Genomic DNA, 57,519 nt, shown 5'->3' with positions numbered 1-57,519 from the left:
GCTCTCGGGCGTCTCGCCGGGGGCGAGCGCGGGGTGGGTCGCGAGCAGCTCCCGGGCCCGGACGCGGTGGGCGTCGCCCGCACCCGGCGCGAGCCAGCAGTCGCGAGCCCCGAGCGCGGCGATGCCGACGCGGTTGCCGTCGTCGAGCAGCGTCGTGAACAGCCGGCTCGCGGCGTCGACAGAGCGCTGGACGGCGGTCTGGCCCCGCCGCGAGGGACCGACCGCGGCGGCCTCGTCGCGGTCGATCACCAGCACCACCGTCGCGGCTCGCTCCTCGCGGAACTCCAGGGTCGCGAGGTCGCCGGTCCTGGCGTGGCGGTTCCAGTCGATCCGCGACAGCGGGTCCCCCGAGCGGTACGCGCGCGTGGCGAAGAACTCGACGCCCTCGCCGCCGGTGGCGGTCTCGACGCGCCCGGTGTGGCGAGTGGGCTGGCGGCGCAGCGGGACCGGTTCCTCGATCGGCCGGAGCGGCGGGACGCAGGTGAGTTCGGTCGCCGTCTCGGGCTCGACGGCCAGCTCTCGCTCGACGCTACCCGACAGCGTTCGGACGAGGACCTGTGCGTGGCCGAATTCGTGGCGGCCCCGCCGTGTGGCAACCTCGTAGGTGATCGTCGCACTGGCACCCGGCCACAGCGCCGTCCCGAGCCGCGGGGACCCCTCGACCACGGAGAGGGCGGGCGGAACGCCGTCGACGAGTCGGAGATCCCACACCGGCCCCTCGCCCTCGTTGGTGACGGTCAGCGTGACGGTGACGGTCTCGTCGGGCTCCGGGTCCGCGGGCTCGACAGTGCGCTCGATCGAGAGCGGCGGCGCGGAGAGCGGCCGCTTGCGAGCGGCGGCCGCGTAGGCGATCCCGACCACGGCGACGAGGACGACGCCCGCTCGTTCGGCCAGTACGCCGACGCCGAGGGCCGAAAGCGCGGCGGCGCTGATCCCGCGCCAGTGTCCCGTCGAGCGTGTCGTCGGCGTCGGATCCGCGACGGCACTGGCCCGGTCGAGGCCCGCGTCCCGGCCGTCCAGCGAGCCGACGATCGGGTCCAGTCCCGGGCGGGTGGAGCCGTCGCGGTCGTCGGTGTCGACGCCGGCCGTCTCGGCGATCGCACGGACGGTGCGCTCGATCCCCTGCCAGTACGGTGACGCACCGCCCAGGCGCGTGCGGAGTCGGTCGGTGAGCGGAGGGCGCGAGCGTTCGTCTGCGAGGAACCCCGCGGCGACGGGATCGTCGGTCCAGGTGCCCCGCTCGATCGCCTCGCGGGCCGTCGCTTCGCTGTCGCCCCGGTAGCGCGTCAGTACCTCGGTGGCCACGCGCCGGAGTTGCTTCCGGCGGCGGTCGGCCGTCCCGTAGCGCGTGGGGTCGAACGCCGCCAGCACGGCGTCTAGCTCCTCGCCCGGCGAGGGAACTGCGGGCACTGCCTCCGGCATCGCGGTCTCGGCGCGCCGTCTGGGGGCGTGGCGTCGCCCCTGCACGACGCGAAGCGCCGCGGCGACCGCCAGCAGACCGATCACGACGACGGCGTAGCGCTGGATGCCGAGCCCGAACACCCCCGGCGCGACGAGCGCCCCGACGCCGACCGCGAAGGCCACGAGCCCGACGGCCGCGAGGAGACGCCCGCGGCTCACGGCTCGCCCTCCGCGTACCGGGACTCGATCCGGCGCAACAGTTCGATCGCCCGCCGTTCGTCGTCTCCGTCGATCTCGTAGTCGTCGTACCGCGCCCGCTCGAAGAGGTCGGTCAGCGCCGCCACGTCGTCGGCGCTCAGCCCCGACTCGACGGCGGCGCGTTCGAACTCGCGGGCCGTCGTCGTCTCCGGGTCGGCCACGTCGAGGCGGTCCGTCATCTCGCGGAAAGCGCGGTAGACCTCGTTGTCCACCGCCGCCGTCTCCTCGATGCGGTCCGCCGCTCGACCGGCGGCCCGCCCGACCGCGACGGCCGTGCTCGTCTCGTCGTCGTCCGGGTCGGTCCGGTCGTCGGTCGAACCGTCGGCCGGTCGTCGGTTCGCGGCGACGGCGATCCCGACCACCGCGACGGCGATCACCACCACGAGTGCGACCGACAGCACCGACGGCTCCGTCGCCGTGCCGCCACCGCCGCCCGCACCCACGCTGACGTTGTCGGTGCCGGGGACGCCGCCGCTGGACGGCTTCGGGATGGGGTCGAAGGGGACGCCCTGTAGCAGGGCAGCCAGTACCAGCGAGAGAACGAGGACCGGGACGGCGACCCGGAAGAGCGCGGGCCAGTGCCGATACAGCCCCCAGAGAGCGACCAGCACGAACAGGACGGTGAGGAGCGCGACCAGTTCCGCGAGCAGTGGCACGTCGAGCAACTGTGGAAGCGGCTCGGTCGAGCGTGCGGGAATACCGCCACCCTCGCCGATCCCCGCTCCACCCGTCCCGTCACCGCGGGGCTCTCGCTGGCGGGCCGTGGGGAGGGTCCGAGCGGTCAGTGCGACTGCGACGACCGCAAGCAGCCCCAAGGCGGCGTCTCGGAGTCGATCGCGTGACACAGTGGGTGAAAGTACGCAGAGTGGTATAAAACATCACGGCGACCAGCCCACGGGCGGCCACGGCGTCGCCGTCGGGGATGTCGTACTGCCGGCTGTCACTTCGTGAAGAGCTTCGCCACCACGGGGTGGCGAAATCGGTCACAGATGTACAGCCGGCAGTATCAGGACCGAGCATCTGTTCGCTCGCTCTGGACATCCCAGGTACGTCGGCGACGGCCTCTCGGCCGGGCACGCGCCGAACCAACACCGCTTTACTTCCCCGATAGACAGATCTGTACACGAATGGCTACACGTGACTCGTGGGTATCGAACGTCGGATTCGTGCTCGCCTCCGTCGGCAGTGCGGCCGGGCTGGGGAACCTCTGGCGGTTCCCGTGGCTGACGGCCGGCAACGGCGGGAGCGCCTTTCTCCTCGTCTACCTGCTGATCGTCGTCGGCGTCGGCGTCCCGGGACTGCTCGCCGAGTTCGTCCTCGGTCGACTGGGCCGACAGACGCCCGTCGGGGCGCTGCGTTCGCTGACCGACTCGCGCTGGGGGTCCGTGCTCGGGGGCTTCAACGTCCTCACGACGCTCGTGATCCTCTCCTTTTACTCGGTCGTCGGCGGGTGGATCCTCCGCTATCTGCTGGTGTCGCCGACGGGAGCGTACTTCGACCAGCCCCAGCAGTACTTCGGCGCGGTCAACTACGGCCTCGAAGCGGTCGCGTTTCACCTGCTGTTCCTGGGGATCGTCGCCGGAATCGTCTTCTTCGGCGTGAGCCGAGGCATCGAACGCGTCTCGAAGGTGATGCTCCCCGGCGTCGTCCTGTTGCTCGTCGGCCTCGCCGCGTGGACGGCGACACAGCCCGGCACCGCCGACGGCTACGCCTTCTACCTCGGGTTCGACGCCGACTATCTGGCGGCGAACTTCCTGCGCGTGCTCGGGCCGGCGGCGGGACAGGCGCTGTTTACCCTCTCGCTCGGTGCCGGAGTGATGCTGACCTACGCCTCGTATCTCGACGAGGACGCGTCGCTGCCGCGGGACACGCTCGTCATCGCGGTCTCGAACACGCTCATCGGCGTCCTCGCGGGACTGGTCGTCATCCCGCTACTGTTCTCACAGGGGATCGACCCCGGACAGGGAGGGCCGGGTGCGCTGTTCGTCGCGCTCGCGCGAGCGTTCGCGTCGCTGCCCGGCGGCGCGCTCGTCGCGACTGCCTTCTTCGCGGCCGTGCTGATGGCCGCCGTGACGAGCGCGATCAGCCTCCTGGAGACGCCGGTGGCGACGCTCGTCGACACCGTCGGCGTCCCGCGACGCCGGGCGACGGCGCTGATCTCGGCGCTGCTCGCGGCCACCGGCAGCGGGCTGGCGCTTGCCAGTTCGATCTTCGAGTTCGTCTCGGGAACGGTCGCGGACCTGCTGTTGACGGTCGGTCTGTTCGCCTTTCTGGCGATCGTCGCCTGGCTCCTGGGCGACGAGGCGCTGGCGGAGTTTCGCGCCGGAGCCGGTCGGTTCGACTCGCTGGCGGTGCCGTGGCTGCTGACGGTCAGCTGGGTGTTGCCGGTCGTCGTCCTCTTCTCGCTGACGAACACGCTCGCGACGCTCGCGGGCGTGTCGATCGGGTTCGGCGGCCGAGCGGTCGTCGCCGTCATCGGTACCGTCGGCTGTCGACTGGCGCTCGGACTGCGAAACGCCGATAGAACGAGTGCCGTGGAGGGGTAGGCCCCGCGCGCTACCTCGCGTCGATCGATCGGGCGGCGTCGAGAACCGCGTCGTGGAGCGGGCCGTTGGACGCGACGAGCCCGCGTGCGTCGTGCGTCCAGCGGTCGCCGTCGAGATCGGTGACGCGACCGCCGGCCTCGCGGACGAGGTGGACGCCGGCGATCGTGTCCCAGGGGTTGGTCTCGACGTTCGTGATCACGCCGTCGAGTTCGCCGGCCGCGAGTCGGCCGAGGGCGGCCTGTGCCGAGCCCGGCCGCTTCAGGTCGCCGAATCGCTCGACGATGGCCCGCGTCGCGCGGGCGTACTCGTCGCGGCGGTCCATCGGCCACCAGATCGTCGGACAGACGATCGCTCGCTCGGGGTCGGTCCGGTCGCTCGTCGTGACCCGTGTCCCGTTCAGTGCGACGCCGTCGTCGACGGTCCGGTAGGTGTCGTCCATCGCCGGGAGGACGTTGGCCGCGGCGACTGGTTCGCCGTCCGCGACGAGACAGACGCTCGTCGTGAAACAGCGCCCGCCGCGGACGTAGTTGTGGGTCCCGTCGATCGGATCGACGACCCACGCGCGGCCGGTCTCGGGGACGGACTTCGCTGCCGCCGCCTCTTCGCCGACGAGCGTCGCGTCGGGGTCCGCGTCGTCGACGACCGCCGCGACGGCCGTCTGTGCCTCGCGGTCGGCGCGGGTCACCACGTCGGTCTTGCCCGACTTCGTCTCGACGGCGAGGTCGCGGCGAAAGAGGTCGTGTGCGCGCTCGGCACCCGCCCGTGCGGCCCGGAGCGCGAGAGCGTCCGGATCGCTCACGGCTCTTCCTCCTGGCGGGCACGGATCGTCTCGGCGACGCCGTCGTACTCCGCCTCCTGGCGCAGACACTGGCTCGTCCGATCCTCGCCGCCGTCGTAGGGTTCGGGGTGTTCGCGGTCACACCGCGACCCGAAGGCCTCTCGGAGCCGTTCGGCCGCCGCGTCGTCGTCGCCGCCGGCAGCCAGCTCCACCGCCGCGTCGACGGTCGACTGGGCCGCCGGCGGGAGATCGTGGTCCGCCAGCAGGTCGGAGACGGTCTCCCGGAGGTCCTGACCGGCCACGTCGAGTCCGATCAGTCGTTTGATCGTCTCGGCCGCGGAAGCCTCGGCACGGGCCCGCGTCCGGAAGACGACGCGGAGTTCGTCCAGCGCGCGCCAGGTCCGCTCGGGCAGGTCGTAGTCGTCGGGCCGGATCTTCGCCGGACACCGCGTCGCGAACGGACAGCCGGCGGGCGGGTCCCGCGGGTTCGGTGGCGAACCGCGCAGCGTGATTCGCTCGCCCGACCAGGGGGAGCCACTCCCCGGAATGGCAGACAGCAGCGAGACGGTGTAGGGATGGTGGGGGTCGGAGTAGACCGACTCCGTGGGCCCCAGTTCGACGACGTTGCCGAGGTACATCACCGCGACGCGGTCGGCGATGTGGCGCACGACCGAGAGGTCGTGGGCGATAAAGAGGTAGGTCAGCCCCATCTCGTCTTGCAGGTCTTCGAGGAGGTTGATGATCCGGGCCTGGACGGACACGTCCAGTGCCGACACCGGTTCGTCGAGGACGACGAACTCGGGTTCGAGCGCGAGCGCGCGAGCGATGCCGATGCGCTGGCGCTGGCCCCCGGAGAACTGGTGGGGGTACCGGTAGAAGTGCTGCTCCGAGAGCCCGACCCGGTCGAGGAGGTCGAAGGCCCGATCCCGCCTGATCTCCGCGCGGGACTTCTCGACGGTGACGTCGACCGTCGGTGCGTCGCCGCTCCGGTCGACAGCGGCGCTGACCGCGTCGGCCGACAGCGGCAGTTCGTCCCGGACCGTCACGTCGCCGTCGAGGCCGATCGTGAGATCGACCGTCTCGTCCGGCTCGGCCGGTCTGACGCCGCTGCCCCGAACCGTCGCGTCGCCGTCGACGGCGGCGGTCAGGACCGGCCAGTCGTGTGCCTTCAGGGGTTCCTGGACGATCTCGCCGATCGTCATTCGGTCGTTGAGGCTCTCCTCGGGGTCCTGGAACACCATGCCGACGCGGCGCTGCCAGTCGCGGGCCTGCGCTGCGTCGAACTCGGTCACGTCCAGTCCGTCGGCTTCGACGACGCCCTCGGTCGCGTCCGCGAGCCCGATGATCGTCCGTCCGAGCGTCGTCTTGCCGCTGCCGGACTCGCCGACGAGCCCGACTGTCTCGCCTTCGCGAATGTCGAGGTCGACGCCGTCGACGGCTCTGACTGGCGGTTTCGCGCCGACGATGCTGTCGTCGTGGTAGTAGGTCTTCAGCGACTGGACCGAGACGACGGGGTCTTCGCGGGCCGTCACTGTGGCTCACCCCCGTCGCTGCGGGCCGACTCGTGGAGGAGACACGCTGCCGACCGTTCCCCGTCGAGCGAGACGTGCTCGGGGGCGACGGACCGACAGTCCTCGAAGGCCTTGGGACACCGCGGCGCGAACCGGCAGTCGGTCGCCGGTCCCGTCGGCGTCGGGACCTCTCCCTCGATGGTGGGGAGGCGCTCGTCCGGGTCCGTCCGCCCCGGAATGCTCTCCAGGAGCGCCCGCGTGTAGGGGTGGGCGGGCCGGTCGAACAGCGCCTCGGTGGGCGCACGCTCGACGACCTCGCCCGCGTAGATGACGTTGACCCAGTCGGTCGCGTCCTCGATGACGCCCATGTCGTGGGTGATAAAGAGGATCGCGAGGTCCTGCTCTGCCTGCAGCTCCGCGAGCAGGTCCAGAATCTGGGCCTGGATCGTCACGTCCAGTGCCGTCGTCGGCTCGTCGCAGACGAGCAGGTCCGGGTCACAGGCCAGCGCCATCGCGATGACGGCCCGCTGGGCCATCCCGCCAGAGAGCTGGTGGGGGTACTCGTCGACGCGGCGCGGTGCGTCCGGAATCCCCACGTCCTCCAGCAACTCGATCGCGCGGTCGGTCGCTGCCCGGCCGCGCAGGTCTTGGTGGATGCGCAGGGCCTCCTCGATCTGGTTGCCGATCGTGTAGACGGGGTTCAGCGAGTTGGTCGGGTCCTGGAACACGATCGCGATGTCGCCGCGGTGGTCCGCCCAGTTGTCCTCCGTGAGATCCTCGCCGCGGTACAGGATCTCGCCGCCTTCGATCCGTCCGGGTTCGTCGACGAGCCCGAGGATCGACCGGGCGGTGACGGACTTGCCCGACCCCGACTCGCCGACGAGGCCGACCGTCTGACCCTCGTGGATGTCGAAGTTCACGCCGTCGACGGCGTGGATCTGCTCGCGCTCGGTGTGGAACACGACTTCGAGGTCCCGCACCGACAGCAGTGGTTCGTCGCTCACGCGCCACCACCTCTGCCGGCGGCGGCCCCGTCGTCGGCGTCCGATCCGGCAGCGTCCGAACGGGGGTCGATAGCGTCACGGATCCCGTCGCCCAGCGCGTTGAAGCCGGTGACCACCAGCGTGATGAGCAGGCCCGGAATCAGCGAGATGTGCCACGAGCCGGTATCGACGTACTCCTGGCCGAGGTTGACCGCGCGACCCCACTCTGGAGTCGGCGGAGAGACGCCCAGTCCGAGGAAGGAGAGCCCGGCGATGGCGATGATCGCCCCGCCCAGCGTCATCGACCCGTAGATCAGCAGGTAGCCCGTGATGTAGGGCAACATGTGCTGGCGCATGATCGTGCGGGGGCGCTGCCCGAAGCTCTTTGCCGCGTCGATCCACTGTCGTTCCGAGACCTGTAGTGCGGGTCCGCGCAGCGAGCGCCACATGTACGTCCAGCCCGTGAAAGCGAAGATCAGGGCCAGTAAGAAGGCACCGCTGTACAGCCCCGCGACCCAGGTGTCTTTGAGCACCGTCGTGAGCATGATCAACAACAGCAACTGTGGCATCGCCATCACCCCGTCGGAGACGAGCACCATCCCGAGGTCGACACGGCCCTTGTAGTACGCGCCGATCAGTGCCAGCGACGTGGCGACGCCGACGCTGAGTCCGACCGACAGCAGGCCGATCACCAGCGAGATGCGCGACCCGACGGCGATGAAGGTAAAGAGGTCCCGCCCGGTCGGGAGCGTCCCGAACGGGTGGAACCGTCCGAAGTCGTCGTACTCCATCGGTCCGACGCGTTCCTCGCCGTCGCCCCGAGACTGAGACGCGAGGTTGGCCTCGCCGACGAGGATCGTCTCGACGGAGTCGGTCTCGGCGTCCCAGTAGGTGAGTTCGTTGTCGTAGGAGTTGCGCATGTTCTTGTCGACGGTCGTCGGTCCGAGAGCGGGGGCGAACACCGCCATGACGACGAACATGAACACGACCGCCAGGCCGAACAGCCCCCAGCCGTGGTTGCGGAACCGATCGATCACGTCGTCTCGCGGCGTCCAGTCGGCCGCCCGGTACTCCCGGCGGTAGAGCCGGTAGCCAAGCACCGCCCAGCCCGCGACCGCGAGCGCGTAGAGGTAGACCAGGGCGACGCGGATCCCCCAGGCGACCTCGGGCCGGAGTCCGAGGAACGTCCCGACCCACCGCTGGCCGTTCCAGTACCCCTCGTTGGGGACGGTCTCGCGGGACAGCAGCGTCGGCAGCTGGCGGGCCGCGGCCTCGATCCCCTCGACGAAGCCGACGCCGGGGAGGGACGCGGCCGCCAGCGCGTCACTCAGGATCGCCACGAGGAACGTCGCGAGCGCACCGACTTCGAGCGCGAGCAGTCCAGCGCCAAGACCGACCCAGACGAGCGTCGGCGACTCGGTCGGCAGGATCGTCGACGCCGTCTCCGGCGTGGCCTCTGCCGTGTCGTCGGCGTCCGAAGACGGCCCGTGTGCGCCGGCCATCTCAGGCCCCCTCCAGTCCGACCCGCGGATCGATCACCGTGTACAGTACGTCCTGCAGGAGATTGACGCCGACGATCAACAGGATGAACACGTACATCAGCGTCCCGACCAGCGGGAGGTCACCCTGTGTCGCCGCGTTGAAGAAGAGGAGCCCGATCCCGTTGATGCTGAAGACGGTCTCGACGAGGACGCTGCCGCCGATCAGCAGGAACGCCTCGCTGGTGATGATCGGGACCAGCGGAATCAGCGCGTTCCGGAAGATGTGCTTCCAGACCAGCGCCCGTTCCGAGACGCCCTTGGCTCTCGCGAGATCGACGTAGTCCTCGTTTCGCACCTCGAGCACGGCCGTGCGGCCGATCCGCATCTCGTTGCCCATCGAGGCCGAGCCGAGGACGATCGCCGCCGGGAGCACCTTCTTCGTCGCCGCGAGGAAGCCCTCGACGGTGTGGAGCCGCGAGAGGTCGGGGCTGCCGGTCAGGGCGTCGAGTTCGATCCACAGCGACTGCCAGTCGAAGCCGAAGATCGCCTGTGAACTGCCGAGCACGGCCAGCAGCATGATCCCGAGCCAGAAGTTCGGCATGGCACGCCAGACGATCCCGCCCATCGAGGCGACGTAGTCAGACGCCGTGTTCGAGCGCATTCCCGCGTAGAAGCCCAGCGGAACGCCGATACACACCGCGATCAGGACCGACCAGAACCCCAGCCACAGCGTTCGGGGCAGGAAATCGAGAATCAGGGCGTTCACGTCCGAGCCCTGGTACAACAGCCACGTCTGCCCCAGATCGAACGTCAGCAGACTCCCCATCCAGTCGAAGTAGTGCTGGAGCGGGGGCTGGTCGAGCCCGAGCTGGGTCCGTGCGGCCTCGTAGGCCGCCGGGTTCTGTGTCTGGCCCTCACTGAGCAGTCGCGTCGCGGGATCGATCGGTCCCAGATAGATGATCGCCCACGTCATCGTCGTCCCGAGCCAGACGACCGGGACCGACAGTGCCACCCGTTTGGCGATGTATCGGAGTCGGCTCACCGTCGCTCACCCCGGCTGCGGTGCCCCACCGCCCGAACGAAACCATATCCTCGAAGATACATATGTGAGAGCAGTCGGTTACTCGCCTTTCGTGACCTGGTCGAACGTCTGGTTGCCCATGACGCCGTGCATCTCGACGTCGACGTAGTCCTGCCAGAACCGCTGTGCGACGGGGTTGACCGTCGGGAGTTCCTGGACAGAGGCCCAGTTCATCTCCTCGACGATCTGGAAGGCCTCGTTGCGGGACTGCTGGGTCGAGTCGTCGGGCTGGTACTTGTTCTCCCAGGCGTCCATCGCGGTCTGGCGGTACTCCTCGGTGTAGAAGCCGCCCTCGGCACCCCAGCGGGTGAACTGCGAACCGGGGTTGTTCCCCCAGAGGAATCGCAGGAAGTTCTGTGGCCCGGGGTACTCCATCCCGTCGCCGAGGCCGAACACTTCCATGTCGCCGTTGATCGCGCGGCTGATGATCGTCCCGAACTGGGACTCCTCGATGCTCATGTCGATGTAGGCCGACCGGAGCTTCGACTGGAGACGGGTGAACACGGAGCCGTAGGCGCTGTCGCCCGCGATCGTCGTCGCGGTGATCTCGTAGCGGTCGTTCTCGCCGTAGCCCGCCTCCTCCATCACCGACCGGGCCTCGTCCAGTAGCGTCTCGCCGTAGCCGTACGGGTAGCCGTCGGCCCCGAACTCGGTGACCGACTGATAGCCGTTCTCGGCGTGGCGGTCGTACGTCTCGGCGCTGCCGACGCCGTCCTCGAACGTCGGATACGCCGCCGGTGGCGTCATGTGGTAGGCCGGCTGTCCGGTGCCCTTGTAGACGTTCTTTGCGATCTCGTCTTGATTCATCGCGTACGCGAACGCGCGTCGGACCGGGAGCGGGACCTCCAGGCAGTTGAACACGATGTACTCGGTCCGGAGCGCCGGGATCTCGCCGTAGTTGACCGTCGTGCCGTCGTCGAAGGTGTAGGTCCCGACCGACTGGCTCCCGCTGGTCTCCTCGATGGAGACGCTGTTGGGGTTGAACGCGGCGGTCGAGATGTCCTCTTGCATGAGGTCGGCGTTGCCGTTCTGGAAGCGGCTAAAGCGCGTGTTGGCGCTCTCGACGACGGTGATCGTGACGCCGTCGAGTTCCGGACCCTCGCCGTAGTAGTCGTCGAAGGCCGTCAGCTGGAGTGCGTCGCCCTTGTTCCACTCGTCGACTTCGAACGGACCGAGGCCGGCGTAGGCGGGACCGTCCCCCGCCGTACTGAAGAACTCGTTGTACTCGTACTCGCCGTCGTACCCCTCGATATCGCCGACCGAGCCGGCGGGGAGGATCGCGAACGTGCCTCCGGCGATCTGTGAGAGGGTGTACTGGAACGGCGAGGCGAGCGTGAACTCGAAGGTGTAGTCGTCGACGGCTTCGACCGCGAGCGAGCCGGGGACGTAGTCGGCCAGGCTCTCCTCGTCTGCGGGCTCGGTCCGGGACGCGTCCTTCTCGTGGTCGATCGTCATCGTCTCGCCGATGATGTCGTCGCGGTTCCGAGAGTTCTCGGAGCCGGCAAGGCGACGGAACGAGTAGGCCACGTCCTCGGCGGTGAGTTCGGTCCCGTCGTGGAAGGAGACGCCCTGTTTGAGCTGGAAGGTGTAGGTCAGCCCGTCGTCGGACATCGAGTAGTCCTCGATGACCGCCCCTTCCGGCGGGTACTCTCCGTTCGGGAAGTCCATCAGGGAGCTGCCGTACTGGTTGAACCCGACGCCCGACCCCTTGGCGTTGATCGGGTCGAGTGTCTGGACTGGCCCCGGAGACATCATCTGGAGCGTGTTGCTCACCGACGACGTGCTGTCGTCGGAAGCGTCGGAGGACTCGGTGGACTCGTCGCCGCCGTCGTCCGTGCTGTCGGTCGGTTCGTCCGTCGCGGTGGACTCTTCGGACGGGCCACTGGAACAACCCGCGAGCGCTGTGGCTGCACCGGCACCAGCAACCGTCAGAAAGCCTCGCCGCGTCGTATCCTCAGGCATCACGTCCATCTGTTTAACCCGTAGGTAACTGTGTTGCTATTATCAACCTATATTTCCTTATAGATTTCCATTGATAGCCAGATTCTATATAGAGTTACCAAAGTAACCAGTAGTGGAAACGTACTTGTACAGTCACGGGAAACGAGAACCGATGTCGGAGAACGCCAACGAGTGGGGTCGAACCCTCGAGACCGCCACGGAGATGGCCGAGGAGCTCCGGTCCGAGGGGTGGTCCGTCGAGACCGTCCGCGCGGCCCACGTCGCACCGGAGCCGCCGTCACACGGTGAGACCGATCGGTTCGGGTTCGTCTACCTGGCACAGGGCGAAGTCGCCGACGACGTGCGCGCGGCCGTCGCCGAGGGCGAGTTCGACGGCTACGAACTGTTCACACACCGGGACGGCTCGGACCTGTACGCGGTCACGCGACTGACCGACCGGGACCGCGATCTGGCGGTGTTGCTGGTCGGCGCGATCGACCTCACGACGGCCGGTGAGCTGGCCACCGTGGCGCGGGACCGCGGCGAGATGTACTCCCACGTCCAGCTGGTCGATGGCACTCACCTGGCGACGTTCCGCCACGACGACGCCGACCCCTTCTTCCCGGAGGACGTATGACCACGTTCGACGACGCCGGGCCGGTCGTGGCCCGACTGGACGAGCCACGCGGGGACCACACGCGCTTCGCTGTACTGGCCGACCCGCACGTCTCGACGCGCGAGGAGGGTACGTCGAAGCTGTTCGAACACACGCTCGACCACCTGGAAGCGGCCGTCGCGGACATCGGCCGCCGCGACGTCGACGCCGTCCTCTCGCCGGGCGACCTGACGAAAGACGGCGAGCCCTGGAACTACGACGCCGTGGATCGAGCCCTGTCCGAACTAGACGTGCCCTTCTATGCCGTCCCCGGCAACCACGACGTACCGAAGACCAGAGACGAACACGACCCCCTCTCCGTCGACGGATTCGCCGACCGCTACGGCCCCGGCAAGCTCCCCTACCACGTCGAGGTGGGCAGCCTGGACGTGATCGGGCTCAACACTGCCGGCACGGCAGATCGCCTGTACGAGAGCCACGAGGGACGGGTCACCGAGGCGACGCTGGACTGGCTCGGCGAGACCCTGGCCGAGACGGAGACGCCGGTGGTCCTCCTCCACCACAACCTCCCGGCGGTGAGCGACCAGATCGACGCCCACCGGGAGATCGAGTCCGAGATGGTCGAGATCCCGGCGATGGTCGACGCGGACCCGCTGGCCGAGACACTCGCCGACGGCGGCGCACAACTCCTGCTCAGCGGCCACTACCACCTGCCCGCGACCGGCGAGTACCACGGGCTCCGAGAGATCGCCGCGCCGACGACCTGCTCGTTCCCGCAGTCGTATCTCCTCTGTGAGACGACACCGGCCGGGACGACGATCCGCCTCGTCCCGATCGCCGACGAGGTCGGACTGGAAACCGCACACGCCCGCCGGACCGACGACTCCGCGACCGCGAAGGGCCTGACCGCTATCGCCGCCGCTCGGCTGGCCTCGTTCCCGCTGGTCAACGAGTGACTGTCGACTCATACTGCCGACTGTAACTTCGTGAAGATCTTCGCCATCCCGGGGTGGCGAAATCATTCACAGATGTACAGCCGGTCGTATCAGGGCTCCGGCTCGTCCTGGCAGTCACAGCCGCCGTTCGCGAGCAGTTCGTCGGCGCTGTACTGGGTCCCACAGTCCTGGCAGAACACCTGTACGTCGACGAAGACGCTGAAGTTCCCGATCGTGATGCGGTCGGTGTTGTGGAGGCTTTCGAGGTTGTTGCGGACGACGGCCTGAGTCCGGCTGACCAGTCGCCTGATCGACTCCGCGGTCTTCTCGATCTGTGAGCTGTCGGAGCGCTCCTCGCTGGGCTTGGAGACGCCCCGTTCGTCGGTGAGGTAGGTGTAGACGCTCTGGTGAGAGACGAACGACGTGCGGAGCGATTCGAGGTCGATACCGCGCTGTTCGAGGCGCGTCTCGACCTCCGCTCGCGTCCCGGTCCCCACGTCGTCGTCGGTGAGGAGTTCGTAGGTGTTCTCGATCTCGCCGTCGACGTAGGCTTCGTCGGCCCGGTCGTGGGCGGCCGCCAGCAGCCGCTGATTGAACCAGTCTGCCAGCTCCCGGAGACTGTACTGTTCGTCACCGGTCCCCAGCCAGTAGTCTTCGAGTTGCTGGCCGACGCCGTCGAGTTCCCACTCGTCGATCAGCCTGGCGACTTTGCTCACCGCGTCTCCCCCCGTGCTGTGACAGCGTGCATACGCGCATCTACCGAGAGAGTGCCACATGAACGTTCGCTTCCACGAGGTCGACGCGTCCCGCCCGTCGACAACGCTTAACACGGCCGGCCGTCGATGGGGGACATGACCCGGATCGTCGACTACGAACTGTTCGAGGTGCCGCCGCGCTGGCTGTTCCTGAAGCTCGAAACGGCCGACGGGACGGCCGGCTGGGGGGAACCCGTCCTCGAAGGGCGCGCCGCGACCGTCCGGACGGCCGTCGAGGAGCTACTGGAGGGGTACCTGCTGGGCGAGGCGGCGGGTCGGATCGAAGACCACTGGCAGACGATGTATCGCGGCGGCTTCTACCGCGGGGGTCCCGTGCTCATGTCGGCGATTGCCGGGATCGACCAGGCGCTGTGGGACATCGAGGGCAAGCGGACGGATCGGTCCGTCGCCGACCTGCTGGGCGGCCCCACGCGCGAGCACGTCCCGGTCTACAAGAAACTCGTGCCGGAACGCGTCGACAGGATTCCAGAGCGGGCGACCGACGCCGTCGATGCGGGCTACGAGACGCTCAAGCTGCTGACGACCTACCAGACCGCACCGCTGGAGTCGGGTGCCGACGTCGACGCGATCTGTGAACACCTGTCGCTCGCTCGCGAGGCGGTCGGGCGGGCGGTCGACATCGGGATCGACCTCCACGGCCACATCTCGGCGAGCATGGCTCCGCGGGTGTGTGCCCGACTCGCGGCGGACGACCCCGCGTTCGTCGAGGAGCCCGTCCGACCCGAGCACCTGCGGACGCTGGATCAGTCGGCCACGCACGACATCCCGGTGGCGTTCGGCGAGCGACTCTACTCGCGCTGGGAGTTCCGCCCGCACCTCGAAGCGGGGCGGGTCGACATCGTCCAGCCAGACGTCAGTCACGCGGGCGGGATCACCGAGATCGCGAAGATCGCGTCGCTGGCCGAGACCTACGGAGTGCAGGTGATGCCGAGTTGCTCGGTCGGGCCGATCGCTCACGCGGCCAGCACGCAGCTCAGCCACCACCTCCCGAACGCCGTCACGCAGCCCGACCTGGGCGAGCACTACGTCGACGCCTACGTCGACAACGCCGACGAACTGCGCAGCGAGAACGGGCGAGTGACCCTCCCAGATCGGCCCGGCCTCGGCGTCGACGTGAACGAGGCTGGCGTCCGGGACCACGCCGGCACGGGAAGCGACTGGCGACCGCCGGTCCGACGGTACGACGACGGGAGTTTCGTCGAGTGGTGAGCGCTCGCTGGCGGCCGACACTGACAGTGGACTTATCCTCGCGCCAGCCCAGCGAGACCGTATGGCAGATGGCGACCGCATCGCGGCGACGAAGACGGCCTTCGAACTGCTGGACGTGGTCTACGAGTCCGGCGGCGCTTCGGCCGCGGAGCTGATGGACGCGACCGGGCTCTCTCGGGGCGGCGTCTACAAACACCTGCGCACGCTCGTGGAGGTCGGCGCACTGGCGAATCGCGACGGCGTCTACGAGCTAGGACCGACGGTCGCCGAGTACGGAGTGGCGGCGAGCGCTTCCCACGCGATCCTCGACCAGACCGACGCGGTCGATCGGCTGGCCCGCAGCATCGACGCCCCGGCGAACCTCTGGGTGAGCGACGGCGAGGACTGTCACTGTCGATACACGGCGAACGCGGACCGCGCTGGGTCTCCCAGAGCCGTGGGCGACAGCGAACGACTCGTCGAGAGCCCGCCCGGGAAAGTGATGCTCGCTCGACTCCCGACGCGGCGGCGCACGGAGCTGGTCGGCACCCACAACGAGACGCTACTCTCACAGCTGGAGACGGCCAGAGAGCGTCAGTTCCTGGAGGAACGACTCCTGTCGGCACCCGACTGGCTCTCGATCGCGGCTCCGGTGCTCGCGCCGGGAGACGACGCCCCGGCGGCGATCGAGACCGTCGTCCCGTCCGAGCGGGCCGACCGGATCGACGTGACGACGCTCGGTGAGTCGCTCGTGGAGACGGCAACGGAGATGCAGTAGGCTGTTCCGACGGACTTTCTCGGTATTCTCGCTATTCTGTCAGTAGCGTCGAACGCAACTATATATGAGACATTTCGGCCGCACGAGGCAGTGGCACGGAGTGCGTCGGCGGCTGTCGTCGACCCGCCCGGCATCGAGGCACCGCTTCGCTCGATCTGACTCCAGTTTACTGCTACGGTTCCCCTGCATCGATCGACTGAGGGAGCCGACGAACGATAGCAGCGGCGGCGTCGGCTCGACGACGGTCGTCCCCAATAAAACGGTCTGTAGCGGCGTCTCGTGGACAGTTGCACGGCTCTCGGTCGGCGACCTCGACAGGGACCAGACGCACCGTCGAAAGTCGATGCTCTGCCCTGAATTGACAGAAGTACTCTGGAGAGAACATAGAACGCTTACTGATCTGTATTTCTTCATAGTTTTTCGTCTTCGAATGGCAGTGTCACAGCGGTCGACGTTCGAACCGCCGACGACCGTCCATCTGCGGTCGAGACGGACGATCACGGCGGGCAGCGTCGTACACAGATAGTGTACTGTAGCCACGACCTATTACAGCATTATGGCTGTAAAGCAGAGCAGAGAGTCCACAGTGAGTGTACGTCCGATGGCGACGCCGGTCCGAGAGTCGCCACCGCGAACACGCGCCTCCCGGATCGGCCAGCCCCCGAAACGACTAAACGAGCCGAAACCACACGTCAGAGCGAACACGATGAGCGAAATTACCGACTACGAGCTGTTCGAAGTGCCGCCGCGGTGGCTGTTCCTCCGAATCGAGACCAGCGACGGCCTCGTCGGCTGGGGCGAACCAGTCGTCGAGGGCCGGGCGAAGACCGTCCGCACCGCCGTCGAGGAACTGATGGACAACTATCTGCTGGGCGAGGATCCGTCACGGATCGAGGACCACTGGCAGACGATGTACCGCGGGGGCTTCTATCGCGGGGGCCCCGTGCTCATGTCGGCGATCGCCGGGGTCGACCAGGCGCTGTGGGACATCAAGGGCAAGCGCTTCGACGCCCCGGTCCACGAGCTGCTGGGCGGGAAGGCCCGCGACCGCATCCGCGTCTACCAGTGGATCGGCGGGGACCGTCCCTCCGACGTGGCCGAGCAGGCCCGCGAGCAGGTCGAAGCGGGCTTCACGGCGCTGAAGATGAACGCCACCGAGGAGATCGAGCGCGTCGACGACCCCGCCACCATCCAGGCCGCCGTCGACCGGCTCCGGCAGGTCAGAGAAGCCGTCGGCGATGACATCGACATCGGCGTCGACTTCCACGGCCGCGTCACGAAACCCATGGCCAAGCGCCTGGTCGAGGAGCTCGAACCCCACGAACCGATGTTCGTCGAAGAGCCCGTGCTGCCCGAACACAACGACGCCCTCCCCGAGATCGCCCAACACACGACGACGCCCATCGCCACGGGTGAGCGAATGTTCTCCCGGTGGGACTACAAGTCGCTGTTCGAGAACGGCACCGTCGACGTGATCCAGCCGGACCTCTCTCACGCTGGGGGGATCACAGAGGTCAAGAAGATCGCGGCGATGGCCGAGGCCTACGACGTGGCGATGGCTCCCCACTGCCCGCTCGGGCCGCTCGCGCTGGCCTCCTGTCTCCAGGTCGACGCCACCGCCGCCAACGCCTTCATCCAGGAACAGAGTCTCGACATCCACTACAACGAGGCCACCGACGTGCTCGACTATCTCGCCGATCCCGCGGTCTTCGACTACGACGACGGTTACGTCGAGATCCCCGACGGCCCCGGTCTGGGCGTCGAGATCGACGAGGAGTACGTCCGCGAGCAGGCCGAACTCGACCACGACTGGCACAACCCCGTCTGGCGACACGGCGACGGCAGCGTCGCCGAGTGGTAGCGCGAGCGGAACGGAGAATACTTACCGAGTGGGCCGACACGTTCACTCGATGCCAGCAGACCCGACAGCCAACGCCGTCCCGAACAGACACGCAGACACCGTCGCCGTCGTCACCGGTTCGACCCGCGGCATCGGCGCTGGCGTCGCCCGCCGCTTCGCCGCCGAAGGGGCCTCCGTCGTCGTCACCGGTCGCTCCGTCGAGCCCGGCGAGCGAGTCGTCGCCGAGATCGAAGCCGACGGTGGCGAGGCGACCTTCCTGCGGGCGGACATGCGCGATCCCGCCGAGATTCAGGCGCTGATCGAACACACCGTCGAGGAGTACGGCCGCGTCGACACGCTGGTCAACAACGCGGGCGTCCAGACCGAGACCACCGCCAGCGAGGCGACGCTGGACGACTGGGCGTTCGTCGTCGAGACCGACTTCCGGTCGTTCTGGCTCTGTGCGAAGGCCGCCGTCGAGCACATGCCCGAGGGCGGCACCGTCCTCAACATGTCCTCGAACCACGCCCGCCTGACAATGCCGGGGCTCTTCCCGTACAACGCCGTCAAGGCCGGCATCGACGGGATGACCCGCGCGATGGCACTGGAACTCGGCCCCGATGGGATCACGGTCAACACGATCAACCCCGGCTGGATCGAGATCGAACGGACCAGCGAGGAACTGGGGGAGGACTACGAGTACACCGAGGAGATCCACCCCGTCGGGCGACTCGGGACGCCGGCCGACGTGGCCGGCCTCGCCGCCTTCCTCGCCAGCGACGACGCGACGTTCGTCACCGGCGAGAGCATTCTCGTCGACGGCGGCCGCTCGCAGGTGATGCAAGACGACGTGTACCTCGACTACCGTCGAGAGTGACCGATCTGCCACAGTCGCCGATAACAGCGAGTGTGTGTCGGCGTCGTATGGCTAGATGCACCCACACCACCGTACATGGGACGATCTAAGGCCCTTCTGATCATACTGAACCAATAGTTGTCCACGGAACCCATGTATTCTGATCGTAATATCCATTCCAGCCCCAGATAGAGGACGATAGTTCCCAAAGATCGCCACCGACTGTCGAAAAGGACCGGCATGGAAGAAGGTCGCAGCAGACGGCGGCGCGTGCGGTCGGTCGACACACCGCCCAAGCGCATTTGTGTCGCGATCGAGACAGCGACGGTATGGCAGATCACACAGCCGTCGCCGGCACACTCGAAGGGCACGATTCGTGTCTGCTGGTGGTCCACGCCCAGGCCGACCTCGACACGGTCGGTGCCGCGGTCGGACTCGCACGCACGCTCGACAGCGAAACGCGGATCGTCGCGCCGGACGGCCTCAAGCAGCGAGCCCGGCAGCTGGTCGAGGCCCTCGACGAGACCGTTCACACTCCCGACGCGGTCGGCGACGCCGACTGTCTGGTCGTCCTCGACGCACCGTCGAGCGACCGCATCGAGCCGGTGTGGGGAGCGGTGACGCCGGAAACTCTCGTCGTGATCGACCACCACGAGCCCGACGACCTCGTTGAGGCGTCGACGGTCGCCGCCGTCGACGCGACCGCCGGTGCGACGGCCGCGCTGGTCGCCGACGTGATCGACGCGCTGGATGCCACAGCAGACTCGAAAGCACGGATCGCGCTGGCAGCGGGGCTGTTCGACGACACGGGCGGGCTCGCGGGTGCCTCGCCCGAGGAGATCAGTCGCTTCGGCGAGCTCCTGGCCGACAACGACCGCGTCGACGTGCTCTCGGCGCTGCTCGAACACGAGCGGTCGTTCGGCCAGCGAGTCGCCGCGAGCAAGGCGGTCGTTCGGGCGACGGGCTACCGTGCCGACCGGACGCTGGTCCTGACGACGACGATCAGCAGCCAGCAGAGTGTCGCCGCACAGGCGCTCCGGGCGACCGGAGCCGAGATCGCGCTCGTGTTCTCCGAGCGAGACGACCAGGTCTGGATCGTCGGCCGCGCCGAGTCCGGGAGCATCAACCTTCCCGAGGACCTGTTCGAGCCACTGGCCGCTGCGTTCGGCGGCGACGGCGGCGGCCACGCGGGTGCCGGCGTGGCGAAACTCGAAACGACGGCACTGGAGACCGTCCGCGAGGAGACGATCGCTCAGCTGGAAGCGACGCTCGGGACGGAGCTCTCGGCACTGTCATAGGCGGTCGACGGGACGGCGTTCGAACCGTGCTCGGGACCGCTACGGTTCGTAGTGTTCCCGGTGGACGACGACCTCGGAACCGTCGTCGATCGCCGTCACGACGATCTGATCGCCCTCGGGGTGGAGTTTGATGTTTGCCCAGGAACCCGACCAGCTCCCCTCGAACGTCGCGTCGTGGCCGGCGATCGTCGACTCGACGACGATCGTGTCGGCCTCGATGCCGGGGGAGTCGGTGAGTGTGACCTTCGCGGTGTGCTCCGACGGTTCCCCGTAGGTGATGTCGGAGACCACCTGCTGCTCGGAGTCCTCGATCGGTTCGTCGAAGGCGTCCGTGGGATCGTCCGGCGTCTCCTGACGCGCACCGATCCAGAAGACGCGCCATTCGTCCTGATCGGTGACGAGAACCCAGGTGTCGAGTTCGACGGACGAGTCGCCCATGTCCGCGCTGACGAGCATCGCATCCTCGTCGTCGAAGAGTCCTTCAAGCGTCGATCGCTCGAACTGGAGCGCTGCGTATTCCAGCGAGAGGACGTCATCGGCAGTCGCGTCTTCGACGACGATGTCTGTCCCACTGTGTGAACTGGCACCAGGCTGGAGCATGATCTCACCGCTGTCGAGCCCTTCACGGATCGGGCTCTCGCTGTGAACGACCGACGACAGTCCGTCGATGTCCTGCTCGCTGGCGGCAGTCAGGTACGTGCCGATCAGATCCGACGCCACGGCCGACGTCGACGGCCCCTGGGTCGTCTCGCTGTCAGGAGCCGTCTCGTTGGACGTCGCTGTGCTTTCGGAGTCGGCCTTGCTCAGGCAGCCACCGAAGAGAGTCGATACGCCGATGCTAACGGAGACCAAGTAGTCGCGGCGACGCATAGCATCTCGGCGTACAGCCGACCGACGATTAAACCCGCACACAAAATTCGCGGCCGCGAATCGACGATTCGGGGCGACGGGCCCGTTACCGGAACGAATGTCGGACCGATCGAAAGCTCGCACAGCCGAGACGAGGAGAGACGCGACAATCGACAGCCGACCGAATCCGTTTTTCCGTGAAATGCGGAGTTCGCGGCCGCGAAATTCGCGCCTGTTTTTACTACCCCGCAGGATATACTGACGGCTGCCGTGTCTGCCCTCCCCACCTGGATCGAAGATCGAATCGACAAAGACCTGGACAAGACGTTGACACAGCAACACGTCGTGGAGACGATGGTCGAGTCAGAGCGGCCGTTCTTTTCGACCAAACAGCTGCAAGCGCGCGTCAAGCCGGACGTCTGCAAGGCAACGGTTCGAAACCGACTGGACGAGTTACGGGAGCTCGATGTCGTCGCCACCGAGTCGTACCCCGAATCGGTCACGCTGTACTACATCGACTACCCCGAAACGAGCTGGCCCCTCTCACCGGCGGGGAAGCACGCACTCGCGACCGAAACGCCGCTCGATCGACTCTCGACGCGTGGGTTCCTCACGCTCACAGAGACCGCGGGAATCAGGACGCTCGTCCTCGCCGGCCTACAGCTCAGCCTCGCCCTGTTCGTGTTCGGCGGGATACTGACGATCCTCGGCACGGATATCAGCACCACGGGAAGCGATATCGCGTTCTGGGACAGCGCGTTCGATCTACTACTGTTCTGTTTGCTGTTGCTCGTCGCCGAGCGCACGGCGCAGTGGATCCGTAGACGACGAACGTACGGTATCGATGCCGCCGACTGAGCGAGTTGCCCGAAAGACGCCACGAAGCTGACGAAAGACAACGTATGACATCGAATACATCCGCCCCGAAAGACGGTCCCGAACTGCTCGACGAACGCCCTGTCGGTGGCATTCTGGTCCACCCGTTCGCGCTCCTGACAGCCGGTATCGGCGCTGGCCTCGTGTATCTCGTCGCGAGCCACGAGTTCACGCGAACGAACGCACGCAACGTCCTCAACTGGCACCTGTCGGTGCTGGCTCTCACCGCGATCGCGGTCCTGACCTTCACGCTCGGAGCCGACGAACTGACGATCGGCAGCCGCGTCGTCGACTGGTCACTGCTCGGACCGCCACTCGATACGATCGTCGCGATCGTCGGGACGTTGCTGTTGTTGCTAACGGGATGTGTGTGGTCGCTGACGTGGGTGTTCACCCTGATCGCCACCGTCAAGGCCATTCTGGGCGACCCGTGGAACTACCCGTTCGCACGGGAGTTCGTCAACCGAGCGTCCCGAACGTCGAGAGAAGAGACAGTCTGACGCTCTCTAGACGAGAGTCGCCCCGACGACCGGTCGTCGAACGGCTATCGGAACCCGCCGATCGGCGATCCGCCCGAACGGGCGCACATTTATCATTATTTACCACGATGGTAGTCGTATGCCAGGCGGCAGCGATATGACCCTGCATCAGTTCCTGTGGCGCGCGGAAAACGTCTTCGGCGATCAGGAGATCGTCTCTCGGACCCACGAAGGAATCCACCGTTACACCTTCGCGGACTACGGCGACCGCGTCCGGAAGCTCGCGAGCGTCCTCGACCGGCGTGGCTACGGCGAGGGCGACCGGATCGCCACCTTCGCGTGGAACAACCACTGGCACCACGAGCTGTACTTCGGCGTGCCCTGTCAGGGCGCACAGCTGCACATGATCAACATCCTCCTGCCGGACGCACACGTCCAGCACCTCGTCGACGACGCCGAGGACGCGGTGCTGGTCGTCGACCCGACGATGCTCGACGCCCTCGAAGCGGCCTACGACGAGGAGGCCTTCGACAGCGTCGAGCTGTTCGTCGTCATGGGCGACACCGTCCCCGAGACCGACCTGGAGCCGGTCACCGACTACGAGTCGTTCATCGCCGACGGCGACCCCGACTACGAGTTCCCCGACGTGAGCGAGGATCAGCCGGCCGGGATGTGCTACACCTCCGGAACGACGGGGATGCCAAAGGGCGTCGAGTACACCCACAAGATGTACTGGGGGCACACGATGGGACTGCTCACCGGCGAGTTGGGCCTCACCGCTCGCGACACCGCGATGACCGTGGTGCCGATGTTCCACGTCTCGGGGTGGGGCCGTCCGTTCGCGACGCTCGCCGCCGGTGCCAAGCAGGTCCTCCCCGGCCCGAACCCGGAGCCCGAAGACCTCGCCCACCTCGTCGAGTCCGAGGGTGTGACCCAGAGCGCGGCAGTGCCGACCGTGTGGCGCGGGCTGCTCCAGCACGCCTCGGAGGCGGACCCGGACCTCGATTCCCTGGAGTACGTCCTCTCGGGTGGGTCGGCGACGCCCAAGGGCCTCATCGAACGCTACCGCGAGGATCTGGGCATCGAACTGGTCTCGGGCTACGGGATGACCGAGACGACGCCGATCACGCACCTCGCCGAGACGATTCCCAGCAACGTCGACGCGGACGGCGACGAGCGGACGGCGACGCGTGCCCACGCGGGGCTACCGCTGCCCGGGGTCCAGCTGAAAGTCGTCGACGAGGACGGCGAGGAGGTGCCGTGGGACGGCGAATCGCTCGGCGAACTCCTGATGAAGGGGCCGTGGGTCACCACCGAGTACTTCAACGCCCCCGACAAGACCGAGCGGTCGATCACCGAGGACGGCTGGCTCAAGACCGGCGACATCGCACGAGTCACCGAGAACGGATACACCGACGTGGTCGACCGCCTCGACGACCTCGTCAAGAGCGGCGGGGAGTGGATCTCCAGCGTCGAACTGGAGAACCGCCTGATGGGTCACGAAGCGGTCGCGGAGGCGGCAGTGATCCCCGTCGAACACCCCACCTGGGACGAGCGCCCCGCCGCCTTCGTCGTCGTCGAGGACGACGCCACGGCCGACGACGACCTGCGCGAGACGCTTCGCTCGTTCGTCGCCGAGGAGTACCCCTCGTGGTGGGTGCCAGACACCATCGAGTTCATTCCGGCGGTGCCGAAAGGAGCGACGGGGAAGTTCTCGAAGATCGACCTGGAAGATCAGTACGTCGACGACGAACTCCGGGAGCGGGTCCGCGAGCAGGCCCCCGGACAGCGGTAGCTGCATCGCCGTCACGACTTGCCAGCAGTATAATTCTGTGCCGTATCTACAAATTTAAGTACTATCTCGTCCCGAGCAACGTCCATGCTCACAGAGGGGGAGGGAGAGACGAGCGCCCCGGCGGTCCCGGCACCCGTCACGCCGGACGACCCAGACGCGTGGTACGCACCCGACGTTCGCGATCAGGACGAGATCCACCCCGGAGTCGTCGTCACCGTCACCGAGACGGCGGCCGGATTCGAGTACGACCTACGGGACCCGCTGCTGTCGGTCGAGGACGCCGACGCGCTCGCGACCGTCGAGGAGTACTTCGCCGACGCACACGTCGACCGGCCGCGCACGCGCGAGGGAGCGATCGAACGCGTCGAGTCGGGGCTCGACGAGAAACACCAGCGGGTGATCGACCGCCTCGTCGACTGCTCGCCCGCGGCCAGACGACGGCTCGACTACCACGCGCTGTGTTCGCTCGCCTGCCTCGGAGAGTTGACGCCCTACGCGCTGGACGACCGCATCGACGTGGCCGATCTGGGTGCGGAGTCCGTGCGCGTCCACACCGACGACTTCGCCCCCGCAGAGACCGATCTCGATCCCGACACGGAGTTTCTGGACCGCTTTGCCAGCGAGCGGCTCGAACAACACACCGTCACCTTCCACGAGTTCGAGATCCCCGTGATCGTCTACCGAGAGAACGTCCTGGGCGACGATCCGTTCACCACGAAGTACGCGGTCCGCGAACCGGACCAGCTTCCGGGCGACGAAGAACTCATCGAGGCCTGCAAGACGCGCGTCTGGGAGGCCAGCATCGACGGGGTGCTCGAAGACGAGGTCGCGTTCGTCCGCGACCGGGCTCGGACGCTCCTCTCGCGACAGCTGACCATCCGCAACACGCGGGCCTGGTTCGACGCCGCCCGGTACCGGCTCCGGACGGCGCTGGCGGAGTACGACCTGACGGTGCCGCCGGTCGACCGTCGCTTCGCCGACGACCGGCTGGAGGATCTGCTGTACTACGTGCTGCGAGACCTCGTGGGATACGGCAAGCTGACGGTCCCGGTCCGGGACCCGACGCTGGAGGACATCGAGGCCAACAGGGTCGACGAGCGGATCAAGGTCGTCCCGCGACTGGACGTGGGCCACAACGAACGCGTTCCGACGAACCTCTGCTTCGAGAGCGAACGGGCGTTCGTCAACGTCGTGACCAAGCTCGCGGCCGACGACGGCACCGAACTCAACGCCTCGACGCCGAGCGCGAAAGTGAACCTCAGCCCCGACGGCGTCGAGGAGACGATCCGGTGTGCTGTCGCGCTGCCGACGATCAGCGAGGACGGCCCGCACATCTCCATCCGGAAGCAGTCGCCGGACCCGATGACGCCAGTCGACCTGATCGAACGGGACGCGCTCCCGACGGAACTGGTCGCACTGCTGTGGCTGCTGTACGAGCACCACGGCGTCGTGCTGTTCTGTGGACCGACCGGCGTCGGCAAGACGACGCTGATGAACGCCCACATGCCCTTCATCCCCTATCGTGATCGCCCGATCTCGATCGACGAGGGGTCCCGGGAGGTGTTCATTCCACACGAGACCGGCGTCTCGCTGACGACCAGAGACCACGAGCGCGACCACCGCCGCGTGACGATGGCCGACCTGATGACCGAGTGCAACTATCTGAACCCCGACGTGGAGGTCATCGCCGAGGTGAACACGGCAGCGAGCTTCGAGACGTTCGCCGAGACGCTGAACACGGGCCACGGGCTGCTCGGGACGACCCACGCCGAGGACGTAGAGACGCTGGTCAACCGCGTCGTCGAGCAGGGCCTTCCCCCCTACCTCCTGCAGGAGATCGATCTCCTCGTGTTCCCCAAGCGGGTCGGCGAAGACCGCTTCGTGGGAGAAGTCGTCGAGATCGTCGACGAGACCACGTACCGAGCGCTCGATCGGGACGCCGACAACTGCGGCGTCGTCCGGAAGGCCGACGCCACGGTGTACTGGAACACCGTCTGCACGCGCGATCGAAACGGCGAGTTCGAGCTCGCGGGGCTGGTCGGCGAAGGGAGCGAGCCGATCCACGCCTTCGAGCGGCTGGCCGACCAGACCGACCAGACGGTCGACGGCGTCGAAGCCATGTTCGAGCGCCGACACCGCTACGTCCAGTATCTCGTACAGGAAGGGATCACCGACGCCGACGAGCTGTTCGCGCTGCTGGCGGACCTCGAGACCGACGAGGCGGCGACGGTCGAGCGGCTACACCGAAAACGGACGGACGAACCGACGGTCCGCGGGGAGGAGATCGATGGCGACTGAGACGCCACGGCAGCTGAACCCGATCGATCGGGGCCTGTACGCCCTGTTCGCACAGCACGCCGACAGCGGCCGCCACGACGGCGACAGAGTCCGGTACCGGGCCGCAGATCTGGACGCGAGCTTCGAGCTGTATCTGGCCCGGACGTACGGACTGGCCTGGGTGGCCGGACTCGTCGGGTGTCTCTTCACGCTGGTCGTCACCGCGGTCGTCCCGCCGTCCGTCCTGGCCGAGGTCGTCGCGTTCTTCCAGAACGGCGTGCCCATCGTCAATCAGGTCCACTGGCCGGTCGTCCCGCGACCCGTCGTCGCCGTCGGAGCCGGTCTGGTCGGTGGTGGGGTACTGCGATTGCTCGTCGTCCGGGCCGGCAGTACGTACCTGCGGTGGGTGGGCGAGGCACGGCGCAGCGACATCGAGGCGACCCTCCCCGGTGCCGTTCGCTACCTCCGCGTGCTCGCGTCGGGGGAACACGATCAGCGGGCGATGCTCCGGCGCGTCGCCGACCAGGACGCGTACGGCGAGACCGCCGTCGCCTTCCAGCGGATCCTCAACCGGGCTGCGCTGACCGGCAGTCTCGACGAGGGGCTAGAACACGTCGCCAGCGAGACGCCCTCGCGGGACCTGCTGGCACCGTTCCTGCTGAAGTTCCGCGAGCACGCCAACCAGAGCGCCGACGCGCTGGAGGGGTACCTCCAGATGGAGGGGCGGCTCCTCTCACACGAACAGTCGCGCCGTCACGAGCGCGCGACCGGGTTTCTCGAACTCCTGGCCGAGCTGTTCGTCGTGTTACTCGTCTTGCCGGCGCTGCTGGTGTTGATCGTGACGATCATGGGCGTACTCTCGCCGGGACTGTCAGAGCAGGTCGCCACGCCCGTGGGACCGATGACCGTCCGGAGCGTGCTCGTCTACGGCAGTGCCGGCTTCGTTCTCGCGGCGGGTGCGTCGGCGTCGCTGCTGGTCTCGACGATTCGGCCACACAGCGCCAGCGCACCGTCCTACGCCGCTCCGGCGTCGCTCCGCTCGATCGTCGAGACGGCGAGTCGGAACCCGGCGAGTGCTGCGCGCGTGCTGGCCCCGACGGTGCCAGTCGTCGTCGCCGTCCTCGTGGGACTCGGCTATCGGCCGGTCAACGTCGCCCTGCTCGCCTACGTCGCGTACGGACTCCCAGTCGGAGCCGTCGCAGTTCGACGCGCCAAAGTCGACGACGCGAAAGACCGCGAGATTCAGGACTTCGTCCACGCCGTGTCGGGCCACGTCAGTCTGGGTCGGCCGTTCAGCGAGGCCGTCGAGCGGGTGGCCGAGGAGGTCGACCTGGGCGCGCTCCAGTCGGACGTGGACCAGCTCGCGTTCACGCTCGGCCTGACCGCCAGTCCGGACGACGACGCCACCGACGGCCGGGCCGCGGCACTCGATCGGTTCGTCGAGCGAGTCGGGACGCCGATGGCAGAGCAGACGATCGGGCTCGTCGTCGGCGCTCTCGACGCCGGCAGCGACGCCGAAGACGTGTTCGAGACCCTCCAGACGGAGATCGGGAAGCTCTACCACGAGCGCAAGGCGCTCCGCTCGTCGCTGCTCGTCTACGTCGCCGTCGGCTGGACGACGGCACTGCTCGTGGTCGGCATCGTCGTCGCGGTCAACGCCTACGTGCTGGACGGGTTCGCACAGCTCTCGACGGTGTCGAGTGGCCCCGGCATCACGATCGATCCGACCGCCGTCGATCCACCCCGCGACCGCTATCGGTTCTACGTCGTCACGCAGGCGACGATGCTTGGCTGTGGGTGGTTCGCCGGCACCGCGAGCCGCGGGCGCTACGAGGCGCTCCTCCACTCGGGCGCGCTCGTCGCCGTGGCCTACGTCGTCTTCACCGGGGCTGGGATGGTATGACCGACCGCGCACAGTCACACGTCGTCGGCGTGGTCCTGCTGCTCGGACTGACGGCCATCGCGATGGGCGGGCTGACCGCGACGATCGGGACGATCGTCGACGACCAGACGGCGAGTGCGGACGCGACCCGCGTCGCGGACGACCTCGACACCGCGTTGCGGCCGGTCGAGACGACGGGCCACCGCTCGGCGACGGTCAGCTTCGCCGACGGGACCCTCGGCGTCGAAGACCGGGAGCTCCGCGTCCTCGACACCAGTGGCGTCGTGGCGACTGTCGAGACGGACGCCGTGGTCTTCGAGAGCGAGCAGCGCCGCGTCGGGGCCGTCGCCGGTGCGATCACCCGCGGCCGGGACGACAACACGTGGCTCAGAGCGACGCCACCGATCACGAGCGGACCTGACGTGCTCGTCGTCGGCGCACAGCGGCTCAACGGCGGCGGCAGCGTCGGCGGGACGGGCGGCGTGACGACGACGCTCCGGACCAACGTCACGCACGACCGGCGGGCGCTCGGGAGCGGCGAGTACCGGGTCGCGATCGAGACGGCGACCCCCGGCGCGTTCGAGCGGTTCGCACGGGACCGCGGTCTGGACACGACGGTCCGGGACCTCGACGGCGACGGTGTCCCCAGCGTCGTGATCGAGTACGAGGGGACGCGGACGGCGTATCTGGTCGTCCACGACATGCGACTGGAGGTGGGAGCGTGAACGACCGCGCGGTCACGCCGGTCGTCGAGAAGACGATCACGATCGGACTGGTCGCGCTCTTTCTGGCCGGCATGACTACCACGCTGTTCGGCGGGGCGGTCCCGGCAGCCCGCGACGCCGCCGGGGCGTCGATCGGCGATCGGACGCTGGCGACGGCGACCGAACGCGTCGAGCAAGCGATCCCGCCGAACGTCGCGAACGTGACCGTCCGCGAGCGCGTCAGGTTGCCGGCGACGATCCGGGGCAGCGGCTACGCGATCGAGGCCGACGGTCGATCGCTCGTCCTCGATCACCCCGACCCCGCCGTCGGCGGCCGGAGTCGACTGGTCGTGCCACCGAGCGTGAGACGGGTGACCGGGTCGTGGGAGAGCGCCAGCGAGTCGATAGTCGTCGTCCGGACGGTCGAGGGCGATCTGGTGGTCACGCTCCGGGAGGGACGGCCGTGAACGGGCGCACACGTGGGGCGAGCGAGCGCGCACAGACGGCGTTACCCGCCCTCGCGATCGCGTTGCTGGTCCTGACGATGGTGACGGGGATCGGCCTCGCACTGGCCGACGGCGCGATCGGAGCGGCCGACCGCGAGCCCGGTGAGCGACGCGTCGCCGTCTCGCTGGCGGCCGGCCTCGTCGCGCCCGAGTCGCCGCTGACGGAACGCGCGAACGTGCTCGACGAGGAGCGGCTGTCGAACGTAGACCAGCGCCAGCTGCGAACGGCGTTCCCGGTCACCGACGAGACGGCAGTCAGGGTCGAGCTTGACGGCGACTCGCTGGTGACGACTGGCACGCCGCGAACGGGAACGACGATCCGTCGCCTCGTGGTCGTCGAGGAGCGAACGACGGAACGGATCGAGCCGTCGCTGGGCTGGCAACGGCGCGTGACGCTGCCACAGCGGGGCGCTAGCGCACGCCTCACGCTCGTGCCGCCGGCCGGCACGAGCGTGACCACGGTCCGAGCGAACGATCGCGTCGTCCTCCACGACGAGGACGGACTCGCCGGCACCTACGAGATCGACCTCTCCAGATTCGAAACCACGACGTTGCAGTTCTCGGCGAGCGGACCGCTACCGGACGGCAGCGTCGAAGTGGAGTACGACGCGCTCCGGACACGCAAGGCGACGCTGGCGGTGACTGCCGATGGATAGGGCGCAGCTACCGGTCTCGCTGCTGGAGGCCGCACTCGGCGTCGTCGTGATCCTCGCGGTCGCGCTGGGGTTCGTCGTCGGCGTGCCCACGCCCGACACCCGAGAGCCACAGTTGACGGCCTACGCGAACGACGCGGCGACGATCCTGGTGAACGAACCGCCGGAACACCGAGATGCGACGCGGTTGGCCGAGATCCTCGCCGACGAGCGGTCCTTCCAGCGCGAGCGAGGCGAGCTACGGGATCGGACCGATGCGATCCTACCCGACAACATCATGTTCAGGGTCGAGACACCACACGGAGCCGTCGGGTTTCCCGTCCCCGGGGGCGTCGCTACCGGCGAGGCCACCGTGACGACCGTCGAGGGGCCACTGACGATTCGAGTGTGGTACTCGTAGTCGGTGCACGAAGTCGGCCGGAACGACGCGGAGCGAGAGTGGTGAGCGGTCACTCCTGGGCGGCGTCACCGCCAGATCGAAGCGTGGAGGCGGCACCGACGAGCGCGGTCACGCCGCCGACGACGACGAACTGCACGGGTCCGTCGGACGGCTGGTTTTCGAGGAATGCCTGCCCCGGCGAAGCCGGGTTGACGTACGCCGTCACCGTCTCGCCGACCTCGTACTCCGCAAGAGCATCCTCGGCCGCCGAGCGGGTGTCGTAGTCCGTCGCGATGCTCGACGGGCGAATGTCGTTGCCGGTGTAGGTCGTGCCGTCGTACTGGTACTCGAAGGTGACCGTCGGCTCGTAGTCCGTGCGGCCGCGCCGCTGGGGTATCGTCTCGACGCCGGTGTCGGTGATCGTCGCCTCGATCGTCGTCGTGTCCGACAGCGTTTGAGCCTGTTGCTGGTAGTCGTACGCGCCGTAGCCGGCGATGGCGACACCGACCACGAGGATGAAGACGCTGCCCTGGAGGAGGTCGAGTTGTTTGCCTGCGAGTGAGAGTTTCGGGGACACGCCGGCAGGTGAAAAGCCGGAGCGACTTAAACCCCAGAACCTCGCGACGGGACGGACGACGGCCCCGTACTGTCGAGAGGGTCTCGTGTAGAGTCACGGCAGGTCGCTCGCTCCGAGAGGCGATATTTTATATTCTATCGAGTGGGAGTGAATGATACTGTGTCTTCGAGACGCCCGGACGCCCGGCGTGGGCAACTCGTCCTCGTCGCGGCAGTCGTCGTCGCCGTCGCGCTGATCCCGATCGTGGTGGCGTATCTACAGCTGGGCTATCACGCCGACGTGCGCGCTGGTGGAGACTACGACGATCCGACGGCCGACGCGACTCGAACGCTGACGCGGGCGCTGGCGACGGCAAGCGCAGACGTGCCCGCAGCGCACGGGTGGACCGACCGCGACGACGCGGCGACGACCGTGCGTGATCGGCTCGAACCCCGCATCGAGCACGTCGAGCGGGCACGCCTCGACGCCGGTACGGCGCGATCGCTGAGCTACAACGCGACGGACGCCCAGCGGTGGGCGGCGTCGTCGTGTCCGAGTGGCGACGGACGGTCGTTTGGTCGCTGTGTCGCGATCGACGGCGTCGTCGTACAGGAGCGGGCCGATCGGACGCACGTCCTGGGCGTCGCCGTCGACCTCACCGTGACGAGCGAGCGTGGACGGACGATGGCGACGGTGCGGGTGCCGACGGTGGCGGGCCGCGAGAGCTGATACTGCCGGCTGTACCTGTTTCGACATATTCGCGACCACGGGGTCGCGAAATTCTTCACAGACGTACAGCCGGCAGGATGACGAAGACGGATCGCTGCGAACGTCAGGTATTTGTTTTCGAGACGATAACTCCGGGGGAGTACCGATGACAGACCGAGAGGTGATGAGCGATCTCCAGTTCCTGACTGGATCGCGTCACCGGGCGACGATACTCGCCGCACTCAGCGAGGAGCCGCTGCGCCCGACGGAGCTCTGTGATCGCGTCGAGGCGACGCGGACCACGGTCCAGCGGATCCTCGCCGGTTTTCGAGAGCGGACGTGGGCCGAGAAGATCGACGGGCGGTATCGAGCGACGCTGACGGGGCGACGAGTACACGAGCGATATCGCACCCTCTGGGAGACCGTCGAGCGAGCCGACAGGCTCGCACCGCTGGCGACGCATCTGGATCCGTTCGACGAGCCGCTCCCAGCCGAAGCGTTCGAGCACGGAACGATCACGGAGGCCACCGAGCAAGAGCCCCTGGCAGCCGTCGACCGCATCGTCGAGTGGCTGAAAGACAGCCAGGGCGACCACATCGAGACGACGACACCCATCGTCGCCAACACGTTCAACGAGACCGTCTCGGGACTGTTGGAGACGGAGCTCAGCGTCGAGATGGTGATCGACGAGAACGTGTTGGAACGATCGATGACCGACTTCGAGACCGCACTCGAACGCGGGCAGACACACGAGTGTGTCGACGTGTGGGTCGCGCCGGAACCGTTGACCGACGGACTGATGGTCCGGTCGGACCGCGCCGCCGTCGTCGCCTACGACGAGACGAACAACGTGCGTGCGGTGCTCGAATCGGACGACGAGACTGTCGTCGAGTGGGTACGCCGGCAGTTCGAGACGACGAAAGACCGGGCACGACCGCTGGCAGACGTACTCTCCGAGAGTAGCGTCGAGGAGTAGCGCGAATCGTCAGCGGGGTGGTGCTCGACGCCGCCGGGCGACAGACGACGGGTCGAACCACGGGCTCGGCTACGGGGCGGTCCGAGGTGGCGACGCCACCACGTATCGATAGCAGTTCTTGGAACACCTATAGTTACCTGTCGCCAAGTGTTACAGGGGCTGTAACAGCACTGTCGGAGCGATCCTGCACATCGTATATATACTCGCCGACCGAACTGATAGACATGTCACCGCCCGGACGTGAAGTCGAGTACACGGAATCCGACGTGATCGAGGTGTTCAAAGACCGCGACGACTACGCCGAGCCGTTGACGGCCTCGGAGGTCGCGGAGTTGCTGGGCTGTTCTCGACGGACCGCCCTGAACAAACTGCACGACCTCCAGGAGAGTACAGATCTGACGAGCAAGAAGGTCGGCGGTCGGAGCCGCGTCTGGTGGATCCCGGTCCGGATGGACTAGTCGAAGCCCCACTCTTCGGCCCGTTGCTTGGCTTCCGCTCTGGCCTGTTGTTTGATGGCGTCGATCTTCGCTTCGTCGTCGAGAAACGCCTCGACTGCACCGGCCTCAGAGCGGTCGGGATCGTCGTCGGTTGGCGTTTCCGTCTCTCGGTCGGCCGGGGCAGCGCGCCTGGTACTGGCCGCGAGGGCGGGATCACCCGCGAGACGTTCGGCGGGCATCCCGGGTGGCACTGCGAGTTCGGCGTGGTCGCCGATCCGGGCCAGTGCCGCGTCGTCGAGCGCGACGAGTTCGACGTGGTAGGGTCCCGGCATCCCCAGATCGGCCAGCGCACTGGGGCCGCCACGATCCGTCCCGGTGTAGTAGGCCTGTTCGGGCACGCCGTCGCGAAACGTGACGATTCCGTGGCCGCCAGCGTCCAGCAACAGCGTCTCCTGGGGCTCGAAGACGGCGTAGCCCGTCAGAGACCGATCGAGCGCGGCCGCCAGCGGATCGCGCGGATCGGCGACGACCCGCGAGTGGACCAGCCTCCCCTCGGGAACGTTCATGGCGAGTCGGGGATCACGGCACTCCGGAACCGATCCGCCACTGCCTCGGAGCCACGGTCGCGAACGTCGATCCGCGTCGCCGCCCGCCTGAACGACGTTGCCGGCGGCGAAGACGGCGCGTGAGCCAGCAGTGGCCGGCCAGCTCGCCGAGCCTCACGAGCAGCCTCGCTGGCCGGCACCGTCGCCAGCGTCGGCCCGTCGAAGTACTGCTCGGTCTTGGCCGCGATCTCGTCGATCGCGTCGTCGTCGTGGACCTTGTTGAAGAGGAGTCCGGCCACGTCGGTGCCGTAGGAGGTCGCGTACTCCTGTACTTTGAGCGCGTCGGACAGCGCCGGAATCGTCGGCTGCAAGACGACGATGACGCGGTCGGCCAGTACGATCGGCAACACGGCCGAGCGACTGTCGAGGGCCGCGGCCGAGTCCAACAGCAGGATATCGGTCGCCGCGGCGAGATCGGCCACGACGGCACGCAGACGGGTCGGGTCGGCGTCGCGAAAGTCGTCCAGGCTCGTTCCACAGGGGACGACCGTCATCCCGAACCGTTCGTAAGTCGCCGCTTCGACCGGCGCGTCGGCCGCGAGCACGTCGTGAAGCGTCGTCTCCACGTCCGCAAGCCCCGCGTGAAACAGCATGTTCGCCATCCCCGTGTCGGCGTCGACGACCGTCACGTCGTACTCCTCGGCCAGAGCCATCCCCAGCGCAAGCGTGCTGGTCGTCTTGCCGGTCCCACCTTTGCCGCTCGCCACCGCGAAGGCCTCGACCATCGTACGATCGGCTGTCTCGCCTTGTTTTAAACAGTTGTGGATGTGGATCGAACGCAGCCGGTCAGTCGCGCCGCCCGACAGCCGCCAGCGAGGTCGCTGCCAGTCCGGCGAGGAAGATCGGCGGCAGTGGCCCCGAACCACTGGGTCCCGACTGGGAACTTTGACCCGGCGGCGGTCCACAGGAGGTCGCCGTGCCAGCAGTGCCCCCGGCAAACTGACACTCGTCGGTCGCAGATTTGACGACGACCGTCGAGATCGACTGTCCGGCGCTCCACTCGACCGTCACGACTTCCGACTGTCCGGTCCCGCTTTTGTACTCGGTCGGAGTCATCGTCACGCCCATCGAATCGCCGCCCTCTGGCACGAACGTCCCGTCGCCCTGGTCCTCGAATTTGACCAGGAGGCGCTCGCCTTCGGGACACGGATCGTTGCCCGGTCCCTGTTCGCCCGGGACACAGAACGCCACGAAGCTGATCGCCGCGAGATTCTGTGGCGTGTCGGTCGGGGTGTCCGTCGGAGTGTCGGTCGGCGTGTCGGTTGGCGTATCGGTCGGAGTGTCCGTTGGCGTGTCCGTCGGGGTATCCGTCGGCGTGTCCGTCGGCGTGTCGGTCGGGGTGTCCGTTGGCGTGTCTGTCGGGGTGTCGGTTGGCGTATCGGTCGGCGTGTCCGTCGGAGTGTCGGTGTCTGTTGGCGTGTCGGTCGGCGTGTCCGTCGGCGTGTCGGTTGGCGTATCCGTCGGGGTGTCAGTCGGGGTATCCGTTGGCGTGTCCGTTGGGGTATCCGTCGGTGTGTCCGTTGGCGTGTCTGTCGGCGTATCCGTCGGCGTATCGGTCGGCGTGTCGGTTGGCGTATCCGTCGGCGTGTCCGTCGGGGTATCCGTCGGAGTGTCGGTTGGCGTATCCGTCGGCGTGTCCGTCGGGGTATCCGTCGGCGTATCGGTCGGAGTGTCCGTTGGCGTTTCGAGCACTGCACAGTCGCTGTTCACCACGTACGTCGCTCCGGCGTCGGCTGCGGTACTGTCGTTCCGTGGCGCACCGACCGCGATGTCGTCGAAGCTGTCGTTGTCGAGATCGCCAGCGTCGGCGACCGCGCGGCCCGCTCGATCGCCGGCCGCTTCGCCACGGAAGATCGCGTCGGCGTCACTCAGCGAGACGTTGCCCGAGAACGACTCGCTGCCGGCGACGACGTAGGCCGCACCGGAGGCGTTCCCGTTCGAGTCGTTCTGTGGCGCGCCGACGAGCACGTCGTCGACACCGTCACAGGTCACGTCGCCGGAGCCAGCCGATGAGACGGCAACGCCCGCCCGGTCGCGGGCACCTTCGCCGTCCAGGCGCACGTCCGCGTCGGCCAGTGACACGTCGCCGGACAGGTCGCGCTCGCCGTAGACGACGTACGCCGATCCTGCTGCGACCGTTCCGTTGGGATCGGTAAACGGTGCGCCGACGATCACGTCGGTAGTGCTGTCGTTGTTCACGTCGCCCGCGTACGCGACCGACCAGCCCGCGCGGTCCGCACCGTCGACGCCGCGGAGTCGCAGGTCGGCGTCGCCGAGATCGCGCTCGCCACCGACCGCGCCGTAGACGACGTATGCCGCGCCGCTACCGGTCGATCCGTCGGCGGCCGTGTAGTTGTTCGCACCGACGATCACGTCGGCCGTGCCGTCGGCGTTCACGTCCCCGGCGTGCGAGATCGACCAGCCGGCCTGATCGCCCGGCGACTCGCCCGTCAGCGTAGCGGTCGACTCCGCCCCGAGGTCGACGGTGCCAAACAGCTGCTCGCCGGAGACGAGATAGGCCGCTCCGGCGCTGTCGTTGGCGAAGGGTGCGCCGACGGCGACCCCGTCTGGGCCGTCGAGTCCGCTGGCGTTCGAGACCGACCAGCCCGCGCGGTCGCCCGGCGACTCGCCCGTCAGCGTCACGTCTGCGTCGGCGAGACTCATCCGGTCGGCCATCGTGTCGTCGCCGTAGACGACGTAGGCCGCCCCGGCGTTGCTGGCCGTGCTGTCGTTGCCCGGTGCGCCCACGATCACGTCTGCGTAGCCGTCGTCGTTCACGTCACCCGCGTACGACACGTCGTAGCCGGCGCGGTCAGAGGCCGCCGCGCCGGTGAGCGTCACGTCGGCGTCGGCCAGCGAGACCGTGCCCGGATCGGTCGGGCCGAAGACGATGTAGGCCGCTCCGGCGTTGGTCCCGCCGGTGTCGTTCTCCGGTGCGCCGACGACGAGATCGTCGATCCCGTCACCGTTCACGTCGCCCGCGTACGCGACCGACCAGCCCGCCGTGTCGTTTTCGGCCGTGCCGACGTACTTCGTGTCGGCGTCCGAGAGGTTCGTCTCGCCGGAGAAACCACTGGGTGCTGACTGCTGGGCGGCGATGTCGTCTGTTCGCTGTGAGATGCCCGCGTCGTCGCCGAGTGCTGTCACGCCCGCGACGATGGGGCTCGTCGCGACGACGGCGGCGATCAGGACGACGATCGTCGCCCGCCTGGTCCGCGATCGGATCTGAGAGCTATCACTCATTACGATAGATAGAGTCTGTGATACACTTCGTTATGGAGACAGAATTGGCGGAAATCCGAGCTAACTCCTCCGAAATCGGCGACTATCGTGGCAACTGACACGGACGGTGGTCGCGATGGCCCGGTGAGCGTCGGGACTGGTAGACGCTCACCGGTAAGCAACGACGACGTTCCGCATGTAACGGTCGACACAGCAACAGTCGATCACGATGCCGAAGAACTGCGATAGGGCCAGATTACCGGTGACACTCGACCCCGAACTCAGAACTCGGTGCCCTTGCGCGCACCCTGGCCGTCGTCCAGCGGGTGGCGTTCCTTCGCGACGTTCGTGACGAGGTCGGCGTGCTCGGTCAGGAACGCCGGGCGCTCGTGGCCGCCGGTCAACACCAGTTCGAGACCGTCGGGCGCTGCCTCGATCAACTCGATCACGTTCGCAGGCGCGATCAGGTCGCGGTTGGCGGCGTAGAGGATCTCGTCGAGGACGAGCATGTGGAGCCCGTCTTCGGGCGGGCCATCGAGTGCGAGCGGTGCCGAGAGGTCGGCGACGGTGGCGGCCTCGATCAGTTCCTCGGCGCGAGCCAGCGCGCCCCGCGCACGAGCACCGTGTTCGTCGTCGTCGCTGCCGTCGAGGAAGCCGTGCCAGCCGTAGTGGCCGGCGTTCTCGTAGGAAAAGCCCGGCAGTGCCGCGATCGCGTTGTACTCGCCCCGCACGTCCTCGACGCTGCTGGTCCCGCCTTTCATGAACTGCAACAGGTGGACGCGATAGCCGTGGCCGGCCGCCCGCATCGCCATCCCCAGCGCGGCGGTCGTCTTTCCCTTGCCGTCGCCCCACCAGGCCTGTACGAGGCCGAAGTCGGCGGGTGCGCTGGCTGTGATCGGTTCGGCCCGCGGACCGCCGTCCGTGTCCTCAGTCATGCTCGCAGTTCCGAGGCGCGAACACATCGGCCTGACGATCGGTCGTGACACCGTACTGTGCCTCCGCGACCGACGCCGGCGGCTCGTCGTCTGCGTACCGCGCCTCGAAACTGGCCCGGACGGCCTCTCGCACGCAGGCTCGCGCGGCCGACCCGACCGTCGTCGCACTGCCGGCGAAGTCGGCCGGGTCGCCGTGGGTGACCGTTCCCACGAGGACGGCGTCGCTCGTCGTTCCCGGAACCCCGACCAGTTGGGACAGCGTCGCGGCCTTGGCTTCGACGCAGGTGGCCAGCAGTTCCGCCAGCGTGCCGTCGCCGAGGGCTCGGTCGGTCCCGACGACGAGGTTGACCGTGCCGGGACGCCACGCGTCGTCGGTGTCTTCTGCTCTGTTTCCCTCGTGAGAACCTGGGTCGAGCGGCAGGGCGGCCGGGTTCGAGAGGCCGACCGTCGCCAGGACCGTGACCGCTCCCACACTGGCACAGCGGGCGTGAGTCACGTCGACGCCTGTGAGCAGACCCGGGCCGTCGGTCTCGAATCCCGCGCGTCGGCGGCGTTCGACGACGTAGCTCGACAGGTCCGTGCGGTCGAACCCCGCCGGGACGGTGACGTTGTAGACGGCGTCGGCGCGTCGATACCCCCCGGCTGGACCGGTCCCCAGCCAGCGGCTGCCGTCGCCGCAACACTGACAGACGCCGTCCCGGATCTGGGCCTCAAACATCGAGAGCGCCCAGCAGCTGCTGGTTCTCGTCTGGCATCCGCACGGCGACCCGGACGTGTGCGTCCAGCCCGCGGAACGTGCGGGCGTCCCTGATCGCCATGTCGTGTTCCCGGACCGTTGCGAGCAACTCCTCGACCGTGTCGCGCCCGTCGAGTTCCAGCAAGAGGAAGGGCGCGTCGGAGGGAGACACCCGGAACCGACCGGCAAGCTGTGTCCGCATTCGCTCGCGCTCGGCGCTGACGCGCTCGCGGGTCGCCGCGACGAACTCCGTATCACGCAGGCAGTGGGTCCCGACGGCGGCCGCCGGCCCGCTCAGCGACCACGCGATCCGGGCGGTGTCCAGTCGGTCGCGGTGTCGCCCGGTGGCCACGGCGTAGCCGGCTCGCAGCCCCGGCAGCCCGTAGAGCTTCGTCAACGCGCGGGCGACGACGACGCCCGGCGTGCCGGCCAGCGAGGGCTCGTCGGTGAACCCCAGGAACGCCTCGTCGACCAGCAGGGTCGTGCCCGCGTCGCGACAGCGCTCGGCGAAGGCTCGCAGTCGCTCGGCGTCGTAGCACTCGCCGGTCGGATTGTTCGGGTTGCAGACGATCGCGAGGTCGTGACCGGTCGGGTCGGCGTCGAGGATCGCGTCGTGATCGACGAAGGTGGGCGTGGCTCCCTGCAGGCGGACCTCGCGGGCGTACTCGCCGAAGCTCGGTGCCGGGACGAGGACGGAGCCGCCCGGCTCGACGCTCGTCTGGAGCGTGAGCCGGATCGCCGCCAGCCCGCCCGCGGTCGGAATGACTTCGCGGGCCTCGCAGTCGACGACCTCCGAGGCGGCGGCACGAAAGGCACAGTAGTCGTCGGGCGGATACCGTCGGGCCGAAGCGAGCGACGACTCGTACACGCGGGCGGCCCCGTCGGGCGAGCGCGGATTGGTGTTCGCGCTGAAATCGAGCACCCAGGGGTCGTCGGCGCTCCCGTGTGGCACGCGGCCCTGCTCGTCGACGGCACCGTCCTCGCTACCGGACTCTCGGAGCTCGTCGACGGCGTCGGGAAGCATACAGACCATACCGGCCCTAGCGCGGATAATTCTTTCGCGCGTGCCGATCAGGAACGGAGCCACTCGCGGGCGACGGCCGCGTCGCCGGGACGGTTGACGTTGACCGCCAGCCGGGGCTCGTCGACCACGAGCGTGCGGGACGGATCGCCGCCGACGACGTTGACGCCGGTCGGTGCGACGGTCCGACCGTCGTGGTCGAACGTCGTGTCGACGCTGACCCCGAGCTCGTGTTTGCGGGCGGCCGGGACGGCAACGGTGAGCGACCCCGACTCGTGGGCGCGACGGAGCCGGTCCAGAACAGCGCCGGTCAACAGGGGGAGATCGGCCGCCACGGTGAGCGTCGGTCGGGCCAGTCGGTCGTCGGCCAGCGCCGCGTCGAGGTCGGCGACGTACCCCTCGCCCGGCGTCTCGACGGTCGGAACGGAGACGTGGGCCGCCGTCTCGGGCGTCGACGGCGAGGTCGCGACGACGACCGACGCGACGCCGCTCGCGTCGAGCGCGTCGAGCACGTGGTCGATCAGCGGACGGCCGGCGAGCGGGAACAGCGGTTTCTCGCCGTCGGTGTCGAGGCGAGTGCCGCGACCGCCGGCCATCACCAGAGCGTCCACGCGATCACCCCCAGGTGGAGCGCGGCCAGTCGCGCCAGGTCGTTGGTCGCGCCGAGCACGTCGCCGCCGACGCCGCCCAGCGTGACGGCGGCCCACCGCTCGACGGCGAGTGCGACGACGACGGCACCGACGAGCGCCGTGCCGGTCGCGAGCGGACTGCCAGCGAGCCAGCCGAGCGCCACCGCAGGAAGCGCGACGACGACGGGGAGCCACAGGTCCCGTCCGTCGGCCTCGTTGAGAAACGAGGAGCCAAAGCCCTCGTGGCTCGGCGTCCCCCGACAGATCAGCGTCGCCATCGCGAGCTTCGCGCCGACCTCGCTGGCGAGAACCACGACGACGGCCCCGGCGATCGGCAGCGCGGCGAGGGCCAGACCGGCGAGTGCGATCCCCACGAGGTCGACGCCGAGAGCCAGCAGCGCCCCGACCCCGACGGTCGTATCGGTCATCGCCGCCCGCCGTCGCTCGGCGTCGCCGTGGACGACCGCGGCGTCGCCGAGGTCTGCCAGCCCGTCGGCGTGGTTGACGCCGGTGACCAGCACGACGGCGACGACGAGCGAGAAGGCGACCGTCGGTGCGGGCACGGGGAGCGCGACGGCCGGTGCGAGCAGGAGGCCGACGACGTAGCCGGCGAGGGGAAAGGCTGCCGGCGTCGCCCGAAAGGCGTCGAAAGCCTCCTCACCGTGCCCGACCGGGAGTCGAGTGAGGAAGCCGAGTGCGCCACGGAACGCGGCACCGATCACGGCAGTCCCCCCACAGCGGCCGTCGTGGCGACCGCGAGTGCGTACGCGAGTCCGCCAGCAACGGCGACGGTTCGGACCGCCCGCAGTGAAATTTCCTTCGAAGGCAACTGTTCGCCGCCGTCGAGTGCGTACACGCCGGGCTTTTCGAGACGAACGTCGTGGGCGGCCGCGAGTACCCCCATCGGCCAGCCGGAGTTGGGCGAGGGGACCCCGTCCAGCCACGATCGTGCCGACAGGAGCGCCGCCGGGTCGCGTGCCGCCGCGGCGAGCAGGAGCGCGCCGATCCGGGCCGGGAGCCACATCACCGCGTCGTCGAGTCGCGCGGGAGCCCACCCGACCGGCTTCGAGCGATAGCCCAGCATCGAGTCCAGCGTGTTGACGACCTTGACCCACGCCGCCCCGCCAGCGCCGAGTGCGAGCGACGGGACCGGCGAGAGCGTCGCCGCCTGCCCCACGACGACGCCCGCGACGAACGCGGCGAGTGGCGCGACCAGCCCGTCGGCGAGGTTCTCGGCCGCGCTCTCGACGGCCGCGCTCCGGACCTGCCCGGCCGAGAGCGTCTCTGCGTCGCGACCCGCGAGCGCCCGCAGCGACCTGCGAGCGGCGTCGAGATCCGTCGGCGTGGCCGCGATCGTCGAGCGGGCTTCCGACAGGAGCATCCGGAGGCTCGTCGCGACGAACAGCGCGACACCGGCGACGGCGGCCGCGAGCCAGGCCGACACTCGCCCAGCCGCGACCACGAGGATGGCCACGACGACCGCGGCAGTGAGCGGCACCGCCAGCGCTCCGACGGCACCGACGACTCGAGATCGTCCCCACTCGCGATCCAGCGGCGCGACGGCACGGCCAAGCCAGGCGACCGGGTGAGCACGGGCCGGGGGCTCGGCCACGAGCAGTTCGAGCGCCGCCGCAATCAGGACTGCGAGAGGCGCGATCACGGTGGCTCCTCCCCGGACGCTCCGTCGGCGACGGCGGCCGCGAGCCACTCGGGCACCGCCGAGAGCGCCACGTCGTCGAGCACCAGTGCAGTCGCGCCGACGCGGTCCGCACCGCCGTCGGTACGGGCGTCGTCGCCGACGTGGACGAGTTCGTCGAGCGGGACCCCGAGCGCCGCCGCCGTCCGCTCGAAGATCGTCGGGTGGGGTTTGCGCCAGCCACAGCCGACGCTGGTCACGACGGAGTCGACGGCGAGGTCGGCGCGGTCGAGCGTCCGTTCGACGAGGCCGGGGACGCTGCAGTTCGAGCAGACCGCCACAGGACCGTACTCTCGCGCGCTCGCGAGCGTGTCCCGAGCGCCGTCCCGAACGGTCACCGGCGAGTCGAACGCCGCCAGCGTCGCGTCGTGTGCGGTCTCGGCCTCGACATCGACGCCGCGGCTGGCGAGCGCGAGTCGGACGTGCTCGTCCAGCGGGGCCTCCGCACCCCGTTCGTACTCTCGATGGGAGCTGCGGTAGGCCCCTTCCCAGTCGGACGGGACCGTCACGTCGCGGGCGGCCAGCGCGTCGGCCACGGCCACCCACGGCTCGTCGGGTCGGTCGGCGTCTACGAGCGTGCCGAAACAGTCGAACGAGACGACCACGAGCGTGTAGTTACAGCAAGCACACTTGAACTGTGCGGTGGCGGAGGCGACAGATCTGACGACGGGCGTGCGCCTGGCAGACGGTCGTCAGACAGCACTCACAATTCTGTTACTTCCCTACCCGATACCTACCAAATATCGTATGATTCGGATCGCGTTTACAGTCAGATTTGGGAAATGAATCGCTATACTCGAAAGCTACGATTCGTTTTCGAATGGGCGACGTTTGGCTGCCAGATAGTCACGCAGTTCCCCGTAAACACGGTCAGTAAACCGACACGATAGGGGGGCTACCAGCGGTGGTGAACGTCGTCGAAGACGTACTCCTCGTAGACGTCACGGATCGCGCCGTGGGTCTGATGGGAGAGGGGATCGGCCTCGCTGGCGGCGGCGTTCTGTCGGATGTGCTCGGGCGAGGTCGAGCCGGGGATCACCGTCGACACCGCTTCGAAGTCGAGGATCCAGCGCAGCGCGGTCTGGGCCATGGTGAGTTCCTCCGGGACGTGCTCGCGGAGCGCGTCGACGGCGTCGAGTCCACGCTCGAACGGGAGCCCGGCGAAGGTCTCACCGCGGTCGAAGGCCTCGCCCTCGCGGTTGTAGTTGCGGTGGTCGTTCTCCGGGAACGTGTCGTCACGGGAGAGTCCACCGGTCAGCAGTCCCGACGCCAGCGGTACGCGGACGATGACGCCCACGTCGCGGCGCTTGGCCTCCTCGAAGAACAGATCGGCCGGGCGCTGGCGGAAGGGGTTGAAGATGATCTGGACCGTCTCGACGCCGGGGTACTCGATGGCCTTCAGCGCCTCCTCGACCGTCTCGACGCTGACGCCGTAGTGATCGAGCGCGCCCTCGTCTTTGAGTCGATCCAGCGCCGCGAACGTCTCGGGCTGGTAGAAGGCGTCGGTCGGCGGACAGTGAAGCTGGAGGAGATCGAGCGTGTCCTGATCGAGGTACTCCCGAGAGCGGTCGACGAACGCCGAGAGGTGCTCGTAGTCGTAGTCTTCGGCCACGTGGGGGTCGAGCCGGCGACCGGCTTTCGTCGCGACCGTCACGTCCTCGTCGCGCTCGTCCAGGACGTGTGCGATGTGGCGCTCGCTGCGGCCGTCGCCGTACACGTCGGCCGTGTCCACGAAGTCGATCCCCGCGTCGAGTGCGGCACGGATCGCCTCCCGGCCGTCCTCGTCGGAAACGTCGCCCCAGTCGCCGCCGACGTTCCACGTCCCCAGTCCGACTTCCGTCACGTCGATGCCCGTCGTGCCGAGTGTGCGATGGCGCATACCCGACCCGACGGGCCTTGGCTACTTGTGCCTGTCACCTCCGACGGCCCGGAACGCCCGATGCGCTGTCGAGGCCGACCGTCTTCCGGCACCGCGGCTGGGAAGTGTATCGAAAAATGTCGGACAGGGTGGTCGCGGACCGTGACAGGGCGGACCGTCCCACGGCGAGCGAGCGGGAAAACGGCGACAGGACTCCGTCTCATACGGACGTAGCGATGTACCGGTGAGCGTCTCCCCCGTCCCAGCGCGCACCGGTACGCAACGACAGCGTTCCGTGTCAGACCCACTCGGCGCGGCGGATGTCGTACCCACCGCAGGCCGGGCAGGAGTGATACTGGACCTGGAAGGCCGCCTCGCATCGCATACACAGATACGGGCAGTCTCCGTCAGTGTCCCCGAGGTGGGAAACGTTTCGTGCCTTATCGAACACTCCCATTGACGACCACACCCCAGGGTTGACGCCACGTCGCTAAAAAGAGAGATGATCGTTCACGTCATTTTATCCGCCTCTCGTCGCAGGGTTGTTTCGATTCGTCGCCAGACAGTACACGACAGAGACACGGTCGGCGGCCGACTGTCTCCGCGTTGCTCGCGGGTCCGTCGGGAGAGGCGACGACAACCGTGGCCCGAGTAAGGGGTTTCTACGGACCGTACGATGCGGGCCGTAGAGAGCGACTAACACGCCGGCTGTACACCTGTTCAAAATTCTTCGACCTTGTGTCGCGAATGTCTCGAACTAGTTGCAGCCGACAGTACAACGCCACGCCGACGATCCCGCATCGTCCCGGCCACGACCGCGGAGATGCGTGCCACTGTCCACAGATTCATTGTTCGTCCGGGAGCACCGGGCCCCATGGACGAGGACCTCCTCGAAGCGCTGGCGAGCCTGCCGACCTTCCACCACGCGACCGTCTCCCCCGACGGGAGCGAAGTCGCCGTCTACTACGACGAGACGGGGCGCAACGAGTTACACGTCGTCGACGTAGAGACCGGCGAGCGAACGCGGTGGAGCGACGGCGAAGTGCCCCGGAACGCCCGCTGGCACGTCGAGTGGGGAGCCGACGGCGAGCGCGTCTTCTTCCACCTCGACGACGACGGCAACGAGCAAAACGACGTGTACGCGATCGCTCGGGACGGCTCGGTCGAGCCAGTCGTCGAGCTGGACGGGCAGACGATCCTGCAGGACGTCGGCGAAGACGGCGAGACCCTGCTGGTCGGATCGACGGCGAGCGGTCAGATGCAGCTGTACCGTCACGACTGCGCGACGGGAGCGACCACCCAGCTGACGGCGTACGACCGAGCCGTCGCTGCGGGCGTGCTGTCGCCCGACTGCGAGCGGATCGCCTACGCGACCAACGAGACGGACACCTTCGAGAACACGGACACCTACGTGGCCGACGCCGACGGATCGAACCCCCGGAACCTGGAGATCGGCGAGACGGGCGCGGAGGTCGCGCCGGTCGACTGGAGTCCAGACGGCGACCGGCTGCTGGTGACGGACAACACCGCGGATCTGGGCCGGTGTGGGGTCTACGATCTGTCGACCGACGAAGTGACCTGGTACGGGGGCGAGTTCGACGAGGACGCCGAGTCCTTCCTGCCCGGTGGCGATCGGTTCCTCGCGGTTCGGACACGCGAGTGTGCGAAAGAAGTCGTCGTCTACGACGCCCGGACCGGCGCGGCGACGACGCTCGACCTGCCCACGGGCGTCGCGTCGCTCGGACGTGCGGGCAGCGCCGTCGTCGACGAGGAACGGATCGTCTGCTCGCACACGACGCCGGATCGGCGACCCGAACTGCTGTGTTACGACCTCGCGACCGACGAGACCGAGCAGCTGATCGCGGCCGACTACGGCGACCTCGACCCGGATCGCTTCGTGGACGCCGAGTACTTCACCTTCGACTCCGCGGGCGTCGCCGAGTTCGACGACCGCGCCGGCCAGGGCGTGGAGAGCGACCCTGCCTCCCGCGAGATCGAGGCGTTGCTGTACGACAGCGGCGAGCGTCCGTCGCCAGCGATCGTGAACCCCCACGGCGGTCCGCGGGGACAGGACACGCGCGGCTTCGACCTCTACACGCAGTTCCTCTGTTCGCAGGGGTACAGCGTCCTCAAGGTGAACTACCGGGGCTCGACCGGCCGCGGCCGCGAGTTCGCACAGGCGATCTACGACGACTGGGGCGGCAACGAGCAGGCCGACATCGCGAAGGGGACGACGATCCTCGCCGAGAAGGAGTGGGTCGACGACGACCGGATCGCCGTCTTCGGAGGCTCTTACGGTGGCTACTCGGCGTACTGTCAGCTGACGATGTACCCCGAGCTGTACGACGCGGGAGTCGCCTGGATCGGCGTCACCGATCTGTGGGACCTCTACGAGAACACGATGCCCCACTACCGGACCGAACTGCTGGAGAAGAACGTGGGCTCACCCGAGGCGAATCCGGAGTTGTACGACGAACGCAGTCCCATCACTCACGCCGAGAACCTCGCCGCTCCGCTGTTGGTGCTCCACGGCGTCAACGACCGGCGCGTCCCGGTCTCGCAGGCCCGACTGTTCCGTGATCGCCTCGACGAACTCGGCTACGAGGCGGGCGAAGACGGCGACTACGAGTACGTCGAACTCGGCGAGGAGGGCCACGCATCGACCGACGTGGACCAGAAGATCCGCACGTTCCGCACGCTCGCGGACTTCCTCGAACGCCGACTCTGAGCGAACGAGGCCGTTTCTCACCGCGGCGTAGGAGTCACATAACGAAGGTGCTATCGGTCGTCGTCGCTCTCGTGTACGAGACACGAGGGACGGCCGACGAAGCCAGCCCAGAGACAGCCACTGTCCAGAGAGACGAGCCGGAGCTGTCGGTCGTCGTCGTCACCTACAACGAGGCAGCGCGCATCGCCGACTGTCTCGACGCCGTGTTCGCGGCGTGTCGTGGCGTCGCCAGCTTCGAGGTGCTGGTCGTCGACTCGAACTCGACGGACGGGACGGTCGCGATCGCAGACGACTACGACGCCACTGTCCTCCGGATCCCCGACGACGCGCTGACGACCCCCGGCGCGGGCCGCTACGTCGGCACGCAGTGGGCCCGCGGTGACGCCGTGCTGTTCGTCGACGGCGACGTGGTCCTGACCCAGGGCGACTGGCTCGCCGAGGCTCGAGAGACACTCGCGAGCGATCCCTCGGTCGCGGGCGTCGACGGACACCTGAACGAACGCCGGACCGAAGAGCCGACCAGCGTCGACTATCTGCACGGCGTCGCGCTGTACGACCGCGAGGCCCTGGCCGAAGTGGGCGGCTTTCACCCGTTTCTGACCGCCTGGGAGGACGTTGATCTGGGGTTCCAGCTGACGCTCGCGGGGTACGATCTGTGCCGGCTGCCGACGGTCGTCGGCACCCATCCCGTTCCGGAGTCGTCGCTCGATCAGTTCCGTCGCTGGCGACAGGGGTACTACCGGGCCGGCGGCCAGGTCTGTCACAAAGCCCTGAGCCGACCGGCGCTGCGCTGGCGGTGGCTGTGGTACTTCCGGGACAAGATCGCTACCACGGCCTGGCTCGGCCTGGGCGCGCTGCTCGCGGTCGCGCAGCCGCTGCTCGCGGGCGGGTGGCTGCTCGCGACGCTCGCGGCCGCCGGGCTGGTCTGTCAGCGGCTCGGCGTCGACGGCGGCCTCCGACGCGCGATCTCCGCGATACTGTTCCCGCTGGGCTTTGCCCTCGGGTTCGAGGCGGTTCCCGACCGGGACGCGTTCCCGCTCGACGCCGTCGAGACGATCCGACGCGGGTCGGTGTGTGACGCCGAGGCGTCGCCCCGTCCCTCGCCGACAGACTGATACTGCCGGCTGTCACTTCGTGACGAGCTTCGCCACCCGGGGTGGCGAAATCGGTCACAGATGTCAGCCGGTCGTATGATACTGTTTGCCACCTCAGAGCGCGGTCAGTTGTACGGTTTCGGCCGTAGTCGGTCGTAGACCGGATAGAGGTACTCGTAGAGCTCGTACGGCGCGTTTCGCGCGCCCACGCGAAGCAGCTTCACCCAGGCGGGCTGGGTCGACCGCTCGACGTTGTCCGCGAAGTCGTTGTCCGCGAGCCACGCGAGGAACTCGCTAGCTCCGTCGTCCTCGGGCCACTCCTCGGCGGGGAGGTGGTCCTGGATGTCTTCCCAGTAGTACCGGACGTGCTCGTCCAGCGCCCAGTCGTTCGTCTCGAAGCGCTCGACGGCGTAGTCGTACCACTCCTCGTCGACCCGGTAGCCGAAGTCGTTGGGATCGACGCCGGCCAGCAAGAGCCCGGTCGCCGTCCGGACGCACTTCTCACAGCGGTTGCAGTTCCCGCCCGCGTCGTCGTACGTACAGGTCCGGATCACGAACGGAGCTCCCGTTTCGCGGGCGTAGTCGGCCAGCAGCTCCAGCTTGTCCTGGCGCGTGATCTCGAAAGCGTCGTGGTGGCCCCGCGTGCCCGCCCACCGGACGTTGTCGTCGATGTCCGGATGCGATCCCCACGGCGACCCGCGGCCCGGCCAGGTGACCGACTCCAGCTCGAACCCGTCCCAGTGCGTCGAGCCCATGTGGACGACGCCGTACCCCTGGCTGTAGGCCAGCGGCGCACAGACTCCGAGCAGCCCGATGCCGTGGCCGACGCCGCTGTACCACCCGCCGTCTGTGTGGTGCTTGTAGTGGACGTTCAACATCGTGTGATCGAGGAAACCAGAGATGTCCGCCGTGACGCTGTGGGTCGGACAGTCCTCTCGCTGGGCAAATCGGTCCACGTGACCCATGACCCGCTCCCAGCGATCGCCCTCGTCGACGCCGACGACCCAGCCCTGGATCGCGATCAGCGCGGGGTCGGCCTCGCGATGTCGGACGTACGTCGCCAGCGAGTCGACACCGCCGCTGAAAAGCTGTGCCGTCCCGTCGAACGAACCCGGTTCGTGACGGTGCTCCGTGATCCGCTCGGCCCGGAGCGCCCCGCCGTCGATGAACGCGGGGTACATCCGTGACAGCGTGTCTCGGACCGCGTCGAGGCTGTCGACGAACTGCCGGTCGACGGCCTCCACGACGACGGTGCTGTCGGTCGCCCACGCGACCGGACAGACCTGCGCGAGGACCGGAATCGTCGCGATACCGTACGGGACCTCGCTCACGTCTACGTCGTACGACACCGAAAACGTCGACGCGTCGAAGAAGCGCCGCAGGTCCCGCGAGTAGTCGACGGTGTACTCGATCGAGCGCTCTCCGATCGACACGTCCGCGACGACGATCTCAGACATCCTCGCCCTCCCAGCCAGGTCGACGCCGATCGACGCCGTGCGTGGTCCGTGCAGTAATCATCCACTCCGATCCAGGGGTGACGATCGGTTAGTTACGACGCGCCTGCGAGCACCGCGGCTGGCGGGTAGGCTGTGACTGTCACGACCGTCGAACGCGCCAGAGAGGACCGAGGAAGGCGCTCGGGCTTACCCCTCGGTGTGGTTGTCGTAGAACGCGACGGAGAACGCGGATCGGAACGGCGTCAGGACGACCGCAACGACGAACGAGTAGAGGATGACGCCGACTCGGGACGCCAGTGCCGTGCCGGTCAAACTGGTCGGTCCCATGGCCCCACCGGCCGCCGCTCCACTGTCGAGTCCGCCACCCAGCAGTGGCAACAAGAACAGCGCGATCGTCGGCACGGACACCAGCAGGCCGATCACGAGGTTGATGACGCTGAAGCCGAGCGACTGAACGAGGTTGTCGATGACGACGCTGATACTGTTGCGGAAGCCGTCGACGACGCCGACGTCGTCGACCACGATCGCAGTGGCGTAGAACTGGATGAAGAACATCACCAGCAGGAACACGAGCACGAGAACGGCCACCAGGAGGATCGAGACGATGCCGATCCCGCCCAGCATCGAGTCACTCGTCGCGCCAGCGCCGCCGTTCGTCATGGCCATCGCACCGAACCCGACGACGAACAGCGCCACGATGGCCGCGATGAACCCGTAGGCGATCGTGAACACAGCCTGGATCAGGTTCCCGACCAATACGGGCACGTACCGGTCTTTCCCGACTTTCTTGAACGTCTCGAAAGACGTGTCTCTGACCCGCCCCTCGTAGACCATCGCCAGCAGGCCAGCGACGACGAAGGGCGTGATGAAGAACGTCACCAACTGAAAGAGCGCCGGAACGAACGGGATTCCGAACGTCGAGAGAGCAGTCTGGGGGAGTATGATCACCGCGTACAGCGCCCCAATCGCAAACACGATCGGGTTCCGGCGCAGTACGCCGAACGATTCGACGAATGATTTGATCGTCGCCATATCAACCAAGCCGCAAGACACCTACAAATAAATTGATATCGGGGATGCACGCCGCCGAGCGCGGAGCCGTCGGCGGTGAGACGACCAGCGCCGAGTCGGGCAGGTGCGAAGAAACCAAATCAGCTGTCACTGCTCACTGTCGTTCGCAGGAAAAATCCGCCCTCCCCGATTTGAACGGGGGGCAAGTCGATCTACAGTCGACTGCTCTACCAGTCTGAGCTAAGGGCGGTTGCACTCGAACGTAGCGCCGGTGGCAGACTTAACGGTTATCATTCTGTACGAGGGCGGGAGGGTCTCACAGCCACACCGGTCCGTCAGACACTGCCGGCGACGCCCGCGTGGTGGGGCGGACCGAAGGAAGACCCAAAACGGTGGCAGACGGGCGTCAGACGCCGCGGGAAGATTAAAATACCCCGGCGATAATGTGTATGACGAGTCGAATGAGTAAGATCACGTTTCGCGCCGACGACGACCTCATCGATCAGCTCGAGGAGTTCGACGCCTCCAAGAGCGAGGTCATGCGCGAAGCGCTCCGGGAGTATCTGGAAGCGCCAGACGAATCGCCGGGGGCCGTCGACGCGTCCGACGACGGCGACGACAGCATCGACGATCTGATCGTCGACCGCGTGGACGCGATCATCGAGAAGCGTCTGAACGGCCGACTCCAGCCACAGCGTCCCCAGGACGTGAACGTAAACATCACGCTGGAGGGCGAAAACGCCAGCCGAGAGGCGGTGTCGGACGATCAGTCGGAGGTGTCACACGATGGTCGGCGCGAGTCGTCACACGCCAGCACCGATCGTAAGACACCCGGTCGTGAGGACGACGGCACACCCGCGGGCGGACGTAAGACGTGTGGCCAATGTGGCGAAAACGTCACGAGCGACCACGTTTACTGCCCGAACTGTGGTGAGAAGGCAGCCCACCGCGTGTTCTGTGACTGCGGTGACGAGCTCCGGTCGGACTGGGGTTTCTGCCCGAGTTGTGGGCGTCGAACCCCGGCAGCGGACGTTCTCGAAAACAACTAAAGTGGCGAAATTAGACGTTACAACCACCTTACTGTCGTAAACGCGTGGTTGTCATACACCCGCCACAACCTTTATTATACTACACTCTGTGGTATGTTCTGCGTAAGACGGTCGTCTTACACGGCGCGCCACACGGTGGATGTCCCGCCGTCGTCCGGCGATTGCGCGGTGTAAAACGTGCGGTCGGCGTGTAAACGCCTGCCGTCTTACCGGGGAACGAGATAACTATGGAGCGTGTGACACTACGGATTCCGAAGCAGCAGATCGAAGAGGTCGAACGAATGGTCGAAACCGGGGAGTACCCCAACCGCAGCGAGGCCATCAGGTCCGCTGTGCGCGAGATGCTCGCCGAGCAGGAGGGCGGGAAAGAGCGACCATCCGAGAAACGCGAGCGTCGCACCTACGTGAGGGCCTAACGATGCAGGACATCGTCAAGGAAGCCCTCGAGCGCGACGAAGCGGAACAGCAGCAACTGTCCGACGCGGACGTGGACGGTTTCGGTGACCCCCGGATCGTCATCGTCGGCTGTGGCGGAGCCGGTAACAACACGGTCAACCGTCTGTACAACATCGGCGTCGAGGGTGCTGACACGGTGGCGATCAACACCGACAAGCAGCACCTCAAGATGATCGAGGCCGACACGAAGATCCTCGTCGGCAAGTCCCTGACCAACGGCCTCGGTGCCGGTGGCGACCCCTCGATGGGCGAGCGCGCCACCGAGATGGCCCAGGGCACGATCAAGGAAGTGCTGGGAGACGCCGACCTGGTGTTCGTCACCGCCGGCATGGGTGGCGGGACGGGTACCGGTGCAGCACCGGTCGTCTCCAAGATCGCCAAAGAACAGGGCGCGATCGTCGTCGGCATGGTGTCGACGCCGTTCAACGTCGAGCGCGCCCGCACGGTCAAGGCCGAAGAAGGGCTCGAACGCCTGCGCAACGAGGCCGACTCGATCATCGTGCTGGACAACAACCGCCTGCTCGATTACGTCCCGAACCTCCCGATCGGCAAGGCGTTCTCGGTGATGGACCAGATCATCGCCGAGACGGTCAAGGGGATCAGCGAGACCATCACGCAGCCGTCGCTGATCAACCTCGACTACGCCGACATGACCTCGATCATGAACCAGGGCGGCGTCGCGGTCATGCTGGTCGGCGAGACCCAGGACAAGAACAAGACCGAAGAGGTCGTCAAAGACGCGATGAACCACCCGCTGCTGGACGTCGACTACCGCGGCGCGAGCGGCGGACTGGTCCACATCACTGGCGGCCCAGACCTCACGCTGAAGGAGGCCGAAGGGATCGCACAGAACATCACCGAACGGCTCGAAGCCAGCGCCAACGTCATCTGGGGCGCGCGCATCCAGGAGGAGTACAAGGGCAAGGTTCGCGTGATGGCGATCATGACCGGCGTCCAGTCGGCGCAGGTGCTCGGCCCGTCCACCCAGAAGCAGGCCGACAAGTCCCGCGAAGCGATCCAGGAAGTCGGTGACGACACCAGCTTCGACGCCAGCCAGAACGTCGAGGAGTTCGACGATCAGGGCGGCCAGAGCTACGGACACACCGACGGCGGCCGAGACACCAAAGAGAAGAACAACGGAATCGACGTCATCTGACCCGGCGACGCGGTACCCGGCTCGGACTGTCGACTAACTTTTTTGACCGCGACACCGTCCAGAGACAGGTGATGACACACGAGTGCCGGCGACAGTCGAACGACAGATATCAGCGAGTAGTAAATAGTACTTTTGTCCTGCAGGCCGTTCGTGACGTGTAGAACACCGGTCGTCCGCCGACCACCGTCCCGAATCCTATGGTTACCGATACGACGCCGTCGATGACAGCGGTCGAAGCACCCTACGGGTTGCGACTCGCCGATCCGATCGAGGGGGCGCAGTTTACGCTGCTCACGCAACGGCCAGTGACGCCGACCTCGATCGACCCGTCGACGTTCGCGCCGCCCGTCGATACGGCCGCCGTGATTACGGCCACGACGCTGGAGACGCCCTACCAGGTCGACGCGCTCGTTCGTGACGACGAGCTCTCGATCGTCGCCGAATGTACCAGCAGCGAGCGGACCGCCGTCGGACCCGGCGAGTACTACGTCGAACTTTCTTCGGCCAAGATGAAGCTGTACCTCTACGTCGAGGGAGAGGTCGTCTTCGAACCCGGAACCGATCAGGTGCGGCTCTCGTTTCCGGGTGCCAGCGAACTCCGGGTTGGCGTTCGGTCGCTCCACGAGCAGCCGGCGGCGACGATCACGACGACCGACGACCCCGAAGCGCTGGCGACCGCGCTGTCACAGCTGGGTTCGGCACTGAAGACGACGAGCTGTGAGCGGTCGTTCCCGACACTCCGCGGACACCCGCCGCTGATCGAACGCGGCTCGGAGCTGTCGGTCCCGACGGCGCTGTCCGCGCCGGAGACGGGAGTGACCATCGAGGTTCCGCCGCGACTGGATGCACTCTTGCCGGTCACGTCCCTGGCCTACTATCTCGGTGCGACCGTCGAGATCGGATCACGGCCGACGCTCCACGCTGCCGGCTGGTCTCGACCTCTGGACGGCGGTGAGGGCTTCGAGACGACCGTCGCTCGCGTGCTCAAGCAGGTGTTCCTGCTCGACTGCGTCACCCGGACGGAGGGGATGTACGACGTGCCGCTGTACGAGCGGGATCGCGTCGAAGCGGCCGTCGACCTGGACTTCCCGGCGCTGTACGACCAGCCACTCGCCGAACAGGTCCGCCAGTACCTACAGGTGCCCTACGAGGCGATCGCGGAGGCCGTCCCGACGTGGAAGCTGACCGCCGACGTGGTTCCGGAGTCCTCGGCACTCCCGGTGTTGCCCTTCCTCGCCGACGAGCTCGCGATCGTTCGCTGTCCCGACGATCCTACGATCACAGACGGCACGGAGGCGGATCTCTCGCCGAAGGTGACCTCCTTCTTCGATACGTCGGACCGCGGCGGCGAAGCGTTCGTCAGATCGACGGCGACCCGAAGCGAGACGGCGACGCGCGGACTCGACCAGACGGTGTTTACGCCCGAGCCAGCGGACAGCATCGAACAGACCTACGTCGGCGACGGCATCCCGCTGGGCGCGAGCAAGATGAGCGTCGAGGAGTACGACCGACGACTGGAGTTCGACGCCAGCTCCGGCGAGCGGACTCGCATCCTCGTCGTCTGTAACGACCCCCAGATGAGCGACGAGAACGTCGTCGGCGACATCTACGGGACCCGCGAGTGGATCGAGTTCGACATCACCACGCGCGAACAGGTCACGACCGACGAACTGGCGACGCTGCTGACGACGGACGCCGACTTCTTTCACTACATCGGTCACGTCGACCCCGACGGAATCCGGTGTACCGACGGCCACCTCGACGCCGAAACGCTGGAGTCGGTCGGCGTCAACGCGTTCCTGCTCAACGCCTGCCAGTCCTACAGCCAGGGCCGCGCGCTCATCGACGCCGGTGCGATCGGCGGTATCGTCACCCTGACCGACGTGTTGAACAAGACCGCGACGGAGATCGGCCGGACCGTCGCTCGATTGCTCAACCAGGGGTTCTCGCTGCTGTCGATGCTCGGCCTGCTCAAGAAACGGAATCGACTGGCCCAGCGCTACATGGTCGTCGGCGACGGCAACGAGACGCTGGTCGAGAGCGAATCGGGAACGCCATTTTCAGTTACAATTGAAGAAACTAGTAGTGAACAGGTGAAGTCCACAGTAAATGTCTATCCGACAAAGCATTATGGTATGGGCTCGATTTTTAGACCCCTACTTACAGAGTCTGGCCTGAGATATCTTAACTCAGGGAAGTTAGAGACTTTCAACGTTTCACAGACCCGTCTAGAGGAGTTCCTCGAAATGCAGCTATTTCCCGTGGTTGCAGAAGGAAGCCTGTACTGGAGCAGCGAATATAGATTATAATCTATGGGCCAGCGAAAGTAGTTCCACCAGCGCCAGCGGCAGCGCCGGCTTGCGTCAGCAACAGTAGCACAGTAAACATCATGCCGATGAGTTTCGGGTGCGATGCGAGCGTGTCCTTGACAGACTGTGTTTGGCTCATAGCCACTTGTGGACAGGGACCATGGCGAAATATATTTATCTAAAGAATAGTAATAAATTATTCGTTTAATTATCTCTCGTAAATTCAGGAACCGGCGCGGTCTGTCGAATGAGGGCCAGAGGAACGCGGGTCGTATTGGGGATCTAAGACGAGTGAAGATATTTGTCGGTGTAGAGCCATCAGTACGGTAGTGAACGACAGAACCCACACCGTGATCGTAGTGAGGAGGGCGGTGCTGTGACCGAGAGCTTCGATCTCGGGCCGGCCGTCGCGGACGCGACAAACGTGTTGCTGGTCGCGCCGGGCGTCGGGGACACCGCAGACCGACTCTGCTGTGACGTCCTGACGGCCGACGAGCCACCGGAGCACGTCGTCGGGGTGACGATCAGTGAGGGGCCAGAGGAGAAGGCGTCGCGCTGGCGAGAGCTGCTCGGCCCGGCACCGTCGCTGTCGATGCTGGGGCTCGACGGCGTGACCCGCTCGGCCGCGGTCCAGCAGGCACCGACGGCCGACGACACGACCGTCGAGTATCTCGACAGCTCCGAGCCCATCCGGGAGCTCGGCGAGCGGATCGCGACGAAGATCCACCGAGAGACCGACACCGCGGTCTGTTTCGACTCGATTACCGACCTCCAGGAGTGTATGGGGCGCGAAACCGCCTTCGAGTTCCTGCACGTGCTCGGCTCGCGCGTCAGAGCCGGCGGTGCAACCGGCTACTACTACATCGACCGGACGGTCCACGACGAAGAGACGATGACGCTGTACTCCACGCTGTTCGACGCCGCGATCGAGGTCGGCTCGGACGCGGGCACCACCGGAGGCAACTGATCGTGCAGCGCGTACGCCGTGCTCGAACGACGCGGGGGAGACGATGAGCAATGCGACGTTCGACATTTCGGTGACCGACAACGTCGTCCTGGTCTGTATCGACGACGACGACTGTCGCCAGCGGGTGACGGCGGTGCTGCGCGAGGAGTGGCCCGTCAGGACGGCGATCGACGCAGAGACCGCCGTCGACAGCCTCGACGAGGCGGTGTCGGTCGTCCTCGTCGACGCCAGAGACGGTATCGAACAGGCGATTCCACGCCCCCAGCGCGACGAGCGCCCGTTCGAGCTGGCGGCGTTCGTCGACGAGTCGGTCGACGGCACCGACAGAGCCGTCGAGTGTGTCACCAAACCGATCTCGCCAGAGACGCTTCGCGCGACGGTCGAGCGCCTCCAGCGCCGCGTCGAGTACGACCAGCTCCTCGGGCGCTACTACGCGGTCGCCAGCGAGTACGCCGCCACGGCCAGCGGACACGAACGAGAGCCAGAGACGGTGTCGGAGCTGAAAGAGCGGCTGTCGACGATGCGGACACGGCTGGACGAACTCGCCGACGGCCTCGACGACCACGACGCGTTCTCGGTCGCACTGGGCACGCCAGACGAGACGGAATCGCCAGAGGAGTGATACGACCGGCTGTACATCTGTGACCGATTTCGCCACCCTGGGGTGGCGAAGATCGTCACGAAGTAACAGCCGGCAGTATGAGTCACGTGGCCCCAGTCTCGGCTGAGCCGTCGATATCGTTGCCGTTCTCGTCTGAGAGCACCTCGACCGAAGGAGTTCCCAGCGGGTCGTCGACGAATCTGAGCTTCCCGTTGGTCGTCCCGACGTAGACGATCTCCGTCGCGCCGTCGCCGTCGACATCTGCCGTCGTCAGTGGCGCTTTCGTCGCACTCACGCCAGTGAGGCGTTCGGTCCCGCCACCGCTCGCTTTGCGGTTGATCAGGATTTCGTTGCTCCCGTCGACCAGTACCACTGCTGGCGTGCCGTCGCCGTCGAGGTCGGCCAGTGAGCCGGCACCGATGCCGTTGTTCGATCCGGAGCCGGCGTCGTCTATTTTCGTGATACTCCCGTCTGATTCGAGGTATCGCAAGTGCTGACTGGCGTCTGCGAAGACCAGTTCGTCGCTGCCGTCGCCGTCGATGTCGCCGATCCCGGTGACGGCCTGCGCGCCGTTTGGCGGAGTGGCGACGATCTGCGGATTGCTACCGGGTGCAACCCGGTACAGTTCGTCGTGGTTCTGATCGA

General features: G+C 67.3%; 53 protein-coding genes and 1 tRNA gene (2 of these 54 running past the window's edge). 28 read left to right on the top strand and 26 right to left on the bottom strand.

Annotation, left to right across the window (positions count from 1 at the left end; translation table 11 throughout):
- A protein-coding gene (locus ACAH01_RS04065) for a DUF58 domain-containing protein (protein ID WP_372480321.1) crosses the window boundary here: on the bottom strand, positions 1–1,620 show its 5' portion. 306 nt of this gene lie to the left of the window's left edge; only the first 1,620 of its 1,926 coding nucleotides appear in the window; the start codon lies at positions 1,618–1,620; the stop codon falls past the left edge of the window.
- Entirely contained in the window at positions 1,617–2,504 is an 888-nt protein-coding gene (locus ACAH01_RS04060; RefSeq protein ID WP_372480320.1) for a DUF4129 domain-containing protein, read from the bottom strand. The genes ACAH01_RS04065 and ACAH01_RS04060 overlap by 4 nt, the downstream gene beginning before the upstream one ends.
- 282 nt (positions 2,505–2,786) lie before the next feature.
- On the opposite strand from ACAH01_RS04060, the gene ACAH01_RS04055 reads away from it, so the two are divergent.
- Entirely contained in the window at positions 2,787–4,205 is a 1,419-nt protein-coding gene (locus ACAH01_RS04055; RefSeq protein ID WP_372480319.1) for a sodium-dependent transporter, read from the top strand.
- A 10-nt stretch (positions 4,206–4,215) separates the two neighbouring features.
- On the opposite strand, the gene ACAH01_RS04050 is transcribed toward ACAH01_RS04055, so the two are convergent.
- From ACAH01_RS04050 to ACAH01_RS04025, 6 genes are all read right to left on the bottom strand, one after another.
- The gene (locus tag ACAH01_RS04050; RefSeq protein ID WP_372480318.1) at positions 4,216–5,004 is read right to left on the bottom strand and encodes an inositol monophosphatase; all 789 of its coding nucleotides are present in this window, start codon (positions 5,002–5,004) and stop codon (positions 4,216–4,218) included.
- Positions 5,001–6,515, bottom strand: coding sequence for an ABC transporter ATP-binding protein (locus ACAH01_RS04045; RefSeq protein WP_170092454.1), 1,515 nt, complete (start codon positions 6,513–6,515; stop codon positions 5,001–5,003). The genes ACAH01_RS04050 and ACAH01_RS04045 overlap by 4 nt, the downstream gene beginning before the upstream one ends.
- Positions 6,512–7,498, bottom strand: coding sequence for an ABC transporter ATP-binding protein (locus tag ACAH01_RS04040; protein ID WP_372480317.1), 987 nt, complete (start codon positions 7,496–7,498; stop codon positions 6,512–6,514). The genes ACAH01_RS04045 and ACAH01_RS04040 overlap by 4 nt, the downstream gene beginning before the upstream one ends.
- The gene (locus ACAH01_RS04035) at positions 7,495–8,979 is read right to left on the bottom strand and encodes an ABC transporter permease (protein ID WP_170092456.1); all 1,485 of its coding nucleotides are present in this window, start codon (positions 8,977–8,979) and stop codon (positions 7,495–7,497) included. The genes ACAH01_RS04040 and ACAH01_RS04035 overlap by 4 nt, the downstream gene beginning before the upstream one ends.
- A gap of 1 nt (position 8,980) precedes the next feature.
- Positions 8,981–10,000, bottom strand: coding sequence for an ABC transporter permease (locus tag ACAH01_RS04030; RefSeq protein WP_012807646.1), 1,020 nt, complete (start codon positions 9,998–10,000; stop codon positions 8,981–8,983).
- A 78-nt stretch (positions 10,001–10,078) separates the two neighbouring features.
- The gene (locus tag ACAH01_RS04025) at positions 10,079–12,001 is read right to left on the bottom strand and encodes an ABC transporter substrate-binding protein (protein WP_372480316.1); all 1,923 of its coding nucleotides are present in this window, start codon (positions 11,999–12,001) and stop codon (positions 10,079–10,081) included.
- 151 nt (positions 12,002–12,152) lie between these two features.
- Between ACAH01_RS04025 and ACAH01_RS04020 the strand changes: the two genes are divergently transcribed.
- Complete coding sequence (locus ACAH01_RS04020) at positions 12,153–12,617, top strand: hypothetical protein (protein WP_372480315.1); 465 nt, start codon at positions 12,153–12,155, stop codon at positions 12,615–12,617.
- Positions 12,614–13,552 (top strand): metallophosphoesterase, encoded by a 939-nt coding sequence (locus tag ACAH01_RS04015; protein WP_372480314.1) that lies wholly within the window; start codon positions 12,614–12,616, stop codon positions 13,550–13,552. Before ACAH01_RS04020 ends, ACAH01_RS04015 begins: the two co-directional genes overlap by 4 nt.
- Before the next feature lie 89 nt (positions 13,553–13,641).
- Here ACAH01_RS04015 and rdfA read toward each other — a convergent pair whose 3' ends face one another.
- Entirely contained in the window at positions 13,642–14,247 is a 606-nt protein-coding gene (gene rdfA, locus ACAH01_RS04010; protein ID WP_372480313.1) for a rod-determining factor RdfA, read from the bottom strand.
- Between the two features lie 135 nt (positions 14,248–14,382).
- Between rdfA and dgoD (ACAH01_RS04005) the strand changes: the two genes are divergently transcribed.
- From dgoD (ACAH01_RS04005) to ACAH01_RS03985, 5 genes are all read left to right on the top strand, one after another.
- Positions 14,383–15,516, top strand: a complete 1,134-nt coding sequence (gene dgoD, locus ACAH01_RS04005; RefSeq protein ID WP_372480312.1) for a galactonate dehydratase — start codon at positions 14,383–14,385, stop codon at positions 15,514–15,516.
- A gap of 61 nt (positions 15,517–15,577) precedes the next feature.
- Entirely contained in the window at positions 15,578–16,273 is a 696-nt protein-coding gene (locus ACAH01_RS04000; protein ID WP_372480311.1) for an IclR family transcriptional regulator, read from the top strand.
- 706 nt (positions 16,274–16,979) lie between these two features.
- Positions 16,980–18,134, top strand: a complete 1,155-nt coding sequence (gene dgoD / locus ACAH01_RS03995; RefSeq protein ID WP_372480310.1) for a galactonate dehydratase — start codon at positions 16,980–16,982, stop codon at positions 18,132–18,134.
- 49 nt (positions 18,135–18,183) lie between these two features.
- The gene (locus ACAH01_RS03990; RefSeq protein WP_372480309.1) at positions 18,184–18,990 is read left to right on the top strand and encodes an SDR family NAD(P)-dependent oxidoreductase; all 807 of its coding nucleotides are present in this window, start codon (positions 18,184–18,186) and stop codon (positions 18,988–18,990) included.
- A 308-nt stretch (positions 18,991–19,298) separates the two neighbouring features.
- Entirely contained in the window at positions 19,299–20,267 is a 969-nt protein-coding gene (locus ACAH01_RS03985; RefSeq protein ID WP_372480308.1) for a bifunctional oligoribonuclease/PAP phosphatase NrnA, read from the top strand.
- A gap of 39 nt (positions 20,268–20,306) precedes the next feature.
- Here ACAH01_RS03985 and ACAH01_RS03980 read toward each other — a convergent pair whose 3' ends face one another.
- Complete coding sequence (locus ACAH01_RS03980; protein WP_372480307.1) at positions 20,307–20,987, bottom strand: hypothetical protein; 681 nt, start codon at positions 20,985–20,987, stop codon at positions 20,307–20,309.
- A gap of 399 nt (positions 20,988–21,386) precedes the next feature.
- Between ACAH01_RS03980 and ACAH01_RS03975 the strand changes: the two genes are divergently transcribed.
- The 9 genes from ACAH01_RS03975 (at position 21,387) to ACAH01_RS03935 (ending at position 30,688) form a co-directional block, all read left to right on the top strand.
- Positions 21,387–21,974 carry a hypothetical protein gene (locus ACAH01_RS03975; protein WP_372480306.1) on the top strand — a complete coding sequence of 196 codons (588 nt, stop codon included), beginning with the start codon at positions 21,387–21,389 and terminating at the stop codon, positions 21,972–21,974.
- A 44-nt stretch (positions 21,975–22,018) separates the two neighbouring features.
- Positions 22,019–22,492 carry a DUF4870 domain-containing protein gene (locus ACAH01_RS03970; RefSeq protein ID WP_372480305.1) on the top strand — a complete coding sequence of 158 codons (474 nt, stop codon included), beginning with the start codon at positions 22,019–22,021 and terminating at the stop codon, positions 22,490–22,492.
- Positions 22,493–22,610: 118 nt separating this feature from the next.
- The gene (locus tag ACAH01_RS03965) at positions 22,611–24,266 is read left to right on the top strand and encodes a long-chain fatty acid--CoA ligase (protein ID WP_372480304.1); all 1,656 of its coding nucleotides are present in this window, start codon (positions 22,611–22,613) and stop codon (positions 24,264–24,266) included.
- Between the two features lie 84 nt (positions 24,267–24,350).
- On the top strand, positions 24,351–26,564 hold the full coding sequence (locus ACAH01_RS03960; RefSeq protein WP_372480303.1) for a type II/IV secretion system ATPase subunit: 2,214 nt from the start codon (positions 24,351–24,353) through the stop codon (positions 26,562–26,564).
- Entirely contained in the window at positions 26,554–28,446 is a 1,893-nt protein-coding gene (locus tag ACAH01_RS03955) for a type II secretion system F family protein (RefSeq protein ID WP_372480302.1), read from the top strand. Before ACAH01_RS03960 ends, ACAH01_RS03955 begins: the two co-directional genes overlap by 11 nt.
- The gene (locus tag ACAH01_RS03950) at positions 28,443–29,150 is read left to right on the top strand and encodes a type IV pilin (RefSeq protein WP_372480301.1); all 708 of its coding nucleotides are present in this window, start codon (positions 28,443–28,445) and stop codon (positions 29,148–29,150) included. The genes ACAH01_RS03955 and ACAH01_RS03950 overlap by 4 nt, the downstream gene beginning before the upstream one ends.
- A complete protein-coding gene (locus ACAH01_RS03945; protein ID WP_372480300.1) occupies positions 29,147–29,596 on the top strand; it encodes a hypothetical protein in 450 nt (149 codons plus the stop codon). Before ACAH01_RS03950 ends, ACAH01_RS03945 begins: the two co-directional genes overlap by 4 nt.
- Positions 29,593–30,291 carry a hypothetical protein gene (locus ACAH01_RS03940; protein WP_372480299.1) on the top strand — a complete coding sequence of 233 codons (699 nt, stop codon included), beginning with the start codon at positions 29,593–29,595 and terminating at the stop codon, positions 30,289–30,291. Before ACAH01_RS03945 ends, ACAH01_RS03940 begins: the two co-directional genes overlap by 4 nt.
- Positions 30,284–30,688, top strand: coding sequence for a hypothetical protein (locus tag ACAH01_RS03935; RefSeq protein ID WP_372480298.1), 405 nt, complete (start codon positions 30,284–30,286; stop codon positions 30,686–30,688). Before ACAH01_RS03940 ends, ACAH01_RS03935 begins: the two co-directional genes overlap by 8 nt.
- A gap of 49 nt (positions 30,689–30,737) precedes the next feature.
- Here ACAH01_RS03935 and ACAH01_RS03930 read toward each other — a convergent pair whose 3' ends face one another.
- Positions 30,738–31,244: a DUF3592 domain-containing protein gene (locus tag ACAH01_RS03930; RefSeq protein WP_208627093.1), complete on the bottom strand. Its 507-nt coding sequence runs from the start codon at positions 31,242–31,244 to the stop codon at positions 30,738–30,740.
- A gap of 159 nt (positions 31,245–31,403) precedes the next feature.
- Between ACAH01_RS03930 and ACAH01_RS03925 the strand changes: the two genes are divergently transcribed.
- The 3 genes from ACAH01_RS03925 (at position 31,404) to ACAH01_RS03915 (ending at position 33,365) form a co-directional block, all read left to right on the top strand.
- The gene (locus tag ACAH01_RS03925; protein ID WP_153554322.1) at positions 31,404–31,952 is read left to right on the top strand and encodes a hypothetical protein; all 549 of its coding nucleotides are present in this window, start codon (positions 31,404–31,406) and stop codon (positions 31,950–31,952) included.
- Between the two features lie 145 nt (positions 31,953–32,097).
- Complete coding sequence (locus tag ACAH01_RS03920; protein WP_372480297.1) at positions 32,098–32,907, top strand: helix-turn-helix transcriptional regulator; 810 nt, start codon at positions 32,098–32,100, stop codon at positions 32,905–32,907.
- 224 nt (positions 32,908–33,131) lie between these two features.
- Positions 33,132–33,365: an HTH domain-containing protein gene (locus tag ACAH01_RS03915; protein WP_012807666.1), complete on the top strand. Its 234-nt coding sequence runs from the start codon at positions 33,132–33,134 to the stop codon at positions 33,363–33,365.
- Here ACAH01_RS03915 and ACAH01_RS03910 read toward each other — a convergent pair.
- From ACAH01_RS03910 to ACAH01_RS03860, 11 genes are all read right to left on the bottom strand, one after another.
- Complete coding sequence (locus tag ACAH01_RS03910; protein ID WP_153554324.1) at positions 33,362–33,910, bottom strand: hypothetical protein; 549 nt, start codon at positions 33,908–33,910, stop codon at positions 33,362–33,364. The two genes, ACAH01_RS03915 and ACAH01_RS03910, sit on opposite strands and share 4 nt — an antisense overlap.
- Positions 33,907–34,674 (bottom strand): P-loop NTPase, encoded by a 768-nt coding sequence (locus ACAH01_RS03905; protein ID WP_372480296.1) that lies wholly within the window; start codon positions 34,672–34,674, stop codon positions 33,907–33,909. The genes ACAH01_RS03910 and ACAH01_RS03905 overlap by 4 nt, the downstream gene beginning before the upstream one ends.
- A gap of 61 nt (positions 34,675–34,735) precedes the next feature.
- On the bottom strand, positions 34,736–37,192 hold the full coding sequence (locus ACAH01_RS03900; RefSeq protein WP_372480295.1) for an integrin alpha: 2,457 nt from the start codon (positions 37,190–37,192) through the stop codon (positions 34,736–34,738).
- Between the two features lie 260 nt (positions 37,193–37,452).
- A complete protein-coding gene (locus ACAH01_RS03895) occupies positions 37,453–38,106 on the bottom strand; it encodes a cob(I)yrinic acid a,c-diamide adenosyltransferase (RefSeq protein WP_372480294.1) in 654 nt (217 codons plus the stop codon).
- On the bottom strand, positions 38,099–38,824 hold the full coding sequence (locus tag ACAH01_RS03890) for an adenosylcobinamide amidohydrolase (RefSeq protein ID WP_372480293.1): 726 nt from the start codon (positions 38,822–38,824) through the stop codon (positions 38,099–38,101). Before ACAH01_RS03890 ends, ACAH01_RS03895 begins: the two co-directional genes overlap by 8 nt.
- Positions 38,817–39,866: a threonine-phosphate decarboxylase gene (locus ACAH01_RS03885; RefSeq protein WP_170092481.1), complete on the bottom strand. Its 1,050-nt coding sequence runs from the start codon at positions 39,864–39,866 to the stop codon at positions 38,817–38,819. Before ACAH01_RS03885 ends, ACAH01_RS03890 begins: the two co-directional genes overlap by 8 nt.
- A 47-nt stretch (positions 39,867–39,913) precedes the next feature.
- Entirely contained in the window at positions 39,914–40,459 is a 546-nt protein-coding gene (locus ACAH01_RS03880; protein WP_372480789.1) for an NTP transferase domain-containing protein, read from the bottom strand.
- On the bottom strand, positions 40,459–41,214 hold the full coding sequence (gene cobS, locus ACAH01_RS03875; RefSeq protein ID WP_372480292.1) for an adenosylcobinamide-GDP ribazoletransferase: 756 nt from the start codon (positions 41,212–41,214) through the stop codon (positions 40,459–40,461). Before cobS ends, ACAH01_RS03880 begins: the two co-directional genes overlap by 1 nt.
- Complete coding sequence (gene cbiB, locus ACAH01_RS03870) at positions 41,211–42,152, bottom strand: adenosylcobinamide-phosphate synthase CbiB (RefSeq protein WP_372480291.1); 942 nt, start codon at positions 42,150–42,152, stop codon at positions 41,211–41,213. Before cbiB ends, cobS begins: the two co-directional genes overlap by 4 nt.
- Positions 42,149–42,793 (bottom strand): HAD family hydrolase, encoded by a 645-nt coding sequence (locus tag ACAH01_RS03865; protein WP_372480290.1) that lies wholly within the window; start codon positions 42,791–42,793, stop codon positions 42,149–42,151. Before ACAH01_RS03865 ends, cbiB begins: the two co-directional genes overlap by 4 nt.
- A gap of 290 nt (positions 42,794–43,083) precedes the next feature.
- Complete coding sequence (locus tag ACAH01_RS03860) at positions 43,084–44,067, bottom strand: aldo/keto reductase (protein ID WP_170092485.1); 984 nt, start codon at positions 44,065–44,067, stop codon at positions 43,084–43,086.
- An 853-nt stretch (positions 44,068–44,920) separates the two neighbouring features.
- On the opposite strand from ACAH01_RS03860, the gene ACAH01_RS03855 reads away from it, so the two are divergent.
- Together ACAH01_RS03855 and ACAH01_RS03850 are read left to right on the top strand one after the other, a co-directional pair.
- Positions 44,921–46,774 (top strand): prolyl oligopeptidase family serine peptidase, encoded by a 1,854-nt coding sequence (locus ACAH01_RS03855; protein WP_372480289.1) that lies wholly within the window; start codon positions 44,921–44,923, stop codon positions 46,772–46,774.
- Between the two features lie 71 nt (positions 46,775–46,845).
- Complete coding sequence (locus tag ACAH01_RS03850) at positions 46,846–47,889, top strand: glycosyltransferase family 2 protein (RefSeq protein WP_372480288.1); 1,044 nt, start codon at positions 46,846–46,848, stop codon at positions 47,887–47,889.
- A gap of 104 nt (positions 47,890–47,993) precedes the next feature.
- Here the strand turns inward: ACAH01_RS03850 and ACAH01_RS03845 are convergent, their stop codons facing one another.
- The 3 genes from ACAH01_RS03845 to ACAH01_RS03835 form a co-directional block, all read right to left on the bottom strand.
- A complete protein-coding gene (locus tag ACAH01_RS03845) occupies positions 47,994–49,325 on the bottom strand; it encodes a hypothetical protein (protein ID WP_170092488.1) in 1,332 nt (443 codons plus the stop codon).
- A 186-nt stretch (positions 49,326–49,511) separates the two neighbouring features.
- The gene (locus ACAH01_RS03840) at positions 49,512–50,357 is read right to left on the bottom strand and encodes a hypothetical protein (RefSeq protein WP_372480287.1); all 846 of its coding nucleotides are present in this window, start codon (positions 50,355–50,357) and stop codon (positions 49,512–49,514) included.
- A gap of 155 nt (positions 50,358–50,512) precedes the next feature.
- Positions 50,513–50,586, bottom strand: a tRNA-Tyr gene (locus ACAH01_RS03835).
- Positions 50,587–50,797: 211 nt separating this feature from the next.
- Here ACAH01_RS03835 and ACAH01_RS03830 point away from each other — a divergent pair.
- From ACAH01_RS03830 to ACAH01_RS03805, 6 genes are all read left to right on the top strand, one after another.
- Entirely contained in the window at positions 50,798–51,385 is a 588-nt protein-coding gene (locus ACAH01_RS03830; protein ID WP_372480286.1) for a zinc ribbon domain-containing protein, read from the top strand.
- Positions 51,386–51,612: 227 nt separating this feature from the next.
- Positions 51,613–51,801 (top strand): ribbon-helix-helix domain-containing protein, encoded by a 189-nt coding sequence (locus ACAH01_RS03825; protein WP_012807698.1) that lies wholly within the window; start codon positions 51,613–51,615, stop codon positions 51,799–51,801.
- A 2-nt stretch (positions 51,802–51,803) separates the two neighbouring features.
- Entirely contained in the window at positions 51,804–52,997 is a 1,194-nt protein-coding gene (gene ftsZ / locus ACAH01_RS03820; protein WP_153554343.1) for a cell division protein FtsZ, read from the top strand.
- A 221-nt stretch (positions 52,998–53,218) separates the two neighbouring features.
- A complete protein-coding gene (locus ACAH01_RS03815) occupies positions 53,219–55,306 on the top strand; it encodes a hypothetical protein (RefSeq protein ID WP_372480285.1) in 2,088 nt (695 codons plus the stop codon).
- A 376-nt stretch (positions 55,307–55,682) separates the two neighbouring features.
- On the top strand, positions 55,683–56,273 hold the full coding sequence (locus ACAH01_RS03810) for a hypothetical protein (protein WP_372480284.1): 591 nt from the start codon (positions 55,683–55,685) through the stop codon (positions 56,271–56,273).
- A gap of 43 nt (positions 56,274–56,316) precedes the next feature.
- A complete protein-coding gene (locus tag ACAH01_RS03805; RefSeq protein WP_372480283.1) occupies positions 56,317–56,895 on the top strand; it encodes a HalX domain-containing protein in 579 nt (192 codons plus the stop codon).
- An 82-nt stretch (positions 56,896–56,977) separates the two neighbouring features.
- On the opposite strand, the gene ACAH01_RS03800 is transcribed toward ACAH01_RS03805, so the two are convergent.
- Positions 56,978–57,519: the end of an FG-GAP repeat domain-containing protein gene (locus ACAH01_RS03800; protein ID WP_372480282.1), read on the bottom strand. Its footprint extends 727 nt past the window's final position; the window shows 542 of its 1,269 coding nt (coding positions 728–1,269); its start codon lies beyond the right edge, outside the window — the gene reads right to left on this strand; the stop codon is at positions 56,978–56,980.

Source organism: Halomicrobium sp. HM KBTZ05 (assembly GCF_041530035.1).
Lineage (GTDB): Archaea > Halobacteriota > Halobacteria > Halobacteriales > Haloarculaceae > Halomicrobium.
Note: the sequence above shows the minus strand (reverse complement) of the source record. Positions and strands in the feature narration are given on the sequence as shown.

Coding starts and splice junctions, on each gene's coding strand:
- ACAH01_RS03935 (WP_372480298.1), top strand. CDS start 30,284: ATGGATAGGGCGCAGCTACCGGTCTCGCTGCTGGAGGCCGCACTCGGC.
- ACAH01_RS04035 (WP_170092456.1), bottom strand. CDS start 8,979: ATGGCCGGCGCACACGGGCCGTCTTCGGACGCCGACGACACGGCAGAG.
- ACAH01_RS04015 (WP_372480314.1), top strand. CDS start 12,614: ATGACCACGTTCGACGACGCCGGGCCGGTCGTGGCCCGACTGGACGAG.
- ACAH01_RS03805 (WP_372480283.1), top strand. CDS start 56,317: ATGAGCAATGCGACGTTCGACATTTCGGTGACCGACAACGTCGTCCTG.
- ACAH01_RS03840 (WP_372480287.1), bottom strand. CDS start 50,357: ATGGCGACGATCAAATCATTCGTCGAATCGTTCGGCGTACTGCGCCGG.
- ftsZ (WP_153554343.1), top strand. CDS start 51,804: ATGCAGGACATCGTCAAGGAAGCCCTCGAGCGCGACGAAGCGGAACAG.
- ACAH01_RS03970 (WP_372480305.1), top strand. CDS start 22,019: ATGACATCGAATACATCCGCCCCGAAAGACGGTCCCGAACTGCTCGAC.
- ACAH01_RS04000 (WP_372480311.1), top strand. CDS start 15,578: ATGGCAGATGGCGACCGCATCGCGGCGACGAAGACGGCCTTCGAACTG.
- dgoD (WP_372480310.1), top strand. CDS start 16,980: ATGAGCGAAATTACCGACTACGAGCTGTTCGAAGTGCCGCCGCGGTGG.
- ACAH01_RS03965 (WP_372480304.1), top strand. CDS start 22,611: ATGCCAGGCGGCAGCGATATGACCCTGCATCAGTTCCTGTGGCGCGCG.
- ACAH01_RS04055 (WP_372480319.1), top strand. CDS start 2,787: ATGGCTACACGTGACTCGTGGGTATCGAACGTCGGATTCGTGCTCGCC.
- ACAH01_RS03920 (WP_372480297.1), top strand. CDS start 32,098: ATGACAGACCGAGAGGTGATGAGCGATCTCCAGTTCCTGACTGGATCG.
- ACAH01_RS04020 (WP_372480315.1), top strand. CDS start 12,153: ATGTCGGAGAACGCCAACGAGTGGGGTCGAACCCTCGAGACCGCCACG.
- ACAH01_RS03895 (WP_372480294.1), bottom strand. CDS start 38,106: ATGACTGAGGACACGGACGGCGGTCCGCGGGCCGAACCGATCACAGCC.
- ACAH01_RS03905 (WP_372480296.1), bottom strand. CDS start 34,674: ATGGTCGAGGCCTTCGCGGTGGCGAGCGGCAAAGGTGGGACCGGCAAG.
- ACAH01_RS03860 (WP_170092485.1), bottom strand. CDS start 44,067: ATGCGCCATCGCACACTCGGCACGACGGGCATCGACGTGACGGAAGTC.
- ACAH01_RS03955 (WP_372480302.1), top strand. CDS start 26,554: ATGGCGACTGAGACGCCACGGCAGCTGAACCCGATCGATCGGGGCCTG.
- ACAH01_RS03880 (WP_372480789.1), bottom strand. CDS start 40,459: ATGGCCGGCGGTCGCGGCACTCGCCTCGACACCGACGGCGAGAAACCG.
- dgoD (WP_372480312.1), top strand. CDS start 14,383: ATGACCCGGATCGTCGACTACGAACTGTTCGAGGTGCCGCCGCGCTGG.
- ACAH01_RS03890 (WP_372480293.1), bottom strand. CDS start 38,824: ATGTTTGAGGCCCAGATCCGGGACGGCGTCTGTCAGTGTTGCGGCGAC.
- ACAH01_RS03960 (WP_372480303.1), top strand. CDS start 24,351: ATGCTCACAGAGGGGGAGGGAGAGACGAGCGCCCCGGCGGTCCCGGCA.
- ACAH01_RS03985 (WP_372480308.1), top strand. CDS start 19,299: ATGGCAGATCACACAGCCGTCGCCGGCACACTCGAAGGGCACGATTCG.
- ACAH01_RS04025 (WP_372480316.1), bottom strand. CDS start 12,001: ATGCCTGAGGATACGACGCGGCGAGGCTTTCTGACGGTTGCTGGTGCC.
- ACAH01_RS03815 (WP_372480285.1), top strand. CDS start 53,219: ATGACAGCGGTCGAAGCACCCTACGGGTTGCGACTCGCCGATCCGATC.
- ACAH01_RS03855 (WP_372480289.1), top strand. CDS start 44,921: ATGGACGAGGACCTCCTCGAAGCGCTGGCGAGCCTGCCGACCTTCCAC.
- ACAH01_RS03950 (WP_372480301.1), top strand. CDS start 28,443: ATGACCGACCGCGCACAGTCACACGTCGTCGGCGTGGTCCTGCTGCTC.
- ACAH01_RS03885 (WP_170092481.1), bottom strand. CDS start 39,866: ATGCTTCCCGACGCCGTCGACGAGCTCCGAGAGTCCGGTAGCGAGGAC.
- ACAH01_RS03900 (WP_372480295.1), bottom strand. CDS start 37,192: ATGAGTGATAGCTCTCAGATCCGATCGCGGACCAGGCGGGCGACGATC.
- ACAH01_RS03830 (WP_372480286.1), top strand. CDS start 50,798: ATGAGTAAGATCACGTTTCGCGCCGACGACGACCTCATCGATCAGCTC.
- ACAH01_RS03845 (WP_170092488.1), bottom strand. CDS start 49,325: ATGTCTGAGATCGTCGTCGCGGACGTGTCGATCGGAGAGCGCTCGATC.
- ACAH01_RS03915 (WP_012807666.1), top strand. CDS start 33,132: ATGTCACCGCCCGGACGTGAAGTCGAGTACACGGAATCCGACGTGATC.
- ACAH01_RS03910 (WP_153554324.1), bottom strand. CDS start 33,910: ATGAACGTTCCCGAGGGGAGGCTGGTCCACTCGCGGGTCGTCGCCGAT.
- ACAH01_RS03825 (WP_012807698.1), top strand. CDS start 51,613: ATGGAGCGTGTGACACTACGGATTCCGAAGCAGCAGATCGAAGAGGTC.
- ACAH01_RS03990 (WP_372480309.1), top strand. CDS start 18,184: ATGCCAGCAGACCCGACAGCCAACGCCGTCCCGAACAGACACGCAGAC.